General features: G+C 64.3%; 54 protein-coding genes and 1 tRNA gene (1 of these 55 cut by a window edge). 30 read left to right on the top strand and 25 right to left on the bottom strand.

The features are described from left to right. The 3 genes from acs to M2281_RS10530 form a co-directional block, all read left to right on the top strand. Nucleotides 1–1,593, top strand: the 3' portion of a protein-coding gene (gene acs / locus M2281_RS10540; protein WP_280821004.1) for an acetate--CoA ligase. 363 nt of this gene lie to the left of the window's left edge; only the last 1,593 of its 1,956 coding nucleotides appear in the window; the start codon falls outside the window, past its left edge; the stop codon is at nucleotides 1,591–1,593. 143 nt (nucleotides 1,594–1,736) lie between these two features. Then, the gene (locus tag M2281_RS10535) at nucleotides 1,737–2,129 is read left to right on the top strand and encodes a MerR family transcriptional regulator (protein ID WP_280821003.1); all 393 of its coding nucleotides are present in this window, start codon (nucleotides 1,737–1,739) and stop codon (nucleotides 2,127–2,129) included. Further along, nucleotides 2,071–2,505: a carboxymuconolactone decarboxylase family protein gene (locus M2281_RS10530; RefSeq protein ID WP_280821002.1), complete on the top strand. Its 435-nt coding sequence runs from the start codon at nucleotides 2,071–2,073 to the stop codon at nucleotides 2,503–2,505. Before M2281_RS10535 ends, M2281_RS10530 begins: the two co-directional genes overlap by 59 nt. 282 nt (nucleotides 2,506–2,787) lie before the next feature. Here M2281_RS10530 and M2281_RS10525 read toward each other — a convergent pair whose 3' ends face one another. Continuing rightward, on the bottom strand, nucleotides 2,788–3,249 hold the full coding sequence (locus M2281_RS10525; RefSeq protein WP_280821001.1) for a thermonuclease family protein: 462 nt from the start codon (nucleotides 3,247–3,249) through the stop codon (nucleotides 2,788–2,790). Nucleotides 3,250–3,315: 66 nt separating this feature from the next. Continuing rightward, entirely contained in the window at nucleotides 3,316–3,543 is a 228-nt protein-coding gene (locus M2281_RS10520) for a DUF1674 domain-containing protein (RefSeq protein WP_280821000.1), read from the bottom strand. Nucleotides 3,544–3,650: 107 nt separating this feature from the next. Between M2281_RS10520 and htpX the strand changes: the two genes are divergently transcribed. The 5 genes from htpX (at nucleotide 3,651) to purH (ending at nucleotide 10,046) form a co-directional block, all read left to right on the top strand. Then, nucleotides 3,651–4,670: a zinc metalloprotease HtpX gene (htpX, locus tag M2281_RS10515; RefSeq protein ID WP_280820999.1), complete on the top strand. Its 1,020-nt coding sequence runs from the start codon at nucleotides 3,651–3,653 to the stop codon at nucleotides 4,668–4,670. Next, on the top strand, nucleotides 4,661–6,058 hold the full coding sequence (locus tag M2281_RS10510; protein WP_280821177.1) for an RsmB/NOP family class I SAM-dependent RNA methyltransferase: 1,398 nt from the start codon (nucleotides 4,661–4,663) through the stop codon (nucleotides 6,056–6,058). The genes htpX and M2281_RS10510 overlap by 10 nt, the downstream gene beginning before the upstream one ends. 172 nt (nucleotides 6,059–6,230) lie before the next feature. Further along, the gene (locus tag M2281_RS10505) at nucleotides 6,231–7,934 is read left to right on the top strand and encodes a heparinase II/III family protein (protein WP_280820998.1); all 1,704 of its coding nucleotides are present in this window, start codon (nucleotides 6,231–6,233) and stop codon (nucleotides 7,932–7,934) included. Nucleotides 7,935–8,005: 71 nt separating this feature from the next. Continuing rightward, the gene (locus M2281_RS10500) at nucleotides 8,006–8,335 is read left to right on the top strand and encodes a GIY-YIG nuclease family protein (protein ID WP_280820997.1); all 330 of its coding nucleotides are present in this window, start codon (nucleotides 8,006–8,008) and stop codon (nucleotides 8,333–8,335) included. A 94-nt stretch (nucleotides 8,336–8,429) separates the two neighbouring features. Then, nucleotides 8,430–10,046, top strand: a complete 1,617-nt coding sequence (gene purH / locus M2281_RS10495; protein ID WP_280820996.1) for a bifunctional phosphoribosylaminoimidazolecarboxamide formyltransferase/IMP cyclohydrolase — start codon at nucleotides 8,430–8,432, stop codon at nucleotides 10,044–10,046. A 222-nt stretch (nucleotides 10,047–10,268) separates the two neighbouring features. On the opposite strand, the gene M2281_RS10490 is transcribed toward purH, so the two are convergent. Further along, entirely contained in the window at nucleotides 10,269–11,648 is a 1,380-nt protein-coding gene (locus tag M2281_RS10490) for an MFS transporter (protein WP_280820995.1), read from the bottom strand. Nucleotides 11,649–11,857: 209 nt separating this feature from the next. Here M2281_RS10490 and minC point away from each other — a divergent pair, with 209 nt between their 5' ends. From minC to M2281_RS10470, 4 genes are all read left to right on the top strand, one after another. Then, nucleotides 11,858–12,547, top strand: coding sequence for a septum site-determining protein MinC (gene minC / locus M2281_RS10485; RefSeq protein WP_280820994.1), 690 nt, complete (start codon nucleotides 11,858–11,860; stop codon nucleotides 12,545–12,547). Between the two features lie 17 nt (nucleotides 12,548–12,564). After that, nucleotides 12,565–13,380 (top strand): septum site-determining protein MinD, encoded by an 816-nt coding sequence (gene minD, locus M2281_RS10480; RefSeq protein WP_280820993.1) that lies wholly within the window; start codon nucleotides 12,565–12,567, stop codon nucleotides 13,378–13,380. Next, a complete protein-coding gene (gene minE, locus M2281_RS10475) occupies nucleotides 13,377–13,646 on the top strand; it encodes a cell division topological specificity factor MinE (RefSeq protein ID WP_280820992.1) in 270 nt (89 codons plus the stop codon). Before minD ends, minE begins: the two co-directional genes overlap by 4 nt. A gap of 289 nt (nucleotides 13,647–13,935) precedes the next feature. Next, complete coding sequence (locus tag M2281_RS10470) at nucleotides 13,936–14,661, top strand: class I SAM-dependent methyltransferase (protein WP_280820991.1); 726 nt, start codon at nucleotides 13,936–13,938, stop codon at nucleotides 14,659–14,661. Between the two features lie 144 nt (nucleotides 14,662–14,805). Here M2281_RS10470 and M2281_RS10465 read toward each other — a convergent pair whose 3' ends face one another. From M2281_RS10465 to M2281_RS10450, 4 genes are all read right to left on the bottom strand, one after another. Beyond that, entirely contained in the window at nucleotides 14,806–16,164 is a 1,359-nt protein-coding gene (locus M2281_RS10465; protein ID WP_280820990.1) for a DUF2778 domain-containing protein, read from the bottom strand. Between the two features lie 532 nt (nucleotides 16,165–16,696). Beyond that, nucleotides 16,697–21,487: an NAD-glutamate dehydrogenase gene (locus M2281_RS10460; RefSeq protein ID WP_280820989.1), complete on the bottom strand. Its 4,791-nt coding sequence runs from the start codon at nucleotides 21,485–21,487 to the stop codon at nucleotides 16,697–16,699. 1,086 nt (nucleotides 21,488–22,573) lie between these two features. Continuing rightward, the gene (gene typA / locus M2281_RS10455) at nucleotides 22,574–24,397 is read right to left on the bottom strand and encodes a translational GTPase TypA (protein WP_280820988.1); all 1,824 of its coding nucleotides are present in this window, start codon (nucleotides 24,395–24,397) and stop codon (nucleotides 22,574–22,576) included. A gap of 174 nt (nucleotides 24,398–24,571) precedes the next feature. Next, complete coding sequence (locus M2281_RS10450) at nucleotides 24,572–26,626, bottom strand: M3 family metallopeptidase (protein ID WP_280820987.1); 2,055 nt, start codon at nucleotides 26,624–26,626, stop codon at nucleotides 24,572–24,574. A 154-nt stretch (nucleotides 26,627–26,780) separates the two neighbouring features. On the opposite strand from M2281_RS10450, the gene M2281_RS10445 reads away from it, so the two are divergent. Continuing rightward, nucleotides 26,781–27,257 (top strand): MarR family winged helix-turn-helix transcriptional regulator, encoded by a 477-nt coding sequence (locus M2281_RS10445; RefSeq protein ID WP_280820986.1) that lies wholly within the window; start codon nucleotides 26,781–26,783, stop codon nucleotides 27,255–27,257. After that, complete coding sequence (locus M2281_RS10440) at nucleotides 27,254–28,486, top strand: multidrug effflux MFS transporter (RefSeq protein WP_280820985.1); 1,233 nt, start codon at nucleotides 27,254–27,256, stop codon at nucleotides 28,484–28,486. Before M2281_RS10445 ends, M2281_RS10440 begins: the two co-directional genes overlap by 4 nt. 3 nt (nucleotides 28,487–28,489) lie before the next feature. Here the strand turns inward: M2281_RS10440 and M2281_RS10435 are convergent, their stop codons facing one another. Genes M2281_RS10435 through M2281_RS10420 form a run of 4 tightly spaced genes read right to left on the bottom strand, consistent with a single transcriptional unit; the run spans nucleotide 28,490 to nucleotide 31,115 of the window. After that, entirely contained in the window at nucleotides 28,490–29,134 is a 645-nt protein-coding gene (locus M2281_RS10435; protein ID WP_280820984.1) for a carbonic anhydrase, read from the bottom strand. A gap of 60 nt (nucleotides 29,135–29,194) precedes the next feature. Next, nucleotides 29,195–29,971 (bottom strand): DUF429 domain-containing protein, encoded by a 777-nt coding sequence (locus M2281_RS10430; protein WP_280820983.1) that lies wholly within the window; start codon nucleotides 29,969–29,971, stop codon nucleotides 29,195–29,197. Then, nucleotides 29,968–30,855, bottom strand: coding sequence for a pyridoxal kinase PdxY (gene pdxY, locus M2281_RS10425; protein WP_280820982.1), 888 nt, complete (start codon nucleotides 30,853–30,855; stop codon nucleotides 29,968–29,970). The genes M2281_RS10430 and pdxY overlap by 4 nt, the downstream gene beginning before the upstream one ends. 5 nt (nucleotides 30,856–30,860) lie before the next feature. Then, nucleotides 30,861–31,115 carry a hypothetical protein gene (locus M2281_RS10420; protein ID WP_280820981.1) on the bottom strand — a complete coding sequence of 85 codons (255 nt, stop codon included), beginning with the start codon at nucleotides 31,113–31,115 and terminating at the stop codon, nucleotides 30,861–30,863. A gap of 203 nt (nucleotides 31,116–31,318) precedes the next feature. On the opposite strand from M2281_RS10420, the gene M2281_RS10415 reads away from it, so the two are divergent. The 5 genes from M2281_RS10415 to ppa all read left to right on the top strand — a co-directional run bounded on the left by M2281_RS10415 (nucleotide 31,319) and on the right by ppa (nucleotide 34,670). After that, a complete protein-coding gene (locus M2281_RS10415) occupies nucleotides 31,319–31,882 on the top strand; it encodes a LemA family protein (RefSeq protein ID WP_280821176.1) in 564 nt (187 codons plus the stop codon). A gap of 106 nt (nucleotides 31,883–31,988) precedes the next feature. Further along, a complete protein-coding gene (locus M2281_RS10410) occupies nucleotides 31,989–32,792 on the top strand; it encodes a TPM domain-containing protein (RefSeq protein ID WP_280821175.1) in 804 nt (267 codons plus the stop codon). Further along, nucleotides 32,793–33,437 carry a TPM domain-containing protein gene (locus M2281_RS10405; RefSeq protein WP_280820980.1) on the top strand — a complete coding sequence of 215 codons (645 nt, stop codon included), beginning with the start codon at nucleotides 32,793–32,795 and terminating at the stop codon, nucleotides 33,435–33,437. A gap of 74 nt (nucleotides 33,438–33,511) precedes the next feature. Continuing rightward, entirely contained in the window at nucleotides 33,512–34,018 is a 507-nt protein-coding gene (locus tag M2281_RS10400) for a GNAT family N-acetyltransferase (protein ID WP_280820979.1), read from the top strand. A 115-nt stretch (nucleotides 34,019–34,133) separates the two neighbouring features. Continuing rightward, nucleotides 34,134–34,670 carry an inorganic diphosphatase gene (gene ppa / locus M2281_RS10395; RefSeq protein WP_280820978.1) on the top strand — a complete coding sequence of 179 codons (537 nt, stop codon included), beginning with the start codon at nucleotides 34,134–34,136 and terminating at the stop codon, nucleotides 34,668–34,670. A 78-nt stretch (nucleotides 34,671–34,748) separates the two neighbouring features. Here the strand turns inward: ppa and M2281_RS10390 are convergent, their stop codons facing one another. Together M2281_RS10390 and M2281_RS10385 are read right to left on the bottom strand one after the other, a co-directional pair. Beyond that, a complete protein-coding gene (locus M2281_RS10390) occupies nucleotides 34,749–35,072 on the bottom strand; it encodes a DUF167 family protein (RefSeq protein ID WP_280820977.1) in 324 nt (107 codons plus the stop codon). Nucleotides 35,073–35,082: 10 nt separating this feature from the next. Continuing rightward, nucleotides 35,083–35,373, bottom strand: a complete 291-nt coding sequence (locus M2281_RS10385) for a YggT family protein (RefSeq protein WP_106723187.1) — start codon at nucleotides 35,371–35,373, stop codon at nucleotides 35,083–35,085. A gap of 128 nt (nucleotides 35,374–35,501) precedes the next feature. Here M2281_RS10385 and M2281_RS10380 point away from each other — a divergent pair. Both M2281_RS10380 and M2281_RS10375 read left to right on the top strand, forming a co-directional pair. Then, a tRNA-Ala gene (locus M2281_RS10380) sits at nucleotides 35,502–35,577 on the top strand. A 155-nt stretch (nucleotides 35,578–35,732) separates the two neighbouring features. Further along, a complete protein-coding gene (locus tag M2281_RS10375) occupies nucleotides 35,733–36,068 on the top strand; it encodes a hypothetical protein (RefSeq protein ID WP_280820976.1) in 336 nt (111 codons plus the stop codon). Between the two features lie 85 nt (nucleotides 36,069–36,153). Here M2281_RS10375 and M2281_RS10370 read toward each other — a convergent pair whose 3' ends face one another. Continuing rightward, nucleotides 36,154–37,440, bottom strand: a complete 1,287-nt coding sequence (locus tag M2281_RS10370; RefSeq protein WP_280820975.1) for an NCS2 family permease — start codon at nucleotides 37,438–37,440, stop codon at nucleotides 36,154–36,156. A 538-nt stretch (nucleotides 37,441–37,978) separates the two neighbouring features. Between M2281_RS10370 and M2281_RS10365 the strand changes: the two genes are divergently transcribed. Then, on the top strand, nucleotides 37,979–38,140 hold the full coding sequence (locus M2281_RS10365) for a hypothetical protein (protein ID WP_280820974.1): 162 nt from the start codon (nucleotides 37,979–37,981) through the stop codon (nucleotides 38,138–38,140). Here the strand turns inward: M2281_RS10365 and M2281_RS10360 are convergent, their stop codons facing one another. The 6 genes from M2281_RS10360 to hemC all read right to left on the bottom strand — a co-directional run bounded on the left by M2281_RS10360 (nucleotide 38,141) and on the right by hemC (nucleotide 44,254). After that, nucleotides 38,141–38,860 carry a glutamine amidotransferase gene (locus M2281_RS10360; protein ID WP_280820973.1) on the bottom strand — a complete coding sequence of 240 codons (720 nt, stop codon included), beginning with the start codon at nucleotides 38,858–38,860 and terminating at the stop codon, nucleotides 38,141–38,143. Nucleotides 38,861–38,866: 6 nt separating this feature from the next. Continuing rightward, the gene (locus M2281_RS10355; RefSeq protein ID WP_280820972.1) at nucleotides 38,867–39,346 is read right to left on the bottom strand and encodes a TerB family tellurite resistance protein; all 480 of its coding nucleotides are present in this window, start codon (nucleotides 39,344–39,346) and stop codon (nucleotides 38,867–38,869) included. Between the two features lie 112 nt (nucleotides 39,347–39,458). Further along, the gene (locus tag M2281_RS10350) at nucleotides 39,459–41,045 is read right to left on the bottom strand and encodes a heme biosynthesis protein HemY (protein WP_280820971.1); all 1,587 of its coding nucleotides are present in this window, start codon (nucleotides 41,043–41,045) and stop codon (nucleotides 39,459–39,461) included. Between the two features lie 16 nt (nucleotides 41,046–41,061). Then, nucleotides 41,062–42,507, bottom strand: a complete 1,446-nt coding sequence (locus tag M2281_RS10345; protein WP_280820970.1) for a COG4223 family protein — start codon at nucleotides 42,505–42,507, stop codon at nucleotides 41,062–41,064. A 100-nt stretch (nucleotides 42,508–42,607) separates the two neighbouring features. Continuing rightward, nucleotides 42,608–43,324, bottom strand: coding sequence for a uroporphyrinogen-III synthase (locus tag M2281_RS10340; protein WP_280820969.1), 717 nt, complete (start codon nucleotides 43,322–43,324; stop codon nucleotides 42,608–42,610). Then, complete coding sequence (gene hemC / locus M2281_RS10335; protein WP_280820968.1) at nucleotides 43,325–44,254, bottom strand: hydroxymethylbilane synthase; 930 nt, start codon at nucleotides 44,252–44,254, stop codon at nucleotides 43,325–43,327. A gap of 99 nt (nucleotides 44,255–44,353) precedes the next feature. On the opposite strand from hemC, the gene tsaD reads away from it, so the two are divergent. The 6 genes from tsaD to M2281_RS10305 all read left to right on the top strand — a co-directional run bounded on the left by tsaD (nucleotide 44,354) and on the right by M2281_RS10305 (nucleotide 48,393). Next, nucleotides 44,354–45,436 carry a tRNA (adenosine(37)-N6)-threonylcarbamoyltransferase complex transferase subunit TsaD gene (gene tsaD, locus M2281_RS10330; RefSeq protein WP_280821174.1) on the top strand — a complete coding sequence of 361 codons (1,083 nt, stop codon included), beginning with the start codon at nucleotides 44,354–44,356 and terminating at the stop codon, nucleotides 45,434–45,436. Beyond that, the gene (locus M2281_RS10325) at nucleotides 45,433–46,416 is read left to right on the top strand and encodes an NAD(P)H-dependent glycerol-3-phosphate dehydrogenase (RefSeq protein ID WP_280820967.1); all 984 of its coding nucleotides are present in this window, start codon (nucleotides 45,433–45,435) and stop codon (nucleotides 46,414–46,416) included. Before tsaD ends, M2281_RS10325 begins: the two co-directional genes overlap by 4 nt. A 28-nt stretch (nucleotides 46,417–46,444) precedes the next feature. Then, nucleotides 46,445–46,741, top strand: coding sequence for a YciI-like protein (locus M2281_RS10320; protein ID WP_280820966.1), 297 nt, complete (start codon nucleotides 46,445–46,447; stop codon nucleotides 46,739–46,741). Nucleotides 46,742–46,866: 125 nt separating this feature from the next. Continuing rightward, nucleotides 46,867–47,292, top strand: coding sequence for an EVE domain-containing protein (locus tag M2281_RS10315; protein WP_280820965.1), 426 nt, complete (start codon nucleotides 46,867–46,869; stop codon nucleotides 47,290–47,292). 44 nt (nucleotides 47,293–47,336) lie between these two features. After that, a complete protein-coding gene (locus tag M2281_RS10310; protein ID WP_280821173.1) occupies nucleotides 47,337–47,936 on the top strand; it encodes a class I SAM-dependent methyltransferase in 600 nt (199 codons plus the stop codon). Between the two features lie 49 nt (nucleotides 47,937–47,985). After that, nucleotides 47,986–48,393: a DUF1761 domain-containing protein gene (locus M2281_RS10305; RefSeq protein WP_280820964.1), complete on the top strand. Its 408-nt coding sequence runs from the start codon at nucleotides 47,986–47,988 to the stop codon at nucleotides 48,391–48,393. Between the two features lie 4 nt (nucleotides 48,394–48,397). On the opposite strand, the gene M2281_RS10300 is transcribed toward M2281_RS10305, so the two are convergent. After that, nucleotides 48,398–48,976 (bottom strand): L,D-transpeptidase family protein, encoded by a 579-nt coding sequence (locus M2281_RS10300; protein ID WP_425537690.1) that lies wholly within the window; start codon nucleotides 48,974–48,976, stop codon nucleotides 48,398–48,400. 97 nt (nucleotides 48,977–49,073) lie between these two features. On the opposite strand from M2281_RS10300, the gene M2281_RS10295 reads away from it, so the two are divergent. Together M2281_RS10295 and M2281_RS10290 are read left to right on the top strand one after the other, a co-directional pair. Next, nucleotides 49,074–49,757 (top strand): response regulator transcription factor, encoded by a 684-nt coding sequence (locus M2281_RS10295; protein WP_106723199.1) that lies wholly within the window; start codon nucleotides 49,074–49,076, stop codon nucleotides 49,755–49,757. A 65-nt stretch (nucleotides 49,758–49,822) separates the two neighbouring features. Then, the gene (locus M2281_RS10290) at nucleotides 49,823–50,278 is read left to right on the top strand and encodes a cyclic nucleotide-binding domain-containing protein (RefSeq protein ID WP_280820962.1); all 456 of its coding nucleotides are present in this window, start codon (nucleotides 49,823–49,825) and stop codon (nucleotides 50,276–50,278) included. 30 nt (nucleotides 50,279–50,308) lie between these two features. On the opposite strand, the gene M2281_RS10285 is transcribed toward M2281_RS10290, so the two are convergent. The 4 genes from M2281_RS10285 to M2281_RS10270 all read right to left on the bottom strand — a co-directional run bounded on the left by M2281_RS10285 (nucleotide 50,309) and on the right by M2281_RS10270 (nucleotide 56,088). Further along, nucleotides 50,309–51,115 carry an exodeoxyribonuclease III gene (locus M2281_RS10285; protein WP_280820961.1) on the bottom strand — a complete coding sequence of 269 codons (807 nt, stop codon included), beginning with the start codon at nucleotides 51,113–51,115 and terminating at the stop codon, nucleotides 50,309–50,311. A gap of 125 nt (nucleotides 51,116–51,240) precedes the next feature. Then, nucleotides 51,241–51,828 (bottom strand): outer membrane lipoprotein carrier protein LolA, encoded by a 588-nt coding sequence (locus M2281_RS10280; RefSeq protein WP_425537710.1) that lies wholly within the window; start codon nucleotides 51,826–51,828, stop codon nucleotides 51,241–51,243. A 202-nt stretch (nucleotides 51,829–52,030) separates the two neighbouring features. After that, complete coding sequence (locus M2281_RS10275) at nucleotides 52,031–54,685, bottom strand: DNA translocase FtsK (RefSeq protein WP_280820959.1); 2,655 nt, start codon at nucleotides 54,683–54,685, stop codon at nucleotides 52,031–52,033. 263 nt (nucleotides 54,686–54,948) lie between these two features. Continuing rightward, the gene (locus M2281_RS10270; RefSeq protein WP_280820958.1) at nucleotides 54,949–56,088 is read right to left on the bottom strand and encodes a porin; all 1,140 of its coding nucleotides are present in this window, start codon (nucleotides 56,086–56,088) and stop codon (nucleotides 54,949–54,951) included. Between the last annotated feature and the right edge of the window lie 167 nt (nucleotides 56,089–56,255).

Here is a 56,255-nt window from a genome sequence, read left to right as displayed (position 1 = left end):
GTGCTCAAGAAGCACGGCGTCAAGAAGGGCGACCGCGTCACCATCTACATGCCGATGATTCCCGAGGCCGCCTATGCGATGCTCGCCTGCACGCGCATCGGCGCCATCCATTCGGTGGTCTTCGGCGGCTTCTCGCCCGACGCGCTGGCCGGCCGCATCGTCGACTGCGAATCGACCTTCGTCATCACCGCCGACGAGGGCCTGCGCAGCGGCAAGGCCGTTCCGCTGAAGGAAAACACCGACAAGGCAATCGACATTGCCGGGCGCCACGGCGTGATCGTCAAGAACGTTCTGGTGGTGCGCCGCACCGCCGGAAAGATCGCCTGGTTCGCCAATCGCGACCGCTGGTACCACGAGGAAACCGCCTCGGTTAAGGCGGACTGCAAGCCCGAGAAGATGAAAGCGGAGGACCCGCTGTTCATCCTCTACACCTCGGGCTCGACCGGCAAGCCCAAGGGCGTGCTGCACACCACCGGCGGCTATCTCGTCTACGCCTCGATGACCCACCAGTATGTCTTCGACTACCATGACGGCGACGTCTACTGGTGCACGGCCGATGTCGGCTGGGTCACCGGCCACAGCTACATCCTCTACGGCCCGCTCGCCAACGGCGCCACCACGCTGATGTTCGAAGGCGTGCCGAACTATCCGTCGGCCTCGCGCTTCTGGGACGTGGTCGACAAGCACCAGGTCAACATCTTCTACACCGCCCCCACCGCCATCCGCGCGCTGATGGGCGCTGGCGACGACCATGTGAAGAAGACCTCGCGCAAGAGCCTGCGCGTGCTGGGCTCGGTGGGCGAGCCGATCAATCCCGAAGCCTGGGAGTGGTACTTCAACGTCGTCGGCGAGAAGAAAATCCCGATTGTCGACACCTGGTGGCAGACCGAGACCGGCGGCATCCTGATCACCCCGCTGCCCGGCGCCACCGACCTCAAGCCCGGCTCGGCCACCCGGCCGTTCTTCGGCGTCGTGCCGCAGCTGGTCGACAATGAGGGCAACGTGCAGGAGGGCGCGGCCGACGGCAACCTCTGCATCACCGAATCCTGGCCGGGCCAGATGCGCACCGTCTATGGCGATCACGAGCGCTTCGTGCAGACCTACTTCTCCAACTACAAGGGCAAGTACTTCACCGGCGACGGCTGCCGCCGCGACGCCGACGGCTACTTCTGGATCACCGGCCGCGTCGACGACGTCATCAACGTGTCGGGCCACCGCATGGGCACGGCCGAGGTGGAATCGGCGCTCGTCAGCCACGACAAGGTGTCCGAGGCCGCCGTCGTCGGCTATCCGCACGACATCAAGGGCCAGGGCATCTACAGCTATGTCACGCTGATGGCGGGTGTCGAAGCCACCGAGGACCTGCGCAAGGAGCTCGTCGCCCATGTGCGCAAGGAGATCGGCCCGATCGCCTCGCCCGACAAGATCCAGTTCGCGCCGGGCCTGCCCAAGACGCGTTCGGGCAAGATCATGCGCCGCATCCTGCGCAAGATCGCCGAGGACGACTTTGCGTCGCTGGGCGACACCTCGACGCTTGCCGATCCGGCCGTGGTCGACGACCTGATCGAGCACCGCCAGAACAAGAAGGGCTGACGCGCCCTTCCGCGTTTGCAAGGGCGGCTCGTCCGGCTGGACGGGCCGCCCTTATTCGTTTCGGCGCGCGAAAAATCGGCTATTGACTTAGAGTGCACTCGAAGCCCTAGCTTCTCCTGCGTCGAAACGAAACGAGGTTGGCCATGAAGATCGGCGAACTGGCGAAACGCAGCGGGCTGACGGCGCACACGATCCGATACTATGAGCGGATCGGGCTGCTGCCCTATGCGGATCGCGACCGGTCGAGCCAGCGCGATTACGACGCGTCCATCCTGACCTGGATCGAATTTCTCGGCCGCCTCAAGGCAACCGGAATGCCGATCCGCGAAATGCTGCGCTACGCGGCGTTACGGCAGGATGGCACGGCAACCGAGCCCGAGCGCCGCGTATTGCTTGAAAGGCACCGCGACCGCGTCCGAGCCAACCTGGCCGAGCTCCAGGCCAATCTCCTCGTCCTCGACAACAAGATCGCCGGCTATGCCGCAGCAGAACAGAGGACAGGAAATGGCCATTCACCAAAAAGAGCATCAAGATAACGAAACCCGGTTCGAGCGCGGCCTGCGCGCGCTGGGCGAAATCGACGGTCATGGCGGCCAGCAGGTGGTAGACTCACTTGCCGACATCGCCCCCGACTTCAGCCGCTATCTCATCGAGTTTCCCTTCGGCGACATCTATTCCCGTCCGGGCCTCGACCTGAGGTCCCGCGAGATCGCCACCATCGCGGCACTGACCGCCCTGGGCAATGCCCGGCCCCAGCTGAAGGTGCATGTCCAGGCGGGGCTGAATGTCGGGCTGAGCCGCGACGAGATCGTCGAGACCATCATGCAGATGGCGGTCTATGCCGGGTTTCCGGCGGCACTCAACGGCCTGTTCGCCGCGAAGGAGGTTTTCGACGTCGCTGAGCCGAGCTAAACGTCGCCGCACTTTTTTCTTGCAGGCCGGCGAAGCAGCCCCCACATTCGGCGGCGTGTTCAACCAATCGAAAGGAGGTGATCCGATGTCGAGTGATTTCGTTTTCCAGCGTGAGGTCTCGGCGGATTGCCTTCGCGGGGAGCAGCCTCTCCGTTGAAGTGCATGACGTGCGGCAGGCGAGCCCTTAAGGGCCCTTGCTGACGACCGCACGCCGGACGAAAGAACGGGGCCGCCAGCTTCGCAAGAAGCGGCGGCCTTTCTTTTTACGCTGGATCTAGGCGGTCACCCACACCAGCCGTCGCGGTGGCCGCCCCAATAGGGCCGCGCGAGTCCGAGATCGAGCATGATCGGGCCAACGGAGTGGCCGTCGCGCGTGACGACATCGGCCAGCACGCGGCCGTAATATTTGGCACTGCCGATATTGGAGATCGAAACCTCGCCGCCCTGCAGCAGCTCAGCCAGCACGTCCCGCGCTTCAAGCGCGGCCGAATACTCACTGGCGCAGCGGCTCTTCATCTCCGGCGCGTCGATGCCACGTATGCGGATGTTCACGCGGATCGTCTGTCCCGGCCAGACATGGGCGTCCGCGACAAATGTGTCGCCGTCCAGAACCTTGACGACGCTGGCCGCCACCGGACCTGCAAAATCCTGGCCGGCGAGCGCTGGTGTCATGCCGAGGCTGTACGCCGCCAGAACGCCAGCGGGCAGCACGCGCATCACCTTGGCGAATCGTAGCGATCCCATTTCAAGGTATTTATTCCTATTTTAGCTGGAAGGCAATGAATGGCGGCAGAGAGCGCCGCGCGCCCCTCAGAAGTCGGCTGCGATGCCCTTGATCTCCCAGTCGCCGTAGCGCACGGGCTCCTTGCCGCCGCGTCCGCCCAGTTCGCGTGGCACTGCCGCTTCCTGTTCGAGATAGGCCTTGCGGCGGGCTTCGGCTTCCTGCAATGCGCGCTCGGCCGCCGGCGTCAGTTTCTTCGGTTCGGGCGTGGCTTCGGCGGCCTCCGTTTTGGCCCCTTCGGTGAACTGCTCGGCCATGGGAACTCCTGGCGAAATGATTGAAAACTGACGGGTTGCTACCCATCATATAGCGAAACAAGGCGCGGGGATCGACCCGTTCCCGCGGCCCCCGATTGGAGACCACGATGAACCTCATACGCACCGCTATGCTGCTGGCCTTCATGACGGCGCTGTTCATGGCGGTCGGCTATCTGATCGGCGGCCCACACGGCATGATGATCGCCTTCCTGGTCGCGGCCGCGATGAACCTCTTCAGCTACTGGAATGCTGACAAGATGGTTCTGCGCATGAACAACGCGGTTGAGGTCGATGAGCGCAGCGCGCCCGAATATTACGCCATCGTGCGCGAGCTGGCGCGGCGCGCCGGCCTGCCGATGCCCAAGGTCTATCTCATCGACAACCCGCAGCCCAATGCCTTTGCCACCGGACGCAATCCGCAGAACGCGGCGGTTGCCGCCAGCACCGGCCTGCTCGAGCGCCTGTCGCACGAGGAGGTGGCGGGCGTCATGGCGCATGAACTTGCCCATGTGCAGCACCGCGATACGCTGACCATGACGATCACCGCCACCATTGCCGGTGCCATCTCCATGCTCGCCAATTTCGCCTTCTTCCTCGGCGGCAGCAGCCGAAACAACAACAATCCGCTCGGCATGGTGGGCATGCTGGTCGCGGTGCTCGTTGCGCCGTTTGCCGCCATGCTGGTGCAGATGGCAATCAGCCGCACGCGCGAATATTCCGCCGACCAGCGCGGCGCCGAAATCTGCGGTCACCCGCTCTGGCTGGCTTCGGCCCTTGACAAGATCGCCCGCAACGTCGAACGCATCCCCAACCCCGAAGCAGAGCGCAATCCCGCAATGGCGCCTCTCTTCATCATCAATCCGCTTTCCGGCGAGCGCATGGACAATCTGTTTTCCACCCACCCCAACACCGAAAACCGCATTGCCGCGCTCGAAGAGATGGCGCGCCAGGGCATGGGCGGCAGCGGCGGCATGACCAGCCGCGACGTCAATGCCCGTCCGGGCGCCACGCGCGACACCGCCCCGCGCGGCGGAAACGGCCCCTGGGACACGCCGAAACCGTCCGAGCCCGATGATTCGGGGCCATGGGGACGTAAGCCGACCGGACCGAAGGGTCCCTGGTCGTGAAGGTGGATGAGCGGCGGCGCACGAAACCGAAACAGTCCAGACCAGCTACCTCCGAACGTGAGAGCGGCAATGGCACGCCCGGCCTTGTCGCGCGCAAGGCGGCGGCCAAGCTTCTTGCAGCGGTCATCGACGCCCACACCTCGCTCGACGGCCTGACCGACCATGACCACGGCCATCCGCAGTTCCGCGCGCTCGACATGCGCGACCGCGCGCTGGTGCGCGCCATCCTGGTCACGGCGCTGCGCTATCGCCGCACCATCGGCAACCTGATTTCGGCGCGGCTGGAGCGGCCCTTGCCGGCCAACGCCACCGCGCTTTCCCACATCCTCAATGTGGCAGCCGCGCAGATCCTGTTCCTCGACATTCCCGACAGTGCCGCCGTCGACCTTGCCGTGACCCACGCCAAGGCCGACCCCCGCACCGCCCGATTCTCCGGCCTCGTCAATGGCGTGTTGCGCGCCATCGTGCGTGGCAAGGAAACCGAGCTTCCGGCCATGCTGGCGCGCACGCAGGATGCGCCCGACTGGTTCGCCGGCCGGCTCGCCGACGCCTTTGGCGCGGACACCGCCGCGCGCATCCTCGACATCCAGCGCATCGAAGCACCGGTCGATTTCACCGTGAAATCCGACCCCGAGGGCTGGGCCGAAAAATTCGGCGGCATCGTGCTGCCCACGGGCTCGGTGCGTGTTTCTCGGCTTCCGGCCGACGTGCCCGATTTGCCCGGCTTCTCCGAAGGCGCCTGGTGGGTGCAGGACGCCGCGGCCGCCTTGCCCGCGCGCCTGTTCGGCGATGTCGCGGGCCTGCATGTCGCTGACCTTTGCGCCGCCCCAGGCGGCAAGACGGCACAGCTTGTCGCTGCCGGCGCGCGCGTGACCGCCATCGACAGCTCGAAGAACCGCCTGGCCCGGCTGGAACAGAACCTTGCGCGCCTTGGGTACTCGGCAAACACCGTGCATGTCGACATCTTGCGCTTCGAGCCGGAAGAGCTGTTCGACGCGGTGCTGCTCGACGCGCCCTGCTCGTCCACCGGCACAGTGCGCCGCCACCCCGACGTGCCCTGGGCCAAGACGCCCGAGGACATCGCCAAGCTCGCCGACCTGCAAAGCCGGCTGCTTGCGCGCGCCGTCTCGCTGGTCAAGCCAAGCGGCCGCATCGTCTTTTCCAACTGCTCGCTCGACCCGCTCGAGGGCGAGGAGATGCATGCCGCCTTCCTGGCCACGCCGGGAGTCGCGGACGACCCGATCCGGCCAGGCGAGATCGCGGGCATTGACCCGTTCCTGACGCCGAAGGGGCAACTGCGCACCACCCCCGCCGACATGGACATGGGGTCGCAGGAACTTTCAGGACTGGACGGATTCTTCGCCGCGCGGCTACAACGCGTGTCCTGATTCGAAACAACCGCAGGGTTTGCCCAAGGTCGGAAACGAAAGTTTCCGGCGCTGTGGCTTTGCAACGCTACAAATATCAAAAGTTGTAGCGCCACGACTTATTTCACCTTCGCAGATAGCTTTTAATCGTATAACTCTAACTATTTGCGGACTTTCATTCTGGAGGGACTACTTGTCGATTGCTGCGGGCAACACGACAGGCCTTTGGGCACTGGTCGCAATGGAGCTTTGGCGCAAGACGCGCCGGCGCTTGCGCGCCGGGCCGGTCTATCGCTGGCGCTTTACCGGCCGCACGCCCGAGCGCGTGCTGATCGCGCCGCCCGACCTGCGCCTCGCCGACCAGCAGATCGCCCTCGAAATCTATTACGGCCGCTATCCCTTCGCCGGCCATGTGGTCGAGACCGGCGGCAAGTCGCCCTTCCAGATCGCGGATGCAAATCGCCGCTGGCTGCGCTCGCTGCACGGCTTCCGCTGGCTGCGCCACATGCGCGCCGCCGGCACCGAGCTTGCCGCCGCCAATGCCCGTGCTCTTGTCGGCGACTGGATCGCCACCCATGGCAGCCGCATCAACGGCGTTGCCTGGGAGCCGGCCATCACCGCCCGCCGCATCATCGCCTGGCTGCAGCATTCCTCGGTGGTGCTGCAGGGCGCCGAGTTCCCCTTCTATCGCGGCTACCTGAAGTCGCTGGCAATCCAGATCCGCTATCTGCGCTCGATGGTGCGCGAAATGCCCGAGGGCGAGGAAAAGCTGCGCGCCCGCATCGCGCTCGCTTTTGCCGCGCTCTCGCTGCCCGCGCCGGCCTCGGCGCTGCGCAGCGCCACGCGCAACCTCAGCGAGGAGCTCGACCGCCAGATCCTGCCCGACGGCGGCCACATCTCGCGCAACCCGATCGCCGTGCTAGAACTGCTGGCCGATCTTCTGCCGCTGCGCCAGACCTATGCCAACCAGGCCGAGTCGCCGCCCGAGGCGCTGATCGGCGCGGTGGAGCGCATGCTGCCGGCGCTGCGCTTCTTCCGCCACCAGGACGGCGCCATCGCCCGCTTCAACGGCATGGGCGTCACCATTCCCGACCGCATCGCCTCGGTCATGCGCCATGACGACACCGCCGGCGCGCCGCTGCTGCATGCGCCCCATTCGGGGTACCAGCGCCTGTGCATGGGCGGCACCACGGTCATCGCCGACACCGGCGCCTCGCCCGCGAGCCAGGCCTCCTACAAGGCCCATGCCGGCTGCCTTTCCTTCGAGATGTCGGCGGGCCGCCAGCACTTCGTCGTCAATGCCGGCGTCGACGCCTATGGCGCCGAGGAGTTCCGGCCGCTGTCGCGCGCCACCGCTGCGCATTCCACCGCAGCGCTTAACGACACATCCTCGGCCCGCTTCACCCATTCGCCGCGCGTCAACGACCTGCTCGGCTCGCCGCTGATCGGCGGTCCCAAGACCGTGTCCAGCCGGCGCACCGACACGCGCGGCATGCAGGGCTTCGTGGCCAGCCATGACGGCTACGCGCCGCGCTTCGGCATCTACCACGAGCGCGAGATGGCGCTGTCCGGCGAAGGCACCGTGCTCGACGGCATCGACCGCTTCTTCCGCAATGGCGGCACCCGCACGCCCGATGACGGCCGAGACCACGTCACCATCCGCTTCCACCTGCATCCAGATGTCGAGCTGTTCCAGGCCGACAAGGGCCGGCTGGTGCTGGCCGCACCAAATGCCGACCGCTGGGTCTTCGCCTGCCGCGAAGTGGCGCCGCAGGTGGAGGAGTCGATCTTCTTCGCCGGCCTCGGCGGCCCGCGCCGCAGCCGCCAGATCGTGCTCGCCTTCAAGGCTTCGCGCCTGCCCGAGGTGCATTGGCAGCTGACCAGAGCAGGCAGCTGACATCCGCGCGCGGCCGCAAAATTGACAATGCGGCGCGCCAGCGTCTAGAGCCGTCTTCGAAAGGCTCTCTGATGGACAATGACAGCAAGAAGGCCGCGATCGCGGCCTACAAGAACCGCGAGGCGAATGCAGGCGTCTACATGCTGCGTTGCGCCGAGGCCGGCCAGCAATGGGTCGGCTACGCGCCGGATTTCGACGCGATCATGAATCGTGTTACCTTTACCCTGCGTTTTGGAAACCATCCGTCACGGACCCTCCAGGCCGCGTGGAACCAACATGGACAGGACTGCCTCGTTCTTGAGCAAGTCGAACGGTTCGATCCGGAGATGATCCCCACCGGCGAGGCGCTGAAGGCAAGGCTCGCTCATTGGCAGCAGAAGCTGGACGCCTTGCCGCTCTGACAGTTTGTCTTCTGGCGGGCGCCGGCGTTTGATTTCCGGCCCTCATGTGGTAGGGCCGTGCCTTGCTCATCCAGCCGCAGAAAGGCCCGCTCCCATGGCCGTCGCCTCCAAGAAAATCCCCGCTCCAGACCTGGTGCCGGTTCGCCGCGCGCTGCTGTCGGTCTCCGACAAGACCGGCCTGATCGACTTCGCCGCAGCCCTTGCCAAGGCGGGCGTCGAGCTGGTCTCCACCGGCGGCACCGCCAAGTCGATCGCCGCCGCCGGCATTGCGGTGCGGGACGTGTCCGAGCTCACCGGCTTCCCCGAGATCATGGACGGCCGCGTGAAGACGCTGCACCCCTCGGTCCACGGCGCGCTGCTCGGTGTGCGCGACGATCCCGAGCACGCCGAGGCCATGCAGGCCCACAACATCCAGCCCATCGACCTCGTGGTGGTGAACCTCTACCCGTTCGAGGAAGTGCGCCAGTCGGGCGCCGACTATGCCTCGATCGTCGAGAATATCGACATCGGCGGCCCGGCCATGGTGCGCGCCTCGGCCAAGAACCATGCCTATGTCGCCATCGTCACCGATCCGGAAGACTATGCCGCCGTGCTGAACGCGCTGGAGCTGAACGCCGGCAGCCTGTCCTACGAGTTCCGCCAGAAGCTGGCGGCCAAGGCTTTTGCCCGCACCGCGGCCTATGACGCCGCGATCTCGGGCTGGTTCGCCGACGCGCTGGCAATCGAGCACCCCACCTGGCGCGCCTTCGGCGGCAAGCTCGAAAACGTCGTGCGCTATGGCGAAAACCCGCACCAGCAGGCCGGCTTCTACGTCAACGGCGAGAAGCGCCCCGGCGTGGCGACCGCCAAGCAGCTGCAGGGCAAGCAGCTGTCCTACAACAACATCAACGACACCGACGCGGCCTTCGAGCTGGTCGGCGAATTCGATCCCGCCCGCTCGACGGCGGTCGCCATCATCAAGCACGCCAATCCCTGCGGCGTCGGCGAGGGTGCGAACCTGAAGGACGCCTATCTCAAGGCGCTCGCCTGCGACCCCGTCTCGGCCTTCGGCGGCATCGTCGCCGTCAACCGGCTGCTCGACGCGGATGCGGCGGAAGAAATCGTAAAGACCTTCACCGAGGTCATCATCGCGCCCGAGGCCAACGGGGAAGCGCAAGCCATCATCGCCGCCAAGAAGAACCTGCGCCTTCTGGTGACCGGCGGCCTGCCCGACCCGCGTGCGCCCGGCATGGCGGTCAAGTCGGTGGCCGGCGGTCTCCTGGTGCAGTCGCGCGACAATGCGGTGGTCGACGATTTCGAGCTCAAGGTGGTGACCAAGCGCGCACCGACCGAGCGCGAGATGGCCGACCTGCGCTTTGCCTTCCGCGTCGCCAAGCACGTGAAGTCGAACGCCATCGTCTATGTGAAGGACGGCGCCACCGTCGGCATCGGCGCGGGCCAGATGAGCCGGGTCGATTCCTCGCGCATCGCCGCCCGCAAGGCGCTTGATGCGGCCGAGGCAGCCGGCATGGCCGAGCCACTGACCAAGGGCTCGGTGGTCGCGTCGGACGCCTTCTTCCCCTTCGCCGACGGCCTTTTGTCGGCCATCGAAGCGGGCGCCACCGCGGTGATCCAGCCGGGCGGCTCGATGCGCGACGACGAAGTGATCGCCGCCGCCGACGAGCACGGCATCGCCATGGTGTTCACCGGCATCCGGCATTTCAGGCACTGAGTAGCTTTACCCTCCAAGGGGTTGGGCTGTTGCATTCGACCCCCACTCCGGATTGCTTCGCAAACCACTTCTCCCCCGCTCGACGGGGGGAGAGGAAACGCCGTCCGCAAGCCCGGCGCCCTTCCTCTCCCCTTTTGAGGGGGAGAGGTGCCGAGCGAAGCGAGGCGGAGTGGGGGTAAGTTGCGCCTTATGGAATTGCCTCCCTTGCGGGGAGGGTAAAGATCAGCCCTTCGCCCGGTCCGCCGGATAGGGCGTCGGCCACAGCAGCGCCATGCCCACAACCAGGAACACGACGATGACCGTCATGCCGAGCCGCGGCGAGCCGGTCACTGTCGTGATCGTCGCATAGAGGAACGGCGCCAGAAAACTGGTGGCGCGGCCGGCCAGCGCATAGATGCCGAAATAGCGGCCTGCCTCGGCGGGCGTCACGCTACGCGCCAGATAGGAGCGCGACGAAGCCTGCACAGGCCCGAAGGCAAGCCCGATCAGCAAGCCATAGAGGATGTAGGCCTTCTCCGCCGGCGTCGCGAAGAAGCCGCCGGTGCCGGCGCCATCGAGGGGCAGCACGAACAGCGTGTAGCCCGGCCCGGTGGACAGGATGCCGAGCGTCGCCACGGTCAGCAGGGTCAGCGCGATCAGGACTACCTTCTTGGAGCCGAGCGCGGTGTCGAGACGGCTCGCCGCCAGGCAGCCGAAGATCGCCACCACGTTGAGGATGATGCCGAACACGCCGATCTCGGTGATCGACCAGCCGAACATCGCCGCCGCAAACACGCCGCCCAGCGCAAGCAGCGCGTTGACGCCGTCCTGGTAGATCATGCGGGCGATAAGGAAGCGCAGGATGCCGCTGCGCCGGCGCACTTCACCGAGCGTCGATTTCAGTTCGGCAAGTCCGTCGCGCACCGCAGGCCCCAGCGCCTGCCCCTTCGCGCTGTCGGGCGTGAGGAGGAACATCGGCAGGATGAAGACGAAGTACCACAGCGCCGAAAGCGGCCCGGTGGCGCGCGCGTCCTCGCCAAGCTTCGGGTCGAGGCCAAACAGCGGCTCGGTGCCGATCAAAGTGAGCCCCGTCTGCGGCGAACCGGCCAGCAACAGGATCACGAACATCAGCGCGATCATGCCGCCGATATAGCCGAGCCCCCAGGCCAGGTTGGAAATCCGGCCGATCTCGGCCTTGGGCACCAGGCGCGGCATCATGGAATCATTGAAGACGATGGAGAATTCCGCCGCCACCGAAGCAAGCGAGAAAAACAGAATCGTCGGCAGAAGCGGCGAGCCGGGCACCGCATACCAGAGCATGCAGAGGCTAAAGATCTTGATCACCGCAAAGAAGGCGATCCACGGCTTGCGCTGGCCGGTGTGGTCGGCGATCGAGCCGAGCACCGGCGAGAGGATGGCGATGACGAAGCCGGCCGCCGCGATGCCATAGCCCCAGGCCGCCTGCCCCACTGCCGGGTCGGTCGCCATGCGCGAGACGACATAGGGGCCGAAGATGAAGGTGGTGACGACCGTGAAGAAGGGCTGCGCCGCCCAGTCGAAAAACATCCAGCCCCAGATGCCGGCGCGCGACGCCCTCGTGCTCTCCATGCTCGCCTCGGCCATGTTCCCTCCGTCCGCCTTTGTCCTGCTTGCGGTCCGCGACATGTCTGCATGTTTTTGGGAGCCGCGCAAAGGGGGAGTTCTCGGCCAAAGGTCCGCTAGTCTGCGGACACTCGGCCACACTTGGGAAGAAATGCAATTTACGTTTCGTTTACCATGGCCTACACCGCGGCCCGATTGGTAGGACTATCTGTGAACTGAGTCGCCCCCCTATGCAGAATAAGTCCATACGCTTTCGCGCCCGATCATTCGTCGCCTTCGCGCTCGTCCCAGAAGCGCCGCTGGAAGAGTGGCTGCAGGATCTTGATCGCTGGATCGAGAACTCCCCCGGCTTCTTCACCGGTCGTCCCGTCGTGCTCGACCTGAAGGCGCTGAAGCCGGAGGCCGCCGAGATCGCGGGTCTAGTAGCGCAGCTTGGCGAGCGCGGCATACGCACCTACGCGATCGAATCCAAGGACATCGACAGCCTCCCCCTCGACCTGCCTCCGCTGCTGGTGGGCGCCAAGGAAAAGCTCATCGAGGAAGCGCCCGAAGAGGCCGCCACGCCGATCGATTCGGAAGAGCCGGCGGCATCGAACACGTTGATCATCGAATCGCCGATCCGCTCGGGCCAGTCGATCAATCACCCGCATGGGGATGTGATCATCCTCGGATCGGCCAGTTCCGGCTCCGAGATCCTCGCCGGCGGCTCCATCCACGTCTACGGAACTTTGCGCGGACGCGCCTTTGCAGGCGCCTGGGGAGACCAGACGGCGCGGATCTTCTGCCGCAAGAACGAAGCTGAACTTCTGGCAATCGACGGGTGGTATCGCACCGCGGAGGACATGGAGCCTTCCACACGCGGCAGGCCGATACAGGCCTATCTGCACGAAGGCGTAATTCTGGTCGCACCCCTAAAATGACAATCGGAGACAAGAACATGGGCAAGGTAGTGGTCGTCACATCTGGCAAGGGCGGCGTCGGGAAAACGACCTCGACCGCCGCCCTCGGTGCCGTTCTGGCCCAGTCCGGCAAGAAGGTGGTGCTGATCGACTTCGACGTCGGCCTGCGCAATCTCGACCTGGTCATGGGTGCAGAGCGGCGCGTGGTGTTCGACCTGGTCAACGTCACGCAAGGCGTGGCCAAGCTTTCGCAGGCGCTGATCCGCGACAAGCGCGTGGAGACGCTGTTCCTGCTGCCCGCCTCGCAGACGCGCGACAAGGATGCCCTCACCGAGGAAGGTGTTGCCAGCGTCATCGCCAGGCTGCAGGAAAAGTTCGACTACGTGCTGTGCGACAGCCCGGCCGGCATCGAGCGCGGCGCCCAGCTTGCCATGCGCTTTGCCGACGAAGCGGTCATCGTCACCAATCCGGAGGTGAGCTCCGTGCGCGATTCGGACCGCATCATCGGCCTGCTCGATTCAAAGACCTTGAAGGCCGAGCGTGGCGAGAGCGTCAGCAAGCACATCCTCGTCACGCGCTACGATCCGGCCCGCGCCGCGCGCGGCGAGATGCTGAGCATCGACGACGTCCTGGAAATCCTGTCCACGCCGCTGCTCGGCATCATTCCCGAGAGCCAGGGCGTGCTGCGCGCCTCTAACGTCGGCTCGCCGGTGACGCTCAACGAACCCACCAATGCCGCCGCCCGCGCCTATGCGGACGCCGCCAGACGACTGCAGGGCGAGGACGTGCCGATGGTCCTGCCGGTCGAAAAGAAAGGTCTCCTTAACCGTCTTCTGGGAAGGAGAGTGGCATGAGCCTATTAGACATCTTCAAACGTCGCGCCAGTGCGCCTGTGGCCCGCGAGCGCCTGCAGGTCCTGCTGGCCTATGAGCGCAACAACCGCAACCAGCCTGATCTCGTCGCCGTGCTGCGCGAGGAGATCATGGCCGTGATCGCCAAGCACGTTCAGATCAACCAGGACGACGTGCGCATCACCATGGAACGCGGCAAGACCACGTCGACGCTGGAGATCGACATTCATATCCCGAACGGGGGCGCGACCGCCTCGCCCGCGTTCTGAGAGGCCGTCGCGGTTCAAGTCCCGTTTTTTTCCCGTAACGCGGAACTTGAACTGCCTTTCCGCGCTGCGCCGGTTCAGAGCCACGAAGCCCTATCCGCGTCGAATCAGGGGCGGCCCCTTACTCCCATTGACCCGCCCCTAGCGCATGCTATCGTTGCCCGGCATGGCCTGACGGTCCGCCGACATAGTCCGACAGCCCATTCATAAGCGTCGTTTCACTGCATCAATTCCTGACCTGCGGCTTGTTCCCGAACTGGCCGATTGCGTACTCGGAAACCAAGGATGTGAGATGAAAATCGAGCCGCTCATTCCGGGGCCCCTGAAGAACCCGTACCGACGTTTGCGATCTGCGTTGAAGAACGGTGCCCTGGGCAAGTCGAACGCCCAGGTGTTCGAAGCCATATATCGGCGCTCGCTATGGGGCGAAGCGGCAGACGGCCAGGCCTACTCGGGTTCGGGCACCTATGACCCTTCGGTCGAAACCTACGTCGCGTTCCTGCGCAGTTTCATCAAAGAGCGACAGGTGAAAAGCATCGTCGAAATCGGCTGCGGCGACTTCGCCGTCGGACGGCAGTATGCGAACGATGTCCAGCGTTACCTTGGGGTGGACGTTTCGGCTTTCGTCATCGAACGAAACAGAGCCGCGTTCGGCCGCAAGGGCATCTCCTTCGAATGCGCCGACGCAAGCGAGCAGGACTTTCCCCGATCGGACCTCTGCATCATCAGGCAAGTGCTACAGCATCTCGACAACGCTGCCATCGCAAGGATTTTGGAACGCTCGAAAGCGCACGGATACGTGCTCGTCACCGAGCACCTGCCTGCGCCTTTCAGCCTGACCGCGCCCAACATCGACAAGCGCGTTGGGCCAGACACCCGCGTGACGTTCGGCTCCGGGGTCTACCTGGAAGCTCCGCCTTTCAACCAGGAAGGCGAGATCGTGCTCAGCCTGCCGGTTTCGGAGCCTCAGGCTGGCCCGGGCGAGGTGATGAGAACGACCCTGCTGACGAATTTTTAGAGCGGTTCAGGGCTGGAGCGTTCCACCGCTTCTAAAGAGAGAGAGATGACTGTCCCTTGGATCGTCATCTCACTCTAAGATTTTGTTTTGAAGCATGACCTTATCCGAAAAGTCTGCAACTTTTCGGGATCATGCTCCTGGAGCTCAGGCGCTCTTGCCGTTGGAAGCAAGGCGCATGGTTTCCTGGCCGCCGTTCGGCACCACGATGATCTGCTTGACCTTGCCCGCCTTGAACGCGGCGAGGAAACGCTTGTAGTCCTTGAAGGCGACGCAGCCGTGCGACTGTGCCTGGCGCCCGCGCAGCAGGTAGCTGTGGGTGAGGAATCCGTCGCGGCCATACTTGTTCTTGCCGTCGGCGGGCAGCATGCGGATTGCCTCGACGCCATGGAAGCGCGCTTCACGCATCTTGAGATTATAGGTGTGCGGCGGCGTCGGCCCGTTCATCTTGACGTTCACATAGCGCGGGTCGTCGGCCATCTTGCCGACGCCGGAATGCGCCTCGAGCACGCTGCCGTCGGGCATGTAGACCTTCGCAGCGCTGATGTCGTAGACGGCCACGCCGTGTCCGGGCTTGGTGGTGCCGCCGAACATGTTGCGCAGCCTCTGGCCGATGCCACCGCCTGTCGACCTGTCCTCCGGATAATCCGGACGCGCAGAGGCGAGCTGCTTCTTCGGCGCTTCAGCTTCATCGGCCTTCTTGGTGTCGTCGCTCTTCGGCGCTGCCGCCTCTTCGGGCTGGCGAGCGGCGGGCTTCTCCGCCTCGGCGGCCTTCTTGGGAGCCTGCTCGCCACCCGGGCGAAGCTGCGGCATCGGGCCGGCGGACGGCGTGTCCTCATAGACGGGCAGGCCAGCTGCGGCATCGTCCATGTCGAGTTCCTGCTGCTGCGAAGCGAGGTCCTCTGTCGCCGGAGGCGTCAGCAAGGCCGACAAGGCAGCACCAGCCGCTCCGCCCGGAGTGGGATCGGCATAGGCCAGCATATGCTGCGGCTGGTTGACCGGCGCCGCGGCCATCAAGGCCGACCGGCCTCCGGCGGGCGCGGCGGCTTTTGCAGCGGCCGGGCGGTGCGACTTTTTGGCATTGGAACCGGTGAACAGGCCGGCGAGTTTTTCAGGTGTCAGCGCGGCCTGCTTGACGACGTCATCGAAGCGTAATGCGGCGCCGCCTGCATCGGCGGTTCCGAGAATGTCGCCATGGAGGGCGAGATCCGCTTCAATCGGGTTCAGCCTCGCGGCCACGAAGGCCCGCGCTGCCGCGGCGGGCAGCCTCGGCGACTTGCCGGTCTTGGCTTGCTCATCCGACAAAAGCGCCTGCATGCTCTTGGCCGAGTAGAACTGCGGCTGGGCCTGGAAGGGGCTCGAGCCGAGGGCGAGAGAGCTGCTGCTTACCGACACCATGCCGGCAACCGACCACAAGGTCATGCCGGCAAAAGCGGTGCCAAAGCAGGTAATCAGCAACGGGCGCACAAGACGGCGCAAGGATTGTGTACGAACTGTCTTACTCACTAACGCGTAACCAAACCGGTAACCCCCGCAAGGGCTCAAGGTCGACTAGCGACCTCAAATGCGAGACTTTCGGCTTGTCCCCTTTGAACGAGTGATGGAGAAAGGATGGACAATTATGGTTAAATTTTGCTTTCGATCGGACATGGAATGTCACATGCCGACGCCTTAGCTCGCATTTCGCGCTCGGAAATTTCGGATATCGGACGGCAGATCAATGGCTTAGCAATGGCTATGCAAAACCGCTTCCAAAGCGCTTTGAGGACGCATTTTAAGCAAGGTAAGACCGGTCGGGTGTCTATTCAAGACACGCCATGCGCACAAAAATGAACGATCAGTCTCGCGTCGATTGCAAGAAAAAGTACGCACCCATCGGAGAGCGAGGGTGCGATGGGCGCCAAGCCATCGGCGGCCGCAACCGACCATCGGACGTGTTCAGGGCCGCTTTGAAGGCGTGGACTGGACGAGCAACTCCCCCATCCAGTCCGCCGTTTCTTCATGTGCTAGTCAGGCGAGCTGAGACACGTTCAGCGTCTCATGCCCCCGTCAGGTCGCTCATCAGCCCGGAAGCCACCGACAGCCGCGACACGGTGATGTCGCCGCCCTCGGTCAGCCCCTGCAGCCGCTCGCGGATGCGCGTGACGCGTTCGCCGCCAGCCTCCAGCCAGGCCGCCACCGGATCGGCCGACTTGCCGAAGCCGGCCAGCGCCGCCACCGCAATGCCGCGTCTTGCGGCATCGATAGTGTCGGTAGCGCGCGAAAGCGCCAGCTCGTCATAGTAGTCGGATGGCGTGATGGCCCGGGCCGCATCCTCCATGCGCGCGATGCGGAACGCATCGCTGACCGCGAAGAAAGCCTTGGCGGCCGTTGCGATATCGGACTTGGCGGCCTGCGCCACCAGCGAGATGTCCGGGATCAGCTCGGCGATGTCGGCCAGCGCCAGCCGCTCGGCCAGTCCTTCGGGCGCGCCGGCAGCGACAAAACCGCCGCGGCGGTCGGCCAGGCGTGCCTTGTTGAAGGCCGGCAGCAGTTCGGCCAGCTTGGGCTCCAGCGCCCGCCGCGCTTCGGAGAGTGCTGCGATCTCCTGGTCGATCGGGCCTTCGCCGGCGGCATTGCGCAGATACCAGTTGGTGGCGACGAAGATCAGCCGACCGACCGACTGGTAGAGGTCGATCTGCAGCTGCCCGTCGATGCGGTTGTCGAGCGCGTCGATCTCGCGATAGACCGCTGGCAGGTCGAAGCCCGCCCGCACCACCACGAAGGCGCGCACCACATCCGCCGCGCTGCGGCCGGTGGCCTCCTGCAGCCGGTTGACGAAGGACGGACCGCCGCGATTGACCACGTCGTTGGCGAGCACCCGCGCGATGATCTCGCGGCGCAGCCGGTGGCCCTTGATCTCGTCCGCATATTTCTTCGCCATCCGCTCGGGGAAGTACCCCATCAGGTCGCGCTCGAAATGCGGATCGTCCAGAAGGTCGCTGCCGACGATGTCGGAGAACAGCACGATTTTTGCGTAGGCGAGAAGCACGCCGAGCTCGGCCCGGGTGAGTGGCTCGCCACGCGCTTCGCGTTCGGCCAGGGCCGCCGCCGACGGCAGGAACTCGACCGCGCGGTCGAGCAGGCCGCGCGTCTCCAGCGCGCTCATGAACCTGCCCTGATGGGCGATGTCGGCCAGGCCGCGCTTCTGCTGCAAGGACAGCGCCAACGGCTGCTGGTAGTTGTTGGACAGCACCAGCTCGCCCACTTCGTCGGTCATCTCGGCCAGCAGCTTGTTGCGTGCGGGCCGGGTCAGTGCCCCCTTACGCATGGCCGAGGCCAGCGCGATCTTGATGTTGACCTCGACGTCCGACGAATTCACGCCCGCCGAATTGTCGATGGCGTCGGAGTTGCAGCGGCCGCCGAGCAGGCCGAACTCGATGCGCGCGCGCTGGGTGACGCCGAGGTTCGCGCCCTCGCCGATCACCTTGGCGCGCACTTCCGCCGCCGTGACGCGGATGGCGTCGTTGGCGCGGTCGCCGACTTCCTGGTTGGTCTCGCCGGTGGCGCGCAGATAGGTGCCGATGCCGCCGAACCACATGAGGTCCACATCCGCCTTGAGGATGGCGTTGATGATCTCGGTAGGCGAGGCGGTGGTCTTGGCAAGGCCGATGGCCTTCGCCGCCGCTGCCGGCAGCGTCACCGACTTCTGGTTGCGCGAGACGATGATGCCGCCCGCCGACAGCTTGGTCTTGTCATAGTCCTGCCAGCTCGAGCGCGGCAGCGCGAACATGCGCTTGCGCTCGGCAAAGGAAGCCGCCATGTCCGGATCGGGATCGATGAAGATGTCGCGATGGTCAAAGGCGGCGATGAGCTTCGTCTGCTCGGAAAGCAGCATGCCGTTGCCGAACACGTCGCCCGACATGTCGCCCACGCCCACCGTCGTGAAGGGCGAGGTCTGGATATCGCGGTTCATCTCGCGGAAATGCCGCTTCACCGCCTCCCAGGCGCCGCGCGCGGTGATGCCCATCTTCTTGTGGTCATAGCCGGCTGAACCGCCCGACGCGAAGGCGTCGTCCAGCCAGAAGCCATGCGCCTCGCTGATGCCGTTGGCGGTGTCCGAGAAGGTGGCCGTGCCCTTGTCGGCGGCAACGACGAAATAGGGGTCGTCGCCGTCGCGGCGCGTCACACCCACCGGCGGCACGACATGGCCGCCCTCGATGTTGTCGGTCACCGAAAGCATGCTGGAGATGAAGTTGATGTAAGCGGCCTTGCCGGCCTCGAACACCGCGTCGCGGCTGCCGCCCACGGGCAGGCGTTTTGGATAGAAGCCGCCCTTGGCGCCCACCGGCACGATGACCGCGTTCTTCACCTGCTGCGCCTTGACGAGACCCAGCACCTCGGTGCGGTAGTCCTGCGCCCGGTCGGACCAGCGCAGGCCGCCGCGTGCGACGGAGCCGAAGCGCAGATGCACGCCCTCGACCTCGGGGCCGTAGACGAAGATCTCGCGCCACGGCCGCGGCTCGGGCAGTCCGTCGATGGCACGCGAATCGAGCTTGATCGCCAGCGACTGGCCCTTTTCCTTCGTACCAGCCACGAAATGACTGGTGCGAACCGAAGCCTCGATGAGGTTCAGGTAGCGGCGGATGATGGTGTCGTCGTCGATGTTCGGCACCTGCTCCAGCGCATCCTTGATCGACGCCTTGAGATGCATCGCCGTCACCTCGCCGTCCTTCACGGCCGGGTCGAAGTGGGCAACGAACAGCTCGAACAGGGCGCGTGCGATCTGCGGGTAGCGGTTGAGCGCTGCGGCAATGAAGTCCTGGCTCTGCGGAATGCCAGCCTGCTGCAAATAGCGGCCATAGGCGCGCAAAATGCCGATTGCGGAGGACGGCAGTGCAGCCGTCTGCGCCAGCGCATTGTACCCGTCATTGTCGGCATCGCCGCGCCACACCGACAGGAACACCTCGTCGAACAGCGCGCCGTCGTCGTCGGAAAGGTCGATCGGCTTGTTGAAGCCGTTCTCCAGCTCCATGTCGTGGATGAACACCGAGCCCGCAGCGCCATCGCGCACCTCGAAGGTGCGCTCGCTGATGACGCGGAAGCCAGCGTTTTCCAGGATCGGGACGCGCCGCGACAGCGCCACCGGCGCGCCGTGGTGGTAGATCTTCAGCGAAGCCTGTTCGGGCGTCTGGCCATGATCGCGATAGAAATCGATGGCGATCGGGTTGTCGGCGCTGATCGTGACGATCTGGCGCGCGTCGGCCAGCGCCTGTTCGGGCGTAAAGCTGTTGCGATAGCTTTCGGGGAAGCGGTTGGCCATCTTGGCGAGCCCAGCGTCGGCACCGGATGCCGCCTCGGCTTCCGCCAGCGCGTCCTCCCAGGTCCGCACGATGTCGCGGATCGCTGCCTCGATCGTGCCTTGCGCGACCTCAGGCGTCTTGCCGCCCGAACGGCCGATGATGAAGTGAATGCGCGTCAGCCCACCCTCGGGGAAGGCCGGATAGTAGGCCGACAGCCGGCCCTCGAACACGGTTTTCAGATAGGTGCCGATCTTCTCGCGCACGTCCGAATCGTAGCGATCGCGCGGCACGAAAACGAGCACCGAGACGAAGCGATCGAACTGGTCGACGCGCACGAGGGCGCGCACGCGCGGCCGCTCGATCAGGCCAAGAATGGCCTCGGCGTTCTTGCTCAGCGTCGGGATCGAGGTCTGAAACAGCTCGTCGCGCGGATAGCCTTCCAGCACGTTGATGAGCGCCTTGCCGGAATGGTCGGCGCGGTCGAAGCCGGAAGCGTCGAGCACGGTCTGCGCCTTGGAGCGCAGATAGGGGATCTTCATCACCGAGCGCGTATAGGCGGTGGAGGTGAACAGGCCCACGATGCGCAGCTCGCCGGCCAGCCGGCCCTTCTCGTCATAGGTTTTCACGCCGATGTAGTCGAGATAGGCGCGGCGGTGCACCACCGACTTGCCGTTCGCCTTGGTGACGATCAGCGGCTCGGGTCCGTGCAGGAAGGCGCGGATTTCGGGCGTGGTGATGTTGTCGCCGTCGGCGTCGCGCCGCAGCACCAGCACGTCGGCGTTGGCGAGGATGCCGAGGCCGGGCTTGCCGGCGCGGTCCAGCGTGCCGGTCTTCTCGCCGCCCGTGTAGTGGAACTCGCGCATGCCGAGGAAGGTAAAATTGTCGTCGCGCAGCCATTCGAGGAAGGCAATCGCCTCGGCCACAGCATCCTTCTCCAGCGGCGTCTCGCCATAGCGGAATTGCGTGATCGCCTGGTCGAGCCGGGCCAGCATCGGCTTCCAGTCGGCAACGGCGGCATGCACCTGCGACAGCACATTGCGCAGCCGCTCCTCGAGGCCGGCTGCCTGCTCGTCGCTCAGCGCCCGGATATGGACATGCACCACGCTCAGCCGGTCGGCGCCGCGGTCATCCTGCTTGTGCGCGCCGCTTTCGCCCAGCACTTCCTCCACACCGTCCTTGCCGTGCCGCACCAGCACCACCGGGTGGGTGACCAGCGTGGCCTCGCCGACGCTGTCGTTGATCTCGCCCAGGATCGAGTCGAACAGGAAGGGCATGTTGTCGTTGACGACGGTGACCGCCGTCAGCTGCCGGCCCTCGAGCTTGATCTCCGGATCGCGGTCGATTGCGATCACCGTCTCGCCCTTGTGGTGGCCAGCGACGGCGCGTTCGGCCAGTTCCGCCGACCGCTTCAGGACGGATGCGTCATAGTCGGCGACGTCCTCGGATGGCGCCCGCGCCAGCAGATAGTCGGCAAGCCTGCCCGGCCTTTCGACGGCTTTCACTGACTGAGATGACTTGTTGGTGGCGGTGGTGGTTTTGGTTGCCATGGTGCTGAAACTCTCCCCAACCCATGCAGTGCAGCTACAGCTATCGTAGCAGATGACGCCTGTTTAGCGACACGCCGTTCGCGGGCATAGCGATAATTGCTTTACCGCGGCGTAGGCTGTCACTCATTCATCACTACGACCCCAAGATGACGCCTTCCAGACGACGGAATTGCGGCGTCACATTCACGAGAAATTACATATTCCCCATCGAGTTGCCGAAGGCCTAACGCGCGGCAAGCGGCGGCACCCGCGCCGCCCGCCGCCGGCCCGCCCCCTCTTCGTCATCCTCGACGTGGACGAAGTGGGAACGCCACCCCATTTCGTCATCCTCGGGCCGGAGCACGAGCGCAGCGAAGTGCGTAGGACCCGGGGATCCATGCCGATCGATTGAAGCTGCCGCGGCGGTACAGAAAGAGCCTGTCGCATGATACGGCGTGGATAAACTCAAAGACCGATCAACGCCAACTCATTGAAATCATTCGCCCCGAAAGAAAATCTCCGCCCCTTTCATCCCCCACCTTTCCGCCTCCCGCATACTCCGTGGCATCGGCCTCACCGGGAACACGGGTCATGAACCGGATGAGCGTGGAGGGCGACGATGTCCGGGCTGGTGGCGCTGCGGTAGCGCTGCTGGGTGATGAACCCCCAAGTCCGGGCCTTTGCGGCGGCTGGCCACGCGAATGTGGAGGCGACTGAGCGGGGCAAGAGCATCGAACGGGCGGTCGAAGGGCCGCAAGATTTACTTAGATGAGCGTGTCCGACGACCGCCCGTCTTCCCAGTTCTCGAAAGAGAGCGTTCTTTGAAATAGCCAGACGGTGATAACCGGGCGTGGCAATGAATAGGTGCGTCCTTCGAGGCTCGCCCTGCGGGCGAGCACCTCAGGATGAGGGACGTTGGCGAGGCGACACCCTCAACTCAAGAGGTGGGCGCGGCGACGCCAACTCAGGAGAGCGGTAGGCGCCGACAGAAGCCCTCATGGTGAGGTGCGAGCGTAGCGAGCCTCGAACCACGAGGGCGGGACGAAGCGCGCCGGCTATCCCGCCCCGCCAAATGAAAAGGGCGGGGAAATCCCCGCCCTCAAAGCTTCACGCAGCGCCGACCTTGGCCTTTTCAAAACGCTTGCGCTCGTTCGGGTCGAGATAGAGCTTGCGCAGGCGGATCGACTTCGGCGTCACTTCGACCAGCTCGTCGTCCTGGATCCAGGAAAGCGCGCGTTCCAGCGTCATGCGGATCGGAGGCGTCAGCTTCACCGCCTCATCCTTGCCAGCGGCGCGGATGTTGGTGAGCTTCTTGCCCTTGAGCACATTGACCTCTAGGTCGTTGTCGCGGCTGTGGATGCCGATGATCATGCCCTGGTAGACCTTCACACCGGCGTCGATGACCATCGGGCCGCGATCTTCGAGGTTGAACAGCGCATAGGCCACCGCTTCGCCCTGATCGTTGGAGATCAGCACGCCGTTGATGCGGCCCGGCAGCTCGCCCTTATAGGGCTCGTAGGCGTGGAACAGACGGTTCATCACCGCCGTACCGCGCGTGTCGGTGAGCAGTTCCGACTGGTAGCCGATGAGGCCGCGGGTCGGGGCATGGAAGACGAGGCGCTGGCGATTGCCGCCGGAGGGGCGCAGCTCGGTCATGTCGGCCTTGCGCTCCGACATCTTCTGCACGACGACGCCGGCATGCTCCTCATCGACGTCGATGACGACTTCCTCGATCGGCTCCATAAGCTGACCGTTCTCGTCCTTCTGCATGACGACGCGCGGACGCGACACGGCAAGCTCGAAACCTTCGCGGCGCATGGTTTCGATGAGCACGGCAAGCTGCAGTTCGCCACGGCCGGAGACGTAGAACGAGTCCTTGTCGGCCGATTCCTCGATCTTCAGCGCGACATTGCCTTCCGCTTCCTTGAACAGGCGGTCCCGGATGACGCGGCTGGTGACCTTGTCGCCTTCGGTGCCGGCGAGCGGCGAGTCGTTGATCAGGAAGGACATGGTGACGGTCGGCGGATCGATCGGCTGGGCGGCCATCGCCTCCGAGACGCTCGGGTCGCAGAAGGTGTCAGCAACCGTGCCCTTGGAGAGGCCGGCAATGGCGACGATGTCGCCGGCATGCGCTTCGTCGATCGGCTGGCGATCGATGCCGCGGAAGGCGAGGATCTTCGAGACGCGGCCGTTTTCCAGCAGCGAGCCGTCATGGTGCAGAACCTTGACCGGCTGGTTCGGCTTCAGCGTGCCGGCCTCGATGCGGCCGGTGATGATGCGGCCGAGGAACGGATTGGCTTCCAGGATGGTGCCGATCATGCGGAACGGGCCTTCGGCGACCTTGGGCTCCGGCACATGGTCGAGCACCAGGTCGAACATCGGGGCGAGGCCCTGGTCCTTCGGGCCTTCCGGGTTGGCAGCCATCCAGCCGTCGCGGCCCGAGCCATAGAGGATCGGGAAGTCGAGCTGTTCGTCGGTGGCATCGAGAGCCGCAAAGAGGTCGAACACCTCGTTGATGACTTCGGTGTGGCGGGCGTCCGGACGGTCGATCTTGTTGATCGCCACGATCGGCTTGAGGCCGACCTTGAGCGCCTTGCCGACCACGAACTTGGTCTGCGGCATCGGGCCTTCGGCGGCGTCGACCAGCACGATGGCGCCGTCGACCATGTTGAGGATGCGTTCGACTTCACCGCCGAAGTCGGCGTGGCCGGGGGTGTCGACGATATTGATGCGGGTGTCTTTCCATTCGACCGAGGTGGCCTTGGCCAGAATGGTGATGCCGCGTTCCTTTTCGATATCGCCCGAGTCCATCACGCGTTCTGCCACGCGCTGGTTCTCGCGCACGGAGCCGGATTGCTTCAGGAGCGCATCGACCAGGGTCGTTTTACCATGGTCGACGTGCGCGATGATCGCGATATTACGGAGTTTCATATGGGTTCCGAGGAGGTTTGGCAGGACCAGCCGTCGGCACGCCCCGCGTTTGACTTGCGCGCGCTCTTACATGGTTTTTCGCAAATGCGAAAGGGGCACAGGCAAAACGGCCCTAAGAAACGGGCCGCTGACTGTCAAAGAAAGTCGGGAGGGCAGAATGAGAGGACGGAGTCCTCAGACCAGCCCGCGCTTTTCCATCATCGCGTCCGGCGTCGGCATCTTGCCGCGGAAATGCGTGTAGAGCTCTTCCGGATCGGCCGAACCGCCTGCCGAATAGATGTATTTGCGCAGCCGCTCGGCCATGGCCGGATCGAAGGCGTTGCCGGTTTCCTCGAAGGCTGCGAAGGCATCGGCATCGAGCACCTCCGACCACATGTAGGAGTAGTAGCCGGCCGAATAGCCCTCGCCCGAGAACACGTGCTGGAAATGCGGCGTGCGGTGGCGCATGGCGATTGTGTCGGGCATGTGGAGCGCCTTCAGCGTCTCGGCCTCGAAGGCGAGCGGCTGCTTCGGAGCATCGCCGCGCGCGTGATAGGCCATGTCGACCAGCGCGGATGCCGCGAACTCGACCGTGGCAAAGCCTGCGCCAAAGGTCTTTGCCGCAAGCATCTTGTCGAGCAGTTCCTTGGGCATCGGCTTGCCTGTCTTGAAGTGCAGCGCATGCTTTTCCAACACCTGCGGCACAGTCAGCCAGTGCTCATAGAGCTGCGAGGGCAGTTCGACGAAATCGCGCGACACCGAAGTGCCTGAGACCGACGGCCAGGTGACATTGGTCAGCATGCCGTGCAGCGCATGGCCGAATTCGTGGAACAGCGTCTTGGCCTCGTCCAGCGAAAGCAGAGCGGGCTCACCTTCGGCGGGCTTCGCGAAATTCATGATGTTGTAGATGATGGGGCTGGAGCCCTTGCCGAGCTTGTAGCCGGACTGCAGCGAGCTCATCCACGCGCCCGAACGCTTCGAGGCGCGCGCGAAATAATCGGCCAGGAACAAAGCGCGGTGGCTGCCATCGGCATTCTTCACCTCGAAGACCCGCACATCCGGATGCCAGGCCGGAATGCCCTTCTTTTCCACGAAGGTGACGCCGAACAGACGGGTCGCCACGTCGAAGCAGGCATCGATGACGCGCTCGAGCTGGAGGTAAGGCTTCAGCTCCGCCTCGTCGAAGGCATACTTTTCGGCGCGGAGTTTTTCCTGGTAGTAGCGCCAGTCCCAGGCGGCGAGCTTGTCGTTGGAGCCGGAAGCAGCCGCGATGCGCTGCAGTTCCGTCTCGTCGGCTGCCGCCTTCTCACGCGCCTTGTCCCAGACGGGCTCAAGCAGCGCCATCACGGCCGACGGCGTCTTGGCCATGGTGTCGTCGAGCTTCAGCGCCGCGTAGCTTTCGTAGCCGAGCAGCTTGGCCTTTTCGGCGCGCAGCGCCAGCGTCTTTGCAACGATCTCGCTATTGTCGGTGACGCCGCCGTTCTCCCCGCGCATGATGAAGGCCTTGTACGCCTTTTCGCGCAGGTCGCGACGCTCGGAGAAGGTCGTAAACGGCTCGTAGATGGAGCGCGACAGCGTCACCGCATAGCGCCCCTTCTGGCCGCGCGCCTCGGCGGCCTGCGCCATGGCGCTCTTGACGAATTCCGGCAGGCCGGCAAGGTCGCCCTCATCGAGGAACATTGCCCAGTCGGCCTCGTCGGCCAGCACGTTCTGGCCGAAATGGGCGCCAAGGCCGGCAAGCTCCTCGTTGATCGACGCCAGCCGCTTCTTGCCTTCCTCGTCGAGCCTCGCGCCGGCGCGGACAAATCCCTTCCATGTCTTTTCAAGAACCCGCAGCGTCTCGGCATCGAGGCCGAGCGCGTCGCGGCGCTGGTAGAGATCGTCGAGGCGGGCAAAGAGCTTGGCGTTCATCGAGATCGCCGAATAATGCCGCGCCATCTTCGGCGAGATGTCGCGCTCCAGCGCCTGGATGGTCTTGTTGGTGTGGGCACCTGCCCGGCACCAGAAGATCGCCGAGACACGGTCCAGCGCATCGCCCGAAAGCTCCAGCGCGGCCAGCGTGTTTTCGATCGTCGGCTTTTCCGGGTTTTCGGCGATCGCCTTGATCTCGGCGTCATGCGCCTTCAGCGCCACCGCGAATACCGGGGCGAAATCGCCATCGCCGATGCGCGAGAAATCCGGCAGGCCGAGCGGCCCGCTCCACAGCGTCAGCGGATTGCTTTTGAGATCGACGGTGGTTTCGGAGGACATCGGCAGCTCTTTCTCGTGGCGGATGGTCTGGCGGGTCGGGTGCCGTTGCAAACGGGCAACCCCGACCGATGTAAGGCGGCGACCTGCCCTGTGCAACTCTTGACGCCGACAGGGCCATTTCCTAAGGACACCTGATAATAAGGGAAACTTACTATTGCCCTACAAGGTGAACCCGGACAGCTTTGGCTTTCTCGTCACCGACGTGGCGCGGCTGATTCGTGCCGAGATGGACCGGCGCATCAGCGAAGCCGGGCTTGGCGTGACCGCCGCAGAAGGGCGCACGCTTTCGCATGCCGCCCGCGCCGGAGTGGTGCGCCAGAACGTGCTGGCCGAGCGCATGGGCGTCGAAGCGATGACGCTGAGCGCGACGCTCGACCGCCTGGAGGCACAGGGGCTGATCGAACGGCAGCCAGATCCGACCGACCGCCGCGCCAAACTCGTCCATGTCACCGAGAAAGCGGGCGACATGCTGGAGCGCATGGCGCCCATAAGCGCCGCGCTGCGCACCGACGCCTCGCTCGGCATCGCCCCGGACGAGTGGGACCGCCTGCTCGAGCTTCTCAAGACCGTGCGTGCCACGCTGTCGGCCGCAAAATCCGAACTGGCCGCCAAGGAAAGCACGCCTGAATGAACATGCAGTCCACCCTCGCGGCGGCTCCCGTGATGAGCGAGCGCCGCGTTGCGCTGATCGGCGGCCTGATGGCTGCCATCGGGCCCATTTCCATGGCGCTGTTCACGCCCGCGATGCCTCAGATCGTGCACGCCTTCGGCACGACGCCCGCGGCGGTGAAGATGACCTTGTCGCTCTATTTCGGCGGCTTCGCCTTCGCCCAGCTCGTCTGCGGCCCGCTGTCGGATGCCTTCGGGCGGCGGCCGGTGACGATTGCCTTCATGGCAATTTATCTGGCCGGCAGCGTCTTTGCGCTGCTTTCGCCGACCATCGAACTGCTGATCGCGGCGCGCTTCCTGCAGGGCGCGGGCGCGGCGGTGGGCGTTGCGGTGTCGCGCGCGCTGGTGCGCGACCTCTTCACCCATGAGCGCTCGGCGCGCATCATGAACCTCATCGGCATCATCCTCGCCATCGGCCCCGCAATCTCGCCCACGCTCGGCGGCTTCACCATGCAGCTGTTCGGCTGGCATGCCATCTTCCTGCTGATGGTCGGCATGGGCAGCCTGATCGTGCTGGTGGCGCTGTTCGTCATGCGCGAGACGGTGTTGCGAGACCCGTCGCGCCTGCAGCCGCGCGCGCTGCTGCACAGCTACCGCACGATCCTGTCGACGCCCTATTTCACGCTGGCAAGCCTCGCGATCGCCGGTTCCGCCGGCGCGATCTATGCGCAGGCCAGTGTGCTGCCCTTCATCCTGATGGAACGAATTGGCCTGACGCCGCCTCAGTTCGGCGCGGCGATGCTGATCCAGTCCCTGAGCTATCTTGGCGGGGCGGTAGCCGTGCGTATGGTGATCGGCCGCTTCGGCGCCTTCCGCCTGGTTCCCGCCGGGCTGATCTGCATCGGCACAGCCAGCCTGGCCCTGGCGCTGGGCTTGCGGCTTCTCGAGCCAAGTTTTCTGGGCGTGATGTTGCCGGTCGGCGTCTATGCTTTTGGCATCGCCTTCGTCATGCCGGCGACGAGCACGGCGGCCATGGCGCCCTTCCCCAAGAATGCCGGGGCCGCCTCGGCCATGATGGGCTTTTTCCAGATGGGCGCTGGCCTGCTCGGCGGCGCATGCGCAGCACTTATCGGCGATCCCGTCACTGCGATGGCGACGATCATCCCGACCATGGGGCTGATCGCCATTACGTCATGGACGATCTGGCGCCGCCTGCCCGAGCCGGCGATCCTGGTGACACGGCACCGTTAAGAGTTACAGAGTCTCGGGTCGCTCGAAGTCGCCCGTTTCCTTGTTCATGACCCAAAGCTCGCCGGTCGAGATGTCGAACCAGGCGCCGTGGAGCGTCAGCCGACCCTTTTCCTCCAGGATCTTCACACAGGGAAATGTCCTGAGATTGGCCAGCGAGTAGCGGATCGAGATGCGCTCCAGCGAGGTCTGGCGCTCTGTGGCGGTCATCATCGTGTTGTTGACCACCGCCTCGGTGGCGGGCGACAGAAGGCTCATCCAGCGGCCGATGAAATCGCCCGGCGATAGCGGCGCAGCCTCGGTGTCGAGCGCGGCCTTGATGCCGCCGCAACGGCCATGCCCCATCACCACGATGTTCTTGACCTTGAGCGCCTGCACCGCAAATTCGAGCGCGGCCGAGGTCGCATGAAATTCGCCATCCGGTGCGTAGGGCGGCACGAGGTTGGCAACATTGCGCACCACAAACAGCTCGCCCGGCCCGGCGTCAAAGATGGTTTCGGGCGCGGCGCGCGAATCGCAGCAGGCGATGACGAGCGTTTCCGGGGACTGCCCCTCGCGCGCCAGCTGCTTGTAGCGCTCGGTCTGGGCCTGGAATTGGCCGCTCATAAAGTTGCGATAACCGTCGAGCAGCTTTTCGGGCAGATGGGTCATGACCCACGCAATAAGGCCAAAGCCGCCTTCGATCAACGAAATTGCAAAAACCCGCTCCGATCACGCCCAAATTGCGACCGGCAGGCCGTGTGCGTCGGCACCAGGCGGATCCGGGAAACACATCGCTTCGCCACGCGAAAAGCGCTCCGCGACCAGCATGACAGCCGCCGCGTCGAGAAAGTCGTCCTCCGCAGCACCCGGCGGCGGCGCGCGATCGAGAAAGCTGCGTAGCAGGCCCCGATCCGCCAGAAGGGCCTTGCGCTCGGCCATGCCGGCCGGATTGACGCGCCCCTTGATCTTCTTGGGCAAGGCCATCGCACGCCGGCCGTTCAGCGCCCAGAACGCCACTTCGGGATGGGATTCGATGATGCGGCCCTTGAGTTCCGGCCGAGTCCGCAGCAATCCATCCAGCTCCCGGATCTTCGGAAATATGCCGAAGGCCTGAATGGAGATGGCGCGCCGCGGATTGGAGGTGGCGCCTGCGACCTCGCTGGCTCTGCGGTGTGCCTCATACCAGGCGTCGAGCGTGGTGAATTCTGCCGTGTCCGCATAGAGCGCGGCACGCGAAGGGATCGAGAAGACGCTCGATTGCCGCTCGCCGAGCAGCGGGCGCACCAGCGCTTCGGGCCCGCGCCCGCCATGCCCTGAAAATTCCGGCAGGCCGATGGGCATGTCCACCGCGATCATAGTGTTCGGCGGCAGGAAAGCCATCAGATCGGCAAAGGTCGCGAAAACACCGGTCTCGGGCGCCTCGCCGGGATGGCGCCACACCGCGATCCATCCGGCCTTGCAGCCGTCAGCGCCGGCAATGGTCCGCGCGGCTTGCCGCTCGCTCACGCCCGCTTGTCTCGCCCCGGCCGCAACAGGCGGCGCATCTGGACCATGGCCATGGGGTTCGACAGGCTCTGCGCGTCGGTTTCGAGCTGCAGCTCGTCGCCGCCGCGCTTGGAGGTGCGAGCCAGGATTTCGAACACGGCGGCGGTAGTGGATTGCAGCGCAGCCTCCATCGACTGGCCCGAGAGCAGCCGCGCGAGGAACACCGCGCCGGTGAGATCGCCCAGCCCATTCGGCGGACGATCAACCATGCGATGTTCGGCGAGGAAGGCGGCTGTCGGCGTCACCAGCAGATTGGCGGTGCTGCCGGCCATCATCGCCGGGGCCGACGTAATCAGCATGTTGGGCGGACCGGCGCGCGTGGCCGCCTCCATCACCGCGCGCTGGTCGTCGAGCCCTTTTTCGCCGACGATCCATTCCAGCTCATAGCGGTTGGGGGTTGCGATATCGGCCAGCGGCAACAGCGTGTCGCGCAGCGCCACCGCTAGCGCTTCGGGGACATAAAGCCCGCCGAAATCGCCCATCACCGGGTCGCAGACATAGAGCGCGTCGGGGTTCTTCGCCCGCACCGCCTTCACCAGCGAAGCGACGGCCGCCGCCTGGCTGGCGTCGCCTAGATAGCCCGAAAGCACGCCGGCGACTTCACCCAGCCAGGGCGCATTTTCGAGATCCTTCATCAGGGCCGAAAACTGATCCGGATCCGGCACGATGCGCGTGGCGCGGCCATGGCCGGGATGCCAGGGCAGGATTACGGTCGGCACCGCCCAGACCGGATGGCCAAGCGTCTCAAGCGCAAACACCGCGGCACGATTGCCCACCGAGCCGCGCGCGACATGGCTGGAGATGACGATGACCGCACGCGGCGCGTCGGGATTTTCGGAAGTCATGGGAGTTAAGCGCCCCGCAGCAAGAACATCACCAGCCAGACGAGCAGTCCTGCGCAGATTGCCAGTCCGAGCACGCGGCCGATCCGCGTGCCCCATTGTTCGATCCAGTCATCCCCGTCGGCGTCCGTCGCCGACACGTGGTCGCGGGCCCGCTTCGCGGCGCGCGACACCAGCGACGCGTCGCCCGCATGCGCCTCGCGCGAAATGCGCTCCAAGATGCGCCGCGATTCGGCGGCTCTGTCCCTGTCGCGATCGACCAAGATCCGGACCTCGTTTAGCCCGCAAGTCTAACCGCTCGATGACCGCAATGACAGCGCAAACGGCGCCGGCCGGCACCGCCCATTTCCTTGACGCGAGACTGTGCTAGTTATCAGTCGTTCATCAATGAACCAGGGGAATTGAAATGTCTGCCCAGCGCACTCTCCCGTTTCCCTCCCTTCGCCTGCTGCCGGCCTTCCTGCTGATGGCGTTTGTCCTGCCGCTTCTGTCCGCTTGCGGCTACAACACCATTCCGACCCAAGAGGAAAAAGCCAAGGCGGCATGGAGCGAGGTGCTGAACCAGTACCAGCGCCGCGCCGACCTGATCCCCAACCTGGTCGAGACGGTCAAGGGCTACGCCTCGCACGAAAAGGAAACGCTCGACGCCGTGGTCGAGGCGCGCGCCAAGGCGACCCAGATGACGCTGCCCCCGGACGTTCTCAACGATCCGGCAAAGTTCAAGGCGTTCCAGGACAGCCAGGCCAATCTGACCAGCGCACTTTCGCGCCTGCTGGCCGTGGTCGAGAACTATCCGGAACTGAAGGCCAACCAGAACTTCCTCGCTCTTCAGGCGCAGCTCGAGGGCACCGAAAACCGCATCGCCGTCGCCCGGCGCGACTACATTGAGGCGGTCAGGGTCTACAATACCACGCTGAGGACCTTCCCCTCGATCCTCTGGGCGAAATTGTGGTTCACCGACGCCCAGCCGCTTCCGAACTTCACCGTGCCAGAAGACAAGCTCCAAGCGCCGAAGGTAAACTTCAACTAAGTTTGACTTGGGAAGAGCGTTTTGGCTTAGGATGCGCGGGGAAAACGCTAAGAGGCGACGCTTGAACACGATTGCGCAGCCATCTTTGACCGGCGGCCTGAAGAGCATGTTGCGCCTTGCCGGATTGCTCCTGTTCGCGCTCGTCGCCTCCGTGGCCTTGGCCGCGGAGCTGCCGGCGCTGACGGGCCGTGTGGTCGACAATGCCGGCATGCTGACCCCGTCTGATCGGGCAGCGCTGGAACAGAAGCTGGCCGACTACGAGAAAAAGTCCTCCGACCAGATCGTCGTCGCCACCATCAACAGCCTCGACGGCGAGGCGATCGAGCCCTACGCCAACCGCCTGTTCCGCGCCTGGAAGCTGGGCCAGACCAGCGAGAACAACGGCATCCTGCTTCTGGTGGCCAAGGAAGACCGCAAGATGCGCATCGAGGTCGGCTACGGCCTCGAAGGCACGCTGACGGACCTCCATTCGCGCCTGATCATCGAAAACGACATGGTGCCGGCATTTCGGGCCGGCGACTTTTCCGGAGGCATCACCAAGGCCGTCGATGACATCATGATGGTGCTGAACGGCAACGCAGCGGAGCTGGAGGCGCGCGCCAAGCGCAACCAGCAGAGCCAATCCGAGCCGGTCAACTATATCGCCGTGGTGTTCCTCCTGATCTGGGCCTGGCTGTTTTTTGGCGGCTTCGCCATGGCCGTCCTGCCGCGCATGTTCGGCCACAAGATCGCGCCCGGCCGCTACCATTGGCTCGGCATGGACTTCAACTACAACAACCGCGGTTCCGGCGGCCGCTGGATGGGCGGTGGCGGCGGCTGGTCCGGCGGCGGTGGCGGCTGGTCTGGCGGTGGGGGCTTTTCCGGCGGTGGGGGTTCCTCCGGCGGCGGCGGATCTTCGGGGAGCTGGTGAATGGCGAAACCTCAACACGGCATGAAACTCGATGAACATGCACGCATCGCCAATGCGGTCCGGGAGGCCGAAAGCAAGACTTCGGGCGAAATCTACTGCGTCGTCGCCCGCTCAAGCGGCAGCTATTTCTTCCCCGCTGCCTGTTTCCTGCTGGGCGCGATCCTGCTCCTCAGCCTGCCTGTGGCGCTGGCGCTTGAATATTGGTGGATCAGCCTGCGCCTGCCGGTTTTCGTCGCCGCGCAGCTTCTGGCCGCCCTCGCCGCGCTTGCCCTGCTCTGGTTTGTGCCAGCGTCGCGCTTGTGGTTCGTGCCGCGCCGGCTGCGCTATCGCCGCGCCCATGACAATGCGCTGAAGCAGTTCATCGCCCGCAACGTCCACATCACCACGAACCGCACGGGCGTGCTCATCTTCGTTTCGCTGGCCGAGCGCTACGCCTCGGTGGTCGCCGACAGCGGGATCAACCAGCACGTGCCGCAGCATGCGTGGGATGGCGTGATTCGCGACCTGATCGCCCATGCCAGCGAAGACCGGCTGGCTGACGGCTTCGTCGTTGCGATCGGTTCGGTCGGCGGGCTTTTGGCCACCCATTTCCCGGCTGGAGCTGACAACGTCAACGAACTCGACGACCACGTCGTGGAGATCTGAGCGCCGGTCAAAAGCTCGCGAGCCGCCAACGGCTGCTTGCCTGACCACGGCGCGGAGTTTATGGTTAACGAACCATGAACACGTTGACTATCGACATACGTAGGGCCGTGCCGCGCGACGCCGAGGAGATCGCCGACGTGCACCACCTGGCCTGGCAGGGCGCCTATTCGGGAATCATCCCGCATCGGGCGCTGACGGCGATGATCAACCGGCGTGGCAGCGCGTGGTGGGCCAATGCGATCCAACGCGCAGCGACGGTTCTGGTCGTGGAGATCGGCGGCAAGATCGCCGGTTATGCCACCGTAGGCAGAAACCGCGCGCGCGAACTGCCGCAACAGGGCGAGATCTACGAGCTCTATCTTCGGCCTGAATACCAGGGCGTCGGCCTGGGCAGCCGCCTGTTTACCGCCGCGCGCGAAAAGCTGGCCGCTCATGGGCTGAAGGGGCTGGTCGTCTGGGCGCTTGAGGAAAACGAAAATGCGTTGGCCTTCTATGCCGGCGCCGGCGGACGCGATGTTGCCGAAGGCGTCGAGGTCTTCGACCAGAAGGCGTTGCGCAAGATCGCCTTCGTCTGGGACTGAACTCACCGGAAATATCCGAAAAAACGCAATAGTTGAGGCACCAGGACAGCTTGCCGCTGTTGCGTGATGCGCTCGCGACGGCTATTTCCTGCGCCGAAAAGGAGACCTTGCGGACATGCGCATCGAAGCAATACCCACGGGCAAGAACCCGCCCGAAGACGTCAACGTCATCATCGAGGTTCCGGTTGGCGGCGAACCGATCAAGTACGAAATGGACAAGGACGCCGGCACGCTCTTCGTCGACCGCTTCCTCTACACGCCGATGCGCTATCCCGGCAATTACGGCTTCGTCCCCCACACGCTTTCGGGCGACGGCGACCCGATCGACGTTCTGGTCTGCAACACGCGCGCGCTGGTTCCCGGCTGCGTCATCAGCGTGCGCCCGATCGGCGTGCTGGTGATGGAAGACAATGCCGGCGAGGACGAGAAGGTGATCGCGGTGCCGTCGGCGCACATCACCCGCCGCTACGAGAACGTTACCGAGTACAACCAGCTGCCGGAAATCACGCTGCAGCAGGTCCAGCACTTCTTCGAGCACTACAAGGACCTGGAACCCGGCAAGTGGGTGAAGATCGGCGGCTGGAAAGATTCGGCCCACGCCAAGAAGATGATCCTGGATGCCATCGAGCGCTACAACGCGCAGCAGGGCTGATCACACTCGGATCGTCCGGATATCGGGCCGTCTCCTCGGAGACGGCCTTTTTCTTTGCGCGATTGCCGGCGCAGCGGATCAGCCTGGCGCGCGCTTTGCCAACTCGTCAAGCCGGACGGCCAGTTCGGCCCCGCTGCCCGCCACGCGCACCGTCTTCAACCGCGAGGTGCCGCCGGCCACGACCGAGACATCGCTGCGTGCGACCCCGAGCCAGCCGGCCAGCAGTTTTTCGAGTGCGGTGTTAGCCCCACCCTTTTCCGGCACGGCACGCACACGGGCGACAAGATGGCTGCGCCCGTCGGAAGCTGTTTCGATACCTTCGACCGCATCCTTCGACGAGCGCGGCGTCAGCCGCACATGGATGTCGACGCCCTTGTCATGGGCTCGGTAAAAGCCGCTCACGAAGCGTGCGTCAGAGGACGAGCTGCACCACCGTGGTCAGCAGGAACTGGCGCAGGAAGAAGATGATCAGCAATACGATGATGGGCGAAATGTCGATGCCGCCGAGGTCGGGCAAGACGCGACGGATGGGTGCGAGGACCGGTTCCGTGGCCCGGAAGAGAAAATTGCCGATCGCGCCGACGAGCTGGTTGCGCGAGTTGACGACATTGAACGCATAGAGCCACGAGAAGATGGCTGCGCCGATGATAATCCACCAGTAGATATCCAGCGCCAGAACCAGGGTCTGAATGAGGGCGATCATGCCATTCTCCGTTGAATTGGCGACATGTAGCGGCTGGACGCTCACGCGGCAAGTCCCGGTCGCTTGCGGCTTCATCACTCCCTTGACAGGAAACCGGCGCAACAATAAAAACGGCCCATCCGCTGACTGGGGCTGTAGCTCAGCTGGGAGAGCGCGTCGTTCGCAATGACGAGGTCAGGAGTTCGATCCTCCTCAGCTCCACCAGCGGATTAATTCTTCCCATAAAACTCGAACGACTTGGCGCCGGAAACAAAATCCGCGTTCGCGTACAGTCTTGTCTTCTCCATTCACACTGTATTCACGCAGCGTCAGCATATAAATCACCCGGCCCAATTTCGGGCCAAGAGCAGGGGAATATTATGGGTTTTTGGAAGTTTGCCGCGGTTTTTGCGGCGGCAGGTTTTGTTTCGGTGGGCAGCGCTAGCGCGGACGATCTGGTTTTCACGCTCAAGAACGGGACGAATTCCGTCATGACGCGTTTCTACACCTCCCCGGTCAGCGTGAACGAATGGGAAGAGGATGTTCTCGGTCAGGACGTGCTGAAGCCGGGCGAAACCGTGCGCGTCACGATCGCCGACGGCCGCCGGACCTGCAAGTATGACATGAGGTTCGAGTTCACCGAGGATTCGGATCTGGACACGACCACCGACACGCAGGACCTCTGCGAACTCGGCGAATATACCATCACGGAATAAAATCAGTTCATTGGACTGACAAAAAGGGCTGCCTCACGCAGCCCTTTTTCTTGAATCGACGACGCGCGTCTGCCTGCCGTGCCGATCACTCCAGCGCAAACCTTATGACGAACAGCGCCGCCACCAGCCAGGTCGCCGGATGAACCTGGGCCGGACGACCGGTCAGCGTCTTCAGCACGGCATAGCTGATAAAGCCGAAGGCGAGGCCGTTGGCGATCGAATAGGTGAAGGGCATCATCAGCGCGGTCAGCGCCGCCGGCGTCGCCTCCGTCACGTCGGCCCATTCCACATCGACCACTTCGCGCAGCATCAGGCACGCCACATAGAGCAGTGCCGGGCTGGTGGCATAGACCGAAACGGCACCCGCCAACGGCGAGAAAAACAGGGCCGCGATAAACAGGACCGCAACCACCAAAGCGGTGAGCCCAGTGCGGCCGCCCGCCTGCACGCCCGAAGCGCTTTCGACATAGGCGGTGGTGCTGCTGGTGCCCAGCAGCGAGCCGGCAACGATCGCGGTGCTGTCGGCAAGCAGGGCACGGCCAAGCCGGTTGGGCTTGCCCTCCGGGATCAGCCCCGCGCGCTTGGCGACGCCGATCAGCGTGCCGGTGGCATCGAACACCTCGACCAGCACGAAGACCAGGATGACATGCGCGAGCCCGCTGTGCAGGGCGCCGAGGATATCGAGATGCAGGAAGGTCGGCGCGATGCTCGGCGGCATGGAAACGATCCCGCTGAACTGGCTGACACCGAGAGCTATCGACAGGGCGGTGATGACGAGGATGCCGATGAGGATAGCGCCTCGCACCCCGAGCCCGTCGAGCGCTGCAATGATGAAGAAGCCAAGTATGGCCAGGAGCGGTCCGGTCTTCGTCAGATCGCCCAGCGCTACGTAGGTGGCTTCGCTGGCGACGACGATGCCGGAACTCTTCAGCGCGACGATCGCAAGGAAGAGACCGATACCGGCGGCAACGGCGCTGCGCATCGAATGCGGTATGCCTTCGATCAGCCAGCTTCGTATGCCGCTGATGGTCAGGATCAGGAAGATCACGCCCGAGATGAAGACGCAGCCCAGCGCCTGCTGCCAGGTGAAGCCCATGACGCCGACTACGGTAAAGGCAAAGAAGGCGTTGAGCCCCATGCCGGGAGCCATGGCAATCGGCCACCTCGGCAACAGCGCCATGATCAACGAACCGAGCGCGGCCGCCAGACAGGTGGCGACGAAGACCGCGTTGCGGTCCATCCCCGTCGACGACAGGATCTCGGGGTTGACGAAGATGATGTAGGACATCGTCAGGAACGTGGTGATGCCGGCGATCACCTCGATGCGTACCGATGTCCCTTGTTGCTTAAGGCCGAAAAAGTCTTCCAGCACTGGCTTCTCCTCCCTGCAGCGTTCATCGACCCGCGGCAGCGGAACTTGGTCGCCCGTGATCAGTGGCAGCCAAGGACGCCTTCCAAGCCGACTACAACCGATCGATCGGCACACAACGATAGCGTTAGCTTCCGCCCATTGCCGTGCTGGCACAAGGCCGCAAATAGGACACTCCTGCTTCAAGCAGCTTCTCGATTCGACGATGAACGGAAGCCGATGGCCGAGCCAGTCCGGCCTCATCTCCGAACTAACCTTGAAATGGCGAATGGGAACCCTAAGGCGGTTGGCGTCTTATCCACCCAATACTGCCGATGGCTGTCGCTTAGTCCGGCCATCGTTCTGCAGGCACCCATTGGCGCCTGCTTTTCAAACCCGCAAATCGCAGGATCAAGAGGAGGAGTTTGGCGATGCGAGTCCTTATTCAGGCCCTGGTCACCCATGCCGTCAGCCGTATCATGAAGAAGAACAGCACAGTCCCGGCGAGCGGACGAGCAATGCCCTTTGGGCGTTCGGAGCCACCGCGCCGGAGCCAAAGGCCATGAGCGCGCTGAAATTCACTCTGTGCCTGGCGGTTTGCTCACTCGTAGGACTGATGATCGGCATTGCGGGCGGCAACCCGCCCAAGGGATTCACGATCGGGCTGGCCGCAGGAGCGGCGATTGCCAGCGTGCTGATCGCGCTGACGGACGAGCCCACGTGATCAGTCGCGCACCGGCTGGCCGAAGACGTGGTGCAGAAAATCGACCAGCCACCGCTTGAGGTGCATGTCCCAGATCAGCCGCCCGCCGAGATGGTCGCGGCCGGGCTGAGCGCCTGGGAGCTCGAAACGATGGGCTCCATGCACCACCCAGCGGTGCATCATCAAACGCGTCAGCTCGCCATGGAACTGGATGCCCCAGGCGTTCTCGCCATAACGGAAGGCCTGGTTCGGATAGGTATCGGCGGTGGCTAGCAGGGTCGCGTCCGAGGGTAGCGAAAACCCCTCGCGATGGAACTGGTAGACCATTTCCGGCCAGTGCATCAGCTTCTTGCCGGCCTCGGTAGGCTTTAGCGGATACCAGCCGATCTCGACCTTGCCCTCGCCATGGCCGGCGACCTTGCCGCCGAGATGGTTGACCAGCATCTGCGCGCCCAGGCAGATGCCGAGGAATGGCCGTTTTTCCTTGAGCGGCACCGACAGCCAGTCCGTTTCGCGGCGAACGAATTCGTCGCTGTCATTGGCGCTCATCGGGCCGCCGAAGACCACCGCGCCGGCATGGTGCTCCAACGTTTCGGGCAGCGGGTCGCCGAGCGGCGGCCGCCGGATGTCGAGATCAAAACCGTTTTCCAGAAGCTGGTGGCCAACGCGGCCGGGGCTGGACGTTTCCTGATGGAGAACCACGAGAATTTTCGGCCGGCGGGCTGGCGACATGGACGGCATCAAACCCTATTCATCGGAAGATCTATCGGCTTCGTGGCTCGCCCTCCGGGCGACCTCCTGGCGCATGGCAATGCGGTCGCGCCTGTCCACGCCCAGCAATTCGGCAACGCGCCAAGTCGTGTTTTCCTCGAGCTCATGCGCCTGGTCGTCGGCGTAGACAACTTCCCACATCAGCCGGATGAACTCGATCCGCCCTGCCTCGTCGAGGTGGCGCATGAGGACACTGGTGAAGGCATAGAGATCGATCGCCTCGCTGTCGGCCTTCTCACCGGCAGCAAGAAGCGCGGCAAGCTCGGCGCCGCTTACGCCATAGGCCTCGGACACGACCTGCTTCAGCCGCTCCCATTCCACGTCCTGGCGCAGGCCGTCGGCGCTCATGACATGGTAGAGCAGCGCGGTAGCAGCCACGCGCGGATCATCGGCACCCAATGCGCCTGACGAGATGCCGGGCAGGTCCCTCAGAAAAGCAAGAACGCGTTCGAACATCGCTGTTTCCCGTGAGTCGGCAAAGCTAACGCCGCCGTGCCGCAGCTGTCCATTGCGGCACGGCATGCCGCAATGGAAATCTCTGTTGGTACAGCTGCCTGTGCGCCGCGTGTCAGAACAAACGGAACCGCTTTTGCGTTTGTTCCGCCTGCTCCTCGGGCGTTACGCCCGGATCGTCGGGCAGCCGCGCGGGCTTGTCTTCCTCGCCCTCGACCACGGCATCGGCCATTGGTGAGGCGGCGACTTCCTCTTTCTTCGGCTTTGCGGAAGGTTCGGACGGGGCGGAGCCGACCGGCTCGGGCGCAATCTCCATGACCTCCTCCGCCACTTCGACCGCTGGCCTTGCCGGCGCCTCGATTGCCGGCCGTGAGGAAACGGAAAGCTCGTCATCCTGCTCGATCAGCTGGCCAAGTCTTTCGACCGGCACCCGCCATTCGAAAGCATCGATCTTGCCGGTGACAGGCGAGGCGGGCGCCCAGCGCTCTGACGCGAAACCATCGGCGACCCAGGCCGGATCGCGCGGCGCGCGCATCGCCTTGCCGAGAAGCTGGCGCACCCTGCCCTGATCGCCTGTCTCGGCCTCCTCGATGTCGGCCAAGAGCAGATAGGCGCTCTCGGTCGGCCGCATGCGGATGGCCGCCTCGACCTCCTCGCGCGCGCGCTTGTACTCCCGAGCCTCAAGCGCGGCACGTGCCACGGCGAGAGAGGATTCGGGATTGTTCTGCTTGAGCGACTGCAGCCGCTCGGCGCGGGCCAACCGGTCCAGCGGCGCATCGGCCGGCCGGGCGCGGATATAGAGGTCGGCGATTTCCGGGTGCGGCTCGGCCTTCCATGCCGTTTCGAGGATTTTGGAGCCCTTGCGGATATCGTCCTGCCGGAACAGGCTGCGCGCGGCGACCGCAGCAGCCGGTGAAAAGCCCGGCGCCAATCGGTCGGCCTCGATCGCGGCCTGCTTGGCGGCGGGAAGATCGGTATCGAGGATGGACATTGCCTTGGCTGTCAGCAGCACGGCGCGGCGACGGTTTGCCGCCGCGGGCTCCATCTGGCGGGTGGATTTTTGCGTCTCGACGATCTTAAGCGCCCCGTCCCAATCGCCATGCTCGACCTTTTCCTCCAGCGTCGATTCCGACGCCCAGCCAAGCTGCGGCGCGACATCGGCTGCACGGCTCGCATAGTGGCGGGCCGCTTCGCGGTGGCCGAGGCGCTCGGCCTCGAGATAGAGCCCGCGCAGGCCAAGCAGCCGCATCTCGGGATCGTCCAGCATCTCTTCGAACTTGGTGCGTGCCGCCTCGTGGTCGCCCTCGAGCAACGAGGCCTGCGCGTCGAGCAGCTGGATCAGTGGCTCCTGGTCGGAGCGGATCAGCTTTGTCGCCTGCTTGTTCATCTTGCGCGCCAGCACAGCATCCCCCGCACCAGCGGCGATCATGCCGGTGGACAATGCCTGATAGCCGCGATCGCGCCGGCGCACGCGGAAATAGCGGGCGATCGTGTAGGGGCTGTTCCAGATCGACTTGGTCAGCCACCACAAAAGCATGATTGCCGCTGCGATTGCGGTGACGGCAACGGCGGCGGTGATGAGCTTCACCTCATATTCGTAGCCGTTGAAGGTCACCACCATGTCGCCGGGGCGGTCGGCCAGCCATGCAAAGCCGAGCCCGAGCAGGAAGACGACGAGCAGAAAGAAAAGGATGCGGATCATCGGCCTCTTTTCCCCCTCAAGCCTTCATCGCGCCGGCAACCGCCTGATCGACCAGTTTCTGCGCCTCGACACGGGCACGGATCTTGTCGGCAAGCTCGCTGCCCGCTGCCTTGGCAGCTTCGGGCAGCGTGTCATATTCGGCCAGCGCCTTTTCGAGGTCGCCAGACTTGATGTCGAACTCCATGCGCGCCGTGGTTTCCGGCACGCCGGAACCCTCGACCGGTCCGACCGGACGCACCGACACCAGCGATTGAGCGCTGGAAACCAGCCTGTCGAGCACGCCCGCCTTCTCGTCGACCGGCTTTGCGGCAGCGATCACCGCCTGCACGGCCTGCTTGGCCTCAGCCTGGATGTCGGCAAGCGTCGGAACGCCCTTCTGCGCATAGGTCCGCAGCTGGGTGATGCCCGGGGCGTCAGGAGCAATGGCCGCAAAGGTCTCCATCTCGGCCTCGAACGGAGCGCCTCGCTCGACGGCCGATTTCAGCGCCGAGGCCGCGATCGCCAGCGCCACCTTGGGCTGGCCGGCCTGCGCTTCCACCTTACCGGAAAGGTCGTTTGCCTTTTGCTGCAATGTCGCAAGCTTGCCGTCGGCAGCAGAAATTGCCTCGCCATTGGCCTTGGCCAAGGCCTCGACACCGGCAATGCGCTCGCCGAGCGCGGCAAGATCGCCGGAAGCGGTCTGGCTTGCCCCCTGCTGTTCGCGCAAGGCTGCAACTGAGGTCTCAAGCTCCTTGATGCGGCCATCCACGGCCTCAAGCCCGGCCTGGTCGCCGGAGGCAGATGCAACGCTCTGGCGGAGATTGCCGAGATCGGTCTTCACTTCGTCGAGTGATTTGGTCACGGCCTCGACCTGCCCGGTCAAACCCGCGTCGGGCTGGCCGCTGGTGTTCTTCAACGCCAAAATGTCCTGCTGCATGCCGGAAAGCTCGGCGCGCAGCGAATCGACCTCCGTCATTGCCGCGCCGGCATTCGAGTCGGGAGCAGGCAGCAGGCCGGAAAATTGCAGCGCGCCAGCGCCAGCAAGCGCCATCACACCGCCAACGATGCCGGCGGCCAGCGGCGAAAAACCACTACGCTGCCGTTGCGGCTCGGGCGCGGGAGCCGGCTGAGGCTGGCGCCCGGGCGCGGCCTGGGAAGACTGTGGCTTCGGCGCCTCGCGAGACGTGCTGGCGACACTGCTTTCCGGCTTCGTCGCAGTGTCTGACTTTACGGTGCTCTTGGCCTGTTCGGTGGCGACTTTGGGCTGCTCTTCAGGCTTGGTCGAAGCAGCCGGCGTTTCGGTGGTCTTCTCGGCCATTGCAGGTTCCTGCGGCTTTGGCGTCTCAGGGATGGCTTTCGCCTCGGCCGATTCGGACGGCTTCTTGTCCGGGTCCGAAATGCGCGACACCTCGCCCGGCTTCAACTCGATCGTCACCGGTTCCCGATGTGTCTTTGAGTGCCGCGTGCTCGGCGTCTTGACCATGAGAGAACTCCGCAATGCTTGTCGATGTAAAAAGAAATTCCGGAAAGGGAACCGCTTACAGGATCAGTATCACACCAGCATGATGTGAAAAGGGGCGCGGTCATGGCGCGGGCGGGCAGACCTCCGCCAACAGCGCCAACAGCGCATCCTCCGTCGGTTCGACCGATACGAAAACCCTTCCGCTTTCAACGTGTTGCAGGCCCCCGGCGACCCGTTCGGACAAGCAGATGCAGGAGGCATCAGCCAAAAGGGGATTTCCGTCCGCAAGCGCCGAAAAGGCCTGCGCGGCCTTGGCCGAATAGAGAAGCACCGCATCGAGCGGGCCATCCGCCAGTTCCGGCAAGGCCGCATCCGTGACGAAAACGGTGTCGTAGGTTTCGATGACGGAAAGCCGGTGGCCCGACGAAGCCAGGCTCTGTTCGAAGTCCGGCAACCGGACGCGCCCCGTCAGATAGGCAAGCTCCGCGCCCTCGGAAAGCTCGGCGGACACCAGCCGGGCCAGCCCGACCGCTTCGCCAGGCCCCTCGATCACCTCGCTGAAGCCGGCATTGCGCGCGGCCATCGCCGTCTTGCGGCCAACCGCAAAGCACCGTTTGCCGGAAAACTTTGCGATCAGTTCGGAGGGCGCATGCCGGATCGCATTGGCGCTGGTGATGGCGACCGCGCCGATGGACTCGGAAACGGCTGAAAGCTCCACGCGAACCGCCTGCGTTCGCGAAAGCGACATGACGATCGGCTCGAAACCCGCATCCCGGAGCCTGGAAGCCGTGGCGGATGCGCCCGGCTCAGGCCTTGTCACCAGGACGCGGCGGGCCATTCAGCTCCAGCCCTCGAAGAACTTGGTGCCGGCCTTGGCACGCACCTCTTCGCCGGCCGCGCGGCCGATGGCTTCGGCGTCCACCGCCTTGCCCTCGCGCTCCACCTCATGCGCCTCCTGGCCGTCGAGCGACAGGATGACGCCCTTGAAGAACAGCCGGTCGCCCTCGACCACGGCGTGGCCAGCGATTGGCGTGCGGCAGGAGCCGTCCAGCACGCGCAGATAGGCGCGCTCGCAAGCCAGCGCATAGCCGGTCGGGGCGTCGTGGATGGCCGACAGCATGTCCCTGATCGCCTTGTCAGCCGAACGCATCTCGATGCCGATGGCGCCCTGGCCCGGTGCCGGCGGGAAAATGTCGAGCGACATCAGGTCGGTGATGATGTGGGTGAGGCCCAGCCGGCGCAGTCCCGCATTGGCGAGAATGGTGCCGGCGGCAATGCCCTCCTCCAGCTTGCGCAGGCGCGTCTGCACATTGCCGCGGAACATGATGACCTCGAGGTCGGGCCGCATGCGGCGGATGAGAGCCTGCCGGCGCAGCGACGACGAGCCGACGGTGGCACCATGCGGCAGTTCGACGATCGAAGGCGCCAGCTTGCCGATGAAGGCGTCACGCACGTCCTCGCGCGGCAGGAAGGTGGTGACCTCCAGCCCCTCGGGCAGCGTGGTCGCCATGTCCTTCGAGGAATGGACGGCAATGTCGATGCGCCCGTCGAACAGCGCCTCTTCCAGTTCCTTGGTGAAAAGCCCCTTGCCGCCGACTTCGGAGAGCGGGCGATCCAGGATGCGGTCGCCGCTGGTGGTGAGCGGTACGATCTCGAACGCGTCTTCGCCGAGCCCGTGCGCGGCCATCAGCCGATCGCGCGTTTCATGGGCCTGGGCCAGCGCCAGCGGGCTGCCGCGCGTTCCGATTTTCAAGGCTTTTGTTTGCATGGCGCTCCGTCCGTGATACCCACCCGGCGAACGGGGTATTCTCCCCTATCCTCCTATCGAGGAAAAGACGGCCGGGCAATGGAACGAAATGACGCCATGATCCGCATACTCGGGATCGAGACAAGTTGCGACGAGACCGCCGCCAGCGTGGTTGCGCTGGGCGATGGCGAGCCGCAAATCCTGTCCAGCGTCGTACTGAGCCAGATCGAGGAGCATGCGGCCTTTGGGGGCGTGGTGCCGGAGATCGCCGCGCGCGCCCATGTCGAAGCGCTCGACGGCATCGTCGAAGCAGCTCTTGCCGATGCCGGCACCTCGCTCGCGGAGATCGATGCCGTTGCCGCTACCGCCGGGCCGGGCCTGGTCGGTGGGCTGATCGTCGGGCTGATGACGGCCAAGGCGATCGCGGCGGCAGCGCATAAGCCACTGATCGCCGTCAACCATCTCGAAGGCCACGCACTCACTGCACGGCTGACAGATGGGCTATCGTTCCCCTACCTGCTGCTGCTCGTTTCCGGCGGCCACACGCAAATCCTTTTGGTGCGCGGCGTTGGCGACTACCAGCGTTGGGCCACCACAATCGACGATGCGCTGGGCGAAGCCTTCGACAAGACCGCAAAAATGCTCGGCCTGCCCTATCCGGGCGGCCCGAGCGTCGAGAAGGCTGCGGCCAGCGGCGATGCTAGCCGCTTCGCATTCCCCCGCCCCATGAAGGGCGAGGCGCGTCCCGATTTCTCCTTCTCCGGGCTGAAGACCGCCGTGCGGCAGGCCGCCACCGCAATCGCACCGTTGAGCGATCAGGACGTGGCCGACATCTGCGCCTCCTTCCAGACTGCGGTGTCGGATGCGCTGGGCGACCGCGTGGCGCGCACACTTGCCCGCTTCCGTGGGAAATATCCGGACGTGAAGACGCCGGCGCTGGTTGTGGCCGGCGGCGTCGCAGCCAACAAGACGATCCGCGCCACGCTGGAAGCGCTCTGCCGTGACAACGGTTTTGCCTTCGTCGCACCGCCGCATGCGCTGTGCACCGACAATGCGGCGATGATCGCCTGGGCGGGCATAGAGCGCGTGCGCGCCGGGCTCGTCGAGCCTGACGCGATGGATTTCGTGCCGCGCTCGCGCTGGCCGCTCGACAGCGTCTCAGCGCCTGTGGTTGGCTCGGGCAGAAGGGGAGCAAAGGCATGAGCGCCTATCGCGTAACCGTTCTGGGCGGCGGCGCCTGGGGCACCGCCCTTGCGTTAACAGCGGCCCGTGCGGGCAATGACGTGCGGATATGGGCACGCGACCCTGAAATGGTCGAAGCGCTGAAGCAGGGAAAAAACCCGCGCTACCTACCAGGCATTACTCTTGAGCCGGCGCTCAACGCGACGACCGACCTTGCCGCCGCACTTGCCGAAACGGATTGCGTGCTGGTCGTCACGCCTGCGCAAGTGCTGCGGCAGGTTCTGGCCGAGGCGAAGCCGCACCTGCCCGCCGGCGTGCCGCTGGTGCTCTGCGCCAAGGGCATCGAACGCGAGACCGGCACGCTGCTTTCCGAGATCGCCGACGAGATCGTGCCGGATCATCCGGTTGCCGCGCTTTCGGGCCCGAGCTTTGCCTCGGACGTTTCGCGCGGCCTGCCGACTGCAGTAGTGATCGCCGCGCGCGAGGAGGAGCTTGCCGCCGAGCTGGCGCAGCGCTTTTCCACGGAGAGTTTTCGCTGCTATTCGACCGACGACCTGATCGGCGTCGAGATCGGCGGCGCGCTGAAGAACGTCTTCGCCATAGCGGCGGGTGCGGTCATCGGCGCCGGTCTGGGCGCAAGCGCGCAGGCCGCCACCGTCACCCGCGGCTTTGCCGAGCTCAGGCGCATCGGTGCGGATTTCGGCGCCCGGCCCGAAACGCTGATGGGCCTTTCCGGCTTCGGCGACCTGATGCTGACCTGCTCGTCGTCGCAATCGCGCAATTTTTCCTATGGGCTTGCGCTGGGACGTGGCGAGTCGCTGGAGGGCAGGCCACTGGCCGAGGGTGTGGCGACCGCGGCGATTGCGGCCCGGATCGCGCAGGAGCGCGGCATACGCGCACCGATCATCACCACGGTTTCGCAGATACTCGACCGGGCGATCACCCTTCAGGAAGCGGTGACGGCGCTGATGACGCGCCCGCTGCGCCACGAAGCGGAATAGGAACTTTTTCAGACAGGAGCGGAATCCCATGCTGTTTGCGTTCATCTGCAAGGACAAGCCAGGCCATCTGCAGCTTCGGCTGGATGTGCGGCCCGACCACGTCACCTTTCTGAATGGCCTGAACGCCGAGGGCACGCTGAAATTCGCTGGCCCCTTCCTCGATGACGACGGCAAGCCCTGCGGCAGCCTGGTCGTGGTTGAGGTAGCCGACAAGCAAGCTGCGGCCGATCTCGCGGCAAAGGACCCCTACGCGAAGGCCGGGCTGTTCGATACGGTCGAAATCCGCCCCTGGAACTGGGTGTTCAACAATCCGGCAAGCGCATAGACCATGATGCCGAAAAGCGGGAACCGGTTTTCGGACGACATCATGGTCCAACTAATTGATTGTGCCGCATTTATACTACGCGAGGTGATTCCACCTCGCTGCAAAATGCTCAAAGGACGCACGACATGAACTACTGGCTGTTCAAATCCGAGCCGTTCAAATTTTCCTTCGACATGCTGAAGGCGCTTGGAGACAAGGGCACGCAGTGGGACGGCGTGCGCAATTATCTGGCGCGCAACAACATGCGCGCCATGCAGATCGGCGATCTCGGCTTCTTCTACCATTCCAACGAGGGGCTCGAGGTCGTGGGCATCTGCGAGGTCTGTGCCCTTGCCCATCACGACACCACCACGGAAGACCCGCGCTGGGAATGCGTCGATGTGCGCGCCGTGCGTGACATGCCGCGCCCGGTGACGCTGGTCGAGGTCAAGGCCAATCCCAAGCTCGAGAAGATGTCGCTGGTCACCTCGATGCGCCTTTCCGTGCAGCCGGTCACGCCGGACGAGTGGGAGGAGGTCTGCCGCATGGGCGGACTCGTTCCCGCGCCGTGACACCCGAAGACGCCAGACGCTTCATCCGCGCCAATACGGGCCTGATGGCACCGCCGCATGTGCCGGAGATCAGGCTCTACCTCGCCGACGAAGCGCATGAGCTCTGGGAGAAGACCGAGGAAGAACTGGCCGAGATCGGCCTGCCGCCGCCCTTCTGGGCCTTCGCCTGGGCAGGTGGACAGGGGCTGGCCCGCTATATCCTCGACAACCCGGACACCGTCCGTGGAAAGCGCGTGCTCGATTTCGCCTCCGGCTCCGGCATGGTCGCGATCGCCGCTGCGATGGCCGGCGCGCGCGAGGTGATTGCCGCCGACATCGACCCCTTCTGCGAGGCGGCCGTGACGCTGAACGGCGAGACCAATGGCGTTTCGCCGCTTTTCGTCGGCACCGACACGATCGGCACCGACGACGACTGGGACATCGTGCTGGCCGGCGACGTCTTTTATCAGAAGGACTTTGCGGAGAGGCTGGTCAGCTGGTTCACCGGTCTGCGCCAACGCGGGGCTGACATCGTTGTCGGCGATCCCGGCCGCTCCTACCTGCCGAAGGAAAGGCTGTCCCCGCTCGCTGTTTACGAGGTGCCGGTCACCCGCGCCCTGGAGGATGCCGAGGTCAAGCGCACCACCGTCTGGCGCTTTGGTTGACGGCCATCTCGGCACGGCGTTCTATGAGGCGCATCAGCGGGAGGGCATCATGAACCTTGCAAGCGTGAACTACCTGGCGATCCTGGTCGCGGCCATTGCAGCATTCGTATTTGGCGCGGTCTATTACGGCACGCTCGGCAAACCCTGGATGAAGGCCGCCCGGATCGATCCGGCGACCGCCAAGATGTCGCCGGTGCTGTTCATCACCAGCTTCATCTGCGAACTGATCATGGCCTGGGTGCTCGCAGGCATTCTCTGGCATGTCGGCGCAGGCGTATTCACCCTGGGCAACGGCCTGGTGTCGGGCTTCCTGCTTTGGCTCGGCTTCATCGCCACCACCGTTGCAGTCAATCAGAGCTACCAGGGTTTCGGCTGGGACCTCACCATCATCGACAGCCTCCATTGGCTTGGCGTCACCCTCATCATGGGCGCGATCCTCGGTTGGTGGGGCGTCTGACTCGTCAGCGCACCACCCTCAGCACCGTCCGATCGTTGAGATAAGGCAAAAGCCGCTTCATGGTCCGGGCGGTTACGGCCACGCACCCTTGCGTCGGCGAGAAATCGGGGCGCGCGAGATGGAAGAAGATCGCGCTACCGCGCCCGCGCCGGCGCGGACTGATGTTCCAGTCGAGCACCAGGCAGGCATCATACAGCCGGTCGTCGCGGCGCATATGTTCGTGGCTTGCCGCGTAAGGCAGCCTCACCGGGCGATTGTAGTTGCGATCGTCCGGCACCTCGCACCAGCCGAGCGGGGCATCGATCTCGCTCATCGCAAGCCGTGTGCGCTTGCCGGCAAAATGTTCGCGCCGGAAATAGCCCGCCAGGATCCGCATGGTGGCCAGCGGCGTGCCGCCATCGCCCTCGCGCTTGTTGGCGGTGATTCCCCCGCTGCCCAGAGCGCAGGAAAAAACGGTTCCCCCGACGTTCATGAAGCCTTGCGTAGGGTGGCCGGGACGCTGGCGAACGGTCAATATCCGCAGGCTTTTGCTGTTTTTTGCAACCGTCCCGTTGCGTTGACGTTTTTTGGAGTATGATTGCATTGGAACAAATCACCGTGATCGGCTTTTCTGGAGATCAGCTTCCTCATAAACCCGCATCGGTCAACAGAAGAACGCATGTAAAACAACGGATTGATCCATGAGCTCACGCACCATCCTGATCGTTGATGACGACGAAGACCTCCGTTCAACGCTTGTCGAGCAACTTTCCCTCTATGAAGAGTTCGACGTGCTGCAGGAAGCCTCTGCATCCAAGGGCGTAGCGATAGCGCGCGGCGGCCTCGTGGACCTCCTCATCATGGATGTCGGCTTGCCTGATATGGACGGCCGCGAAGCGGTGAAGATCCTGCGCAAGGGCGGCTACAAGGCCCCCATCATCATGCTGACGGGACATGACACTGATTCGGACACGATCCTTGGCCTGGAGGCGGGCGCCAACGACTATGTCACCAAGCCGTTCCGCTTTGCGGTGCTGCTTGCCCGCATCCGCGCCCAGTTGCGCCAGCACGAGCAGAGCGAGGACGCGACCTTCTCGGTGGGACCCTATACGTTCAAGCCGAGCCAGAAGCTCCTGCTCGACCAGCGCGGCGCCAAGGTCCGCCTGACCGAGAAGGAAGCCTCGATCATCAAGTATCTCTACCGCGCCGATCAGAAGGTCGTTACCCGCGACGTTCTGCTCGAAGAGGTCTGGGGCTACAACTCTGGCGTCACGACGCACACGCTGGAGACGCATGTCTACCGGTTGCGCCAGAAGATCGAGCGTGATCCTTCCAATGCTGAAATTCTTGTGACAGAAAGCGGCGGATATAAGCTGGTTCCCTAACGGGTTTGCGGTCCTGGCGGGGACCGCTACCGGGGGGAACTCCAGGCCAGGATTTCGGGGACACTATGGCGCTGGATGATGACATCCGCATTCTGTCCGGCGTGAAGCTTTTCGAAGGCTTCAGCCAGGAACAACTGCGCCTGCTCGCCTTCGGCACCGAATCGATGCGGCTGCCGGCAAGTCGCAAGCTCTATCTCGAGGACGACGAGGCTGACTCGGCCTATGTCGTCGTCAGCGGCAGCATCATCCTCTATCGCGAAAGTGACCAAAATCGGACCCCGATCGCTTCGGTCAAGCCCGGTGAGATCCTCGGCGAGCTTGCGCTGATCGCCGACACCAGGCGGCTGACCAGCGCGGCCGCCGAAACCGATTCGGAAGTGCTGCGGCTGAACCGCAAGATGTTCCACCGCATACTCGAGGAATATCCCGAGCTGGCCGTTCACCTGCACCGGCGCATCTCCGAAGAGCTGCAGGCGCTCATTCGGCGGATCGAGGCAATGGCCTCGCGCTTCACGCCCTGAACTGCGTGCCGCGTCCAGCGGCGACGCGCCCTATTCCAGGTCGAAGCGTGCGATCACCGGCACATGGTCGGAAGGCCGGTCCCAGCCGCGTGCCTCACGAAGGATTTCGTAGCCGGTGAAGCTCGGAACCAGGTTCTGCGACGACCAGACATGGTCGAGTCGGCGGCCACGATCCGACCCCTCCCAATCCTGGGCGCGGTAGCTCCACCAGGTGTAGATCTTCTGCTCGTCGGGCACGTTGTGGCGCATGAGGTCGACCCAATCGCCAGCCTTGCGCATCGCCTCGAAGTTTTCCGTCTCGACCGGCGTATGGCTGACCACCTTCAGAAGCTGCTTGTGCGACCAGACGTCATGCTCCAGCGGGGCGATGTTGAGATCGCCGACCAGGACCGAGGCGGAAGTCTCGTCATGATCCGCCCGGATCGCATTCATCTCGGCCACGAAATCGAGCTTGTGGCGGAATTTGGGATTGATCTCCGGGTCCGGCTCGTCGCCGCCCGCCGGAACGTAGAAATTGTGCAGCAAAACCTTCTTATCGCCCGCAGCGACCCGCACCGACAGATGGCGGCAATCGCCCATGGTGCAGAAGTCGCGCTTCTCGACCAGTTCGATCGGCCGCCGGGCAACGGTGGCGACACCGTGATAACCCTTCTGGCCGCTTATGGCGATGTGCTGATAGCCGAGCTTGCGGAAAGCCGCCGACGGAAACTGGTCGTCTGGGCACTTGGTTTCCTGCAGGCAAAGGACGTCCGGCGCCTTCTCGAGCAGGAACCGCTCGACAAGCGGCATGCGTAGCCGCACGGAGTTGATGTTCCAGGTAGCGATCGAAAAAGACATGGGAAATTCCGGCGTAGAAAGAGACGACCGGAAATTGGCAGGCAAGACCGGCAATTACAAGCGCAGGCGCCCCTAGGGGCGCCGCGCCTTACACTGTCCACAGATTGAAAGGCGCAAAGACGGCGTCACTGCCTGCCTTTGCGATTGACTTCGATATTGCGGCGGTAGTCGATCGTAAACAGGTTGGGATCGAGCTTCACGCCTTCCTGCACGTTGAAGACCATGACGGTCGTGTCCTTGCCCTGCGCATCCGTGATGGTCCACTGGCGCAGTTCGTAGGTCTTCGGATCGAACATCATGGTGATGCGCGAACTGCCGAACACGGACCTGTCGGCAAGCTGGATCGTGGTCAGGTCGTCATCCTCCTTGACGCTCTTGACCTTGTCGCCCGACAGATCGATGCGCGTGTCGAGCAGCAGCTTGAGCGGCGTCTTCGACAACGGATAAAGATCCATCGTGTTCATCTTCTTGTTGTCGAGAACAACCGATTGGCCGTCGGAAACGACCTTGAAGCCGGAGCCGCCTTCATAGTTGAAGCGGATCTTGCCCGGCCGTTCGATATAGAACTTGCCGCCGGTCTGTTCTCCGCGCGGACCGAACTGCACGAACTCGCCAGTCATGGTGCGCACGCCGGCAAAATGGTCGGCGATCTTCTGCGCAGCCTCACTTGGGGTGGCCTGGGCAAAAGCGTCGAAGCCTGGAAGCGACGGCATCGCCGACAGGCCGAAAGCGGCAATAGCAATGCCAATGAACCGCTTGCGTGCCCTGTATGTCCAGGTCGGAGTCAAAGCGTCTTGGGTCATGCTGGGTTACCTTTGATTGAAATTTCGTTCGACGAGCAGATAGGGAGGTAGTTGGGCTGAAGTTTGGCCTTGGCAAGAGCAACCCAGATCAAACTCTCGTCACTGTTCCACCTCAGAACTTATCCTCTTCTGTCGGAACGAGGATTTCGCGTTTGCCGGCATGATTTGCGGGGCCGACGATGCCTTCTTTTTCCATCCTCTCGATGATCGAAGCCGCACGATTGTAGCCGATACCAAGGCGACGCTGGATGTAGCTGGTCGAAGCCTTGCCATCGCGCAGCACGACCGACACGGCCTGATCGTAAGGATCATCCGAATCCTCGATGCTGCCGCCACCGCCCTTCGACGACGAGGAGTCGCCTTCGTCCTCGCCATCGTCTTCGGTGATGGCGTCGAGATATTCAGGCACGCCCTGCAGCTTGAGATGCGCCACCACCTTCTCGACCTCGTCGTCGGAGACGAAGGGTCCATGCACGCGCTGAATGCGGCCGCCGCCGGCCATGTAGAGCATGTCACCCATGCCAAGCAGTTGCTCGGCGCCCTGCTCGCCCAGAATGGTGCGGCTGTCGATCTTCGAGGTGACCTGGAAGGAGATACGGGTCGGGAAGTTGGCCTTGATGGTACCGGTGATGACGTCGACCGACGGGCGCTGGGTGGCCATGATGACATGGATGCCGGCGGCGCGCGCCATCTGCGCCAGGCGCTGCACGGCGCCTTCGATGTCCTTGCCGGCGACCATCATCAGGTCGGCCATCTCATCGATGATGACGACGATGTAGGGCAGCGGCGCGAGGTCGAGTTCCTCCGTCTCATAGATCGCTTCACCGGTCTGGCGGTCGAAGCCGGTCTGCACGGTGCGCTGGATCTGCTCGCCCTTCTTCTGCGCCTGCGCGACGCGGGCGTTGAAGCCATCGATGTTGCGCACGCCGACCTTGGACATCTTGCGGTAGCGGTCTTCCATCTCCCGCACCGTCCATTTCAGGGCCACCACGGCCTTCTTCGGATCGGTGACAACGGGGGTCAGCAGATGCGGGATGCCGTCATAGACCGACAGTTCCAGCATCTTGGGATCGATCATGATCAGGCGGCACTCTTCCGGTGTCATGCGGTAGAGCAGCGACAGAATCATGGTGTTGATAGCCACCGACTTGCCGGAGCCGGTGGTGCCGGCGACCAGGACGTGGGGCATCTTGGCGATGTCGACGATGACCGCCTCGCCGTTGATCGTCTTGCCCAGCGCCAACGCCAGCTTGGCCTTGGTCTGTTCGAAATCGCGGCTGGCCAGGATCTCCCGCAGGTAGACGGTCTCACGCTTGGCGTTCGGCAGTTCGATGCCGATCGCGTTACGCCCAGGCACGACAGCGACGCGCGCCGCGATCGCGCTCATCGAACGGGCGATGTCGTCGGCAAGGCCGATCACGCGCGAGGACTTGATGCCTGGCGCCGGCTCGAGTTCGTAGAGGGTGACGACCGGACCGGGGCGGACGTGGATGATCTCGCCCTTGACGCCGAAGTCCTCAAGCACGCCCTCCAGAAGCCGCGCATTCTGCTCGAGCGAGTCCTGCGACAGGCTTGGATCGCGCGAAATGTTCTTCGGCTCGGCGAGGAAGTGCAGCGAGGGCATCTCGAAGGCATTGGAGCCAATGAGCGAGGTTTGCGCCTCGCGCTGAACGCGTCCTCCCTGCACCGGGCGCGGCGCGGGACTTTCCACGCGCGCGCTTGGCGCGACGGCCGGCGTGCCGGCAGGCGAGCGGAAGTTCTGCACCTTCGTTGGCCGCGGCGCAGGGTCGGCAATGATGCCGTCCGGGACGAAGTCGAGTTCGTCCTCGTCTTCATCCTCATCAATGTCCCGCCGGCCTGCGGCGTTGCGGCCCTCGGCAACCATGCTGGCAAAGAACTCGGGTTCGACGCGGGCGCGGCCCTGGGGACTGACCCGCGACTCGGCCATTTCGGCGACCTCGACCCTCTCGGCGGCACGGCGCCAGGCGCTTGCCGGCCTTGCGGCTTCCATATCGCCATAGTCTTCATGCTTGTGACGGCGCGCCGTCCGGCGATGCAGGTAAGCCCTGAACGACAACCACCAATGCGTGATGGCGCCCAGCGCCAGGTTACCATCGTCCTCGTCATCCTCGTCGAAGATGGCGGCCAGGTCCTGCTCGCGCATGTCCTTCTCGAGCTGATCGTCGACAGCACCGCTGTTCCGCAACAGGAGGCCGGAGCCGTAGCCGAAAAGCCAGAGCGCCGGCCCGGCCAGCGCCGCGATCACACCTGTGGCAACCAAACCTTTCGGGTAGCCGCCCGTGAGCATGCCGGGGATCTTCAGCACCATGTCGCCGAAAACACCGCCGAGGCCGGTTGGCAGCGGCCAGGTCTGCGGCGGCGTGGCGCAACCAGCGATAGCCGCGAACAGCAAGGAGGCTCCAAACCAGGCAATCGCCCGGCGCGGCATTCTTTCAACGCCGCGCGCGGTGGCAAAGAAGAAGCCCCAAATCACGGCCGGAACCAGAGCTGCCACCGAGGACAGGCCATAGAATTGCATGGCGAGGTCGGAGAAGACCGCACCGGGATAGCCCATGGCATTGGTGACCGGATTGTCGGTCGCGTGGCTGAAGCTCGGATCGGCGACATTCCAGGTGCCGAGGCTCGCAAGCGCGAAAGCCACGAAGCCGAACATAGCCAAGCCAGCCAGGCGCGCCGCCTGTTTCCTGGCAAAGTCCTTCAATCCATGGCTCGTATCGGTGAGCGCGAGCTGTGTGGCTGAGCGCATGCTGCTTCCCCGTCCGCAATCAGGTTGCCCGGAGCGCGAACGCATCTCGGGCAGAGTCGGACTTCAAATTAGCGGCGGGAAGGTTAAGGGCGCATTAACCATGGAAGGAAACGAATTCCAAACTATGCGGACCGCTGAAAAATCGACCAGGCGTCGATCCGAAATTGCCGAGCAAGTCGCGGCAGTTCCCTCGCACGGCATTGCCGCAAACGAAAAAACCCGGCGGTTGCCCGCCGGGTTTCTCAAATCGACTGTTGAGCCGATTAGAACGAACGCTGGAAGCGAACCATGCCGCTCCAGGCGTTTTCGTGCTTACGGTCACCATTGACGTCGTGGAAGCGAATGCGCTTGTAGTCCACTTCCGGGGTGATCGTGAGGCCCGGCACGAGCGTGTAAGCGACGTTGGCAGCCACAGCAGTCTCCTGCGCGAACGTGTTGCCCTTGTCGTCGACCCACTTGTCGCTACCCTGGGCGTAAGAGACCTGCAGGTTAGCAGCGAGCTTCTCGTTGAACTTGTAGGTAGCACCGCCCCAGGCAGCCCACTTGCCGTTCCAGCCCTTGTAGAAGCTGACGGGGGCGTTCTTCTCGCTGCCGTAGCCGGCCATCACGAAGAGCGAGAGCTGCTCGGTCGCGTTGACGTCGAGGCGAAGCTTGCCAGCCCACTCTTCGAAGTTCGAGTCGTAGCCGACGACGCCGGAGACGCCGCCCCAGCCCTGCGTGTAGGCTGCACCGGCAACCACGTGCGGAACGTAGGAATCGATCGAGTTGTCGAGGGAGCCATTTTCGACGCCGACGGAGGCCGAGAAGCCGTTACCAGCGACGTAGTTGTAGACGATCTGCTGGGTGTCGTACGTGCCAGCAGCATACGGGATCATGTCGTCGGCAATGACGTTGCCGGCATAACCGGTCAGCGTAGCGAACAGCGAGTCGGTCTTGCCGACGCGGAAGCCGCCGAGCTCGATGAAGGCATGCTCCATGCCCCACACCGTGGCGGTGTTGGCGTCTCCAGCCTCATCCTGCACCTGCTTCCAGTCGAAGTCGACGTGCATGTAGCCGCGCAGGGTGCCAAGCTCGGTTTCCGAACGGGCGTCGAGCTTCACGGCAGCGCGGGTGCGGGTGTAGTAGGTGTCGTTGGTCTTGTTCTCGAGCCTGTCGTTGACGTCGTTCAGGCCGCCATAGCCCGTACCTGCGTTGCCGGCGCGGACGTCGAAACGGACGTAGCCGCCGATCTTGAGGCAGGTCTCGGTGCCCGGGATGTAGTAGAAGCCGGCGCCGTAGACGTCGCAAACGCGAACGTATTCAACGGGTTCGGGCTCAGCAACGACGACAGCGTCGGCAGCGCGAGCGCCCGAAACTGCTGCCAGCGCAGCAGCGGAGCCGAGAAGAAGGCTCTTGATGTTCATTTCTGACCTCCAGTCAAAAAAGCATTTCAAAAATGGGTCTGGGTTTTCTTTGCTGAAGGACAGCAGTTCCTCGACCGGTTCCGAGGACGTGGCCCGGGGGCGTCCTTCCTCGCGCTCTGGATCGCCCACAGCGCCGGCTCTGCTCAACCCTTGAATGCGTTTTTGGC

It is taken from the genome of Pseudaminobacter soli (ex Li et al. 2025), from assembly GCF_029892515.1.
GTDB lineage: Bacteria > Pseudomonadota > Alphaproteobacteria > Rhizobiales > Rhizobiaceae > Pseudaminobacter > Pseudaminobacter soli_A.
The sequence above is the reverse complement of the archived record's forward strand: the minus strand, read 5'-3'. Positions and strand labels throughout refer to the sequence as shown.

Coding starts and splice junctions, on each gene's coding strand:
- M2281_RS10535 (WP_280821003.1), top strand. CDS start 1,737: ATGAAGATCGGCGAACTGGCGAAACGCAGCGGGCTGACGGCGCACACG.
- M2281_RS10530 (WP_280821002.1), top strand. CDS start 2,071: ATGCCGCAGCAGAACAGAGGACAGGAAATGGCCATTCACCAAAAAGAG.
- M2281_RS10525 (WP_280821001.1), bottom strand. CDS start 3,249: ATGGGATCGCTACGATTCGCCAAGGTGATGCGCGTGCTGCCCGCTGGC.
- M2281_RS10520 (WP_280821000.1), bottom strand. CDS start 3,543: ATGGCCGAGCAGTTCACCGAAGGGGCCAAAACGGAGGCCGCCGAAGCC.
- htpX (WP_280820999.1), top strand. CDS start 3,651: ATGAACCTCATACGCACCGCTATGCTGCTGGCCTTCATGACGGCGCTG.
- M2281_RS10500 (WP_280820997.1), top strand. CDS start 8,006: ATGGACAATGACAGCAAGAAGGCCGCGATCGCGGCCTACAAGAACCGC.
- purH (WP_280820996.1), top strand. CDS start 8,430: ATGGCCGTCGCCTCCAAGAAAATCCCCGCTCCAGACCTGGTGCCGGTT.
- M2281_RS10490 (WP_280820995.1), bottom strand. CDS start 11,648: ATGGCCGAGGCGAGCATGGAGAGCACGAGGGCGTCGCGCGCCGGCATC.
- minC (WP_280820994.1), top strand. CDS start 11,858: ATGCAGAATAAGTCCATACGCTTTCGCGCCCGATCATTCGTCGCCTTC.
- minD (WP_280820993.1), top strand. CDS start 12,565: ATGGGCAAGGTAGTGGTCGTCACATCTGGCAAGGGCGGCGTCGGGAAA.
- minE (WP_280820992.1), top strand. CDS start 13,377: ATGAGCCTATTAGACATCTTCAAACGTCGCGCCAGTGCGCCTGTGGCC.
- M2281_RS10470 (WP_280820991.1), top strand. CDS start 13,936: ATGAAAATCGAGCCGCTCATTCCGGGGCCCCTGAAGAACCCGTACCGA.
- M2281_RS10460 (WP_280820989.1), bottom strand. CDS start 21,487: ATGGCAACCAAAACCACCACCGCCACCAACAAGTCATCTCAGTCAGTG.
- typA (WP_280820988.1), bottom strand. CDS start 24,397: ATGAAACTCCGTAATATCGCGATCATCGCGCACGTCGACCATGGTAAA.
- M2281_RS10450 (WP_280820987.1), bottom strand. CDS start 26,626: ATGTCCTCCGAAACCACCGTCGATCTCAAAAGCAATCCGCTGACGCTG.
- M2281_RS10440 (WP_280820985.1), top strand. CDS start 27,254: ATGAACATGCAGTCCACCCTCGCGGCGGCTCCCGTGATGAGCGAGCGC.
- M2281_RS10435 (WP_280820984.1), bottom strand. CDS start 29,134: ATGACCCATCTGCCCGAAAAGCTGCTCGACGGTTATCGCAACTTTATG.
- pdxY (WP_280820982.1), bottom strand. CDS start 30,855: ATGACTTCCGAAAATCCCGACGCGCCGCGTGCGGTCATCGTCATCTCC.
- M2281_RS10415 (WP_280821176.1), top strand. CDS start 31,319: ATGGCGTTTGTCCTGCCGCTTCTGTCCGCTTGCGGCTACAACACCATT.
- M2281_RS10410 (WP_280821175.1), top strand. CDS start 31,989: ATGTTGCGCCTTGCCGGATTGCTCCTGTTCGCGCTCGTCGCCTCCGTG.
- M2281_RS10405 (WP_280820980.1), top strand. CDS start 32,793: ATGGCGAAACCTCAACACGGCATGAAACTCGATGAACATGCACGCATC.
- M2281_RS10400 (WP_280820979.1), top strand. CDS start 33,512: ATGAACACGTTGACTATCGACATACGTAGGGCCGTGCCGCGCGACGCC.
- ppa (WP_280820978.1), top strand. CDS start 34,134: ATGCGCATCGAAGCAATACCCACGGGCAAGAACCCGCCCGAAGACGTC.
- M2281_RS10385 (WP_106723187.1), bottom strand. CDS start 35,373: ATGATCGCCCTCATTCAGACCCTGGTTCTGGCGCTGGATATCTACTGG.
- M2281_RS10375 (WP_280820976.1), top strand. CDS start 35,733: ATGGGTTTTTGGAAGTTTGCCGCGGTTTTTGCGGCGGCAGGTTTTGTT.
- M2281_RS10365 (WP_280820974.1), top strand. CDS start 37,979: ATGAGCGCGCTGAAATTCACTCTGTGCCTGGCGGTTTGCTCACTCGTA.
- M2281_RS10360 (WP_280820973.1), bottom strand. CDS start 38,860: ATGCCGTCCATGTCGCCAGCCCGCCGGCCGAAAATTCTCGTGGTTCTC.
- M2281_RS10355 (WP_280820972.1), bottom strand. CDS start 39,346: ATGTTCGAACGCGTTCTTGCTTTTCTGAGGGACCTGCCCGGCATCTCG.
- M2281_RS10350 (WP_280820971.1), bottom strand. CDS start 41,045: ATGATCCGCATCCTTTTCTTTCTGCTCGTCGTCTTCCTGCTCGGGCTC.
- M2281_RS10345 (WP_280820970.1), bottom strand. CDS start 42,507: ATGGTCAAGACGCCGAGCACGCGGCACTCAAAGACACATCGGGAACCG.
- M2281_RS10340 (WP_280820969.1), bottom strand. CDS start 43,324: ATGGCCCGCCGCGTCCTGGTGACAAGGCCTGAGCCGGGCGCATCCGCC.
- hemC (WP_280820968.1), bottom strand. CDS start 44,254: ATGCAAACAAAAGCCTTGAAAATCGGAACGCGCGGCAGCCCGCTGGCG.
- M2281_RS10325 (WP_280820967.1), top strand. CDS start 45,433: ATGAGCGCCTATCGCGTAACCGTTCTGGGCGGCGGCGCCTGGGGCACC.
- M2281_RS10320 (WP_280820966.1), top strand. CDS start 46,445: ATGCTGTTTGCGTTCATCTGCAAGGACAAGCCAGGCCATCTGCAGCTT.
- M2281_RS10315 (WP_280820965.1), top strand. CDS start 46,867: ATGAACTACTGGCTGTTCAAATCCGAGCCGTTCAAATTTTCCTTCGAC.
- M2281_RS10310 (WP_280821173.1), top strand. CDS start 47,337: ATGGCACCGCCGCATGTGCCGGAGATCAGGCTCTACCTCGCCGACGAA.
- M2281_RS10305 (WP_280820964.1), top strand. CDS start 47,986: ATGAACCTTGCAAGCGTGAACTACCTGGCGATCCTGGTCGCGGCCATT.
- M2281_RS10300 (WP_425537690.1), bottom strand. CDS start 48,976: ATGCAATCATACTCCAAAAAACGTCAACGCAACGGGACGGTTGCAAAA.
- M2281_RS10295 (WP_106723199.1), top strand. CDS start 49,074: ATGAGCTCACGCACCATCCTGATCGTTGATGACGACGAAGACCTCCGT.
- M2281_RS10290 (WP_280820962.1), top strand. CDS start 49,823: ATGGCGCTGGATGATGACATCCGCATTCTGTCCGGCGTGAAGCTTTTC.
- M2281_RS10285 (WP_280820961.1), bottom strand. CDS start 51,115: ATGTCTTTTTCGATCGCTACCTGGAACATCAACTCCGTGCGGCTACGC.
- M2281_RS10280 (WP_425537710.1), bottom strand. CDS start 51,828: ATGCCGTCGCTTCCAGGCTTCGACGCTTTTGCCCAGGCCACCCCAAGT.
- M2281_RS10275 (WP_280820959.1), bottom strand. CDS start 54,685: ATGCGCTCAGCCACACAGCTCGCGCTCACCGATACGAGCCATGGATTG.
- M2281_RS10270 (WP_280820958.1), bottom strand. CDS start 56,088: ATGAACATCAAGAGCCTTCTTCTCGGCTCCGCTGCTGCGCTGGCAGCA.